58 protein-coding genes (1 of these 58 cut by a window edge) are annotated in these 55,633 nt (G+C 71.3%); 36 read left to right on the forward strand and 22 right to left on the reverse strand.

Going from position 1 to position 55,633, the window contains the following annotated elements:
• Nucleotides 1–228 precede the first annotated feature (228 nt).
• Entirely contained in the window at nt 229–1,311 is a 1,083-nt protein-coding gene (locus tag Cba03nite_RS28740) for a TolB family protein (RefSeq protein WP_203752742.1), read from the forward strand.
• Between the two features lie 173 nt (nt 1,312–1,484).
• On the opposite strand, the gene Cba03nite_RS28745 is transcribed toward Cba03nite_RS28740, so the two are convergent.
• The 3 genes from Cba03nite_RS28745 to Cba03nite_RS28755 all read right to left on the reverse strand — a co-directional run bounded on the left by Cba03nite_RS28745 (nt 1,485) and on the right by Cba03nite_RS28755 (nt 3,743).
• The gene (locus Cba03nite_RS28745) at nt 1,485–2,003 is read right to left on the reverse strand and encodes a hypothetical protein (protein ID WP_203752744.1); all 519 of its coding nucleotides are present in this window, start codon (nt 2,001–2,003) and stop codon (nt 1,485–1,487) included.
• Between the two features lie 189 nt (nt 2,004–2,192).
• A complete protein-coding gene (gene fbaA, locus Cba03nite_RS28750) occupies nt 2,193–3,215 on the reverse strand; it encodes a class II fructose-bisphosphate aldolase (protein ID WP_203752746.1) in 1,023 nt (340 codons plus the stop codon).
• A 147-nt stretch (nt 3,216–3,362) separates the two neighbouring features.
• Nucleotides 3,363–3,743 carry a phage holin family protein gene (locus Cba03nite_RS28755; RefSeq protein WP_203752748.1) on the reverse strand — a complete coding sequence of 127 codons (381 nt, stop codon included), beginning with the start codon at nt 3,741–3,743 and terminating at the stop codon, nt 3,363–3,365.
• Nucleotides 3,744–3,812: 69 nt separating this feature from the next.
• Here Cba03nite_RS28755 and Cba03nite_RS28760 point away from each other — a divergent pair, with 69 nt between their 5' ends.
• Nucleotides 3,813–4,034, forward strand: coding sequence for a hypothetical protein (locus Cba03nite_RS28760; RefSeq protein WP_203752750.1), 222 nt, complete (start codon nt 3,813–3,815; stop codon nt 4,032–4,034).
• 122 nt (nt 4,035–4,156) lie between these two features.
• Entirely contained in the window at nt 4,157–4,891 is a 735-nt protein-coding gene (locus Cba03nite_RS28765) for a DedA family protein (protein ID WP_203752987.1), read from the forward strand.
• 69 nt (nt 4,892–4,960) lie between these two features.
• Here the strand turns inward: Cba03nite_RS28765 and Cba03nite_RS28770 are convergent, their stop codons facing one another.
• The 9 genes from Cba03nite_RS28770 to Cba03nite_RS28810 form a co-directional block, all read right to left on the reverse strand.
• A complete protein-coding gene (locus tag Cba03nite_RS28770) occupies nt 4,961–6,688 on the reverse strand; it encodes a VWA domain-containing protein (protein ID WP_203752752.1) in 1,728 nt (575 codons plus the stop codon).
• 252 nt (nt 6,689–6,940) lie between these two features.
• Nucleotides 6,941–7,336 carry an ArsR/SmtB family transcription factor gene (locus Cba03nite_RS28775; protein WP_120317708.1) on the reverse strand — a complete coding sequence of 132 codons (396 nt, stop codon included), beginning with the start codon at nt 7,334–7,336 and terminating at the stop codon, nt 6,941–6,943.
• Between the two features lie 40 nt (nt 7,337–7,376).
• Entirely contained in the window at nt 7,377–7,907 is a 531-nt protein-coding gene (gene pyrE / locus Cba03nite_RS28780) for an orotate phosphoribosyltransferase (protein ID WP_203752755.1), read from the reverse strand.
• A 78-nt stretch (nt 7,908–7,985) separates the two neighbouring features.
• Entirely contained in the window at nt 7,986–8,855 is an 870-nt protein-coding gene (locus Cba03nite_RS28785) for an SDR family NAD(P)-dependent oxidoreductase (protein WP_203752759.1), read from the reverse strand.
• Between the two features lie 9 nt (nt 8,856–8,864).
• A complete protein-coding gene (locus Cba03nite_RS28790) occupies nt 8,865–9,521 on the reverse strand; it encodes a hypothetical protein (protein ID WP_203752761.1) in 657 nt (218 codons plus the stop codon).
• A gap of 148 nt (nt 9,522–9,669) precedes the next feature.
• Nucleotides 9,670–10,299 (reverse strand): hypothetical protein, encoded by a 630-nt coding sequence (locus tag Cba03nite_RS28795; RefSeq protein WP_203752764.1) that lies wholly within the window; start codon nt 10,297–10,299, stop codon nt 9,670–9,672.
• Between the two features lie 64 nt (nt 10,300–10,363).
• The gene (locus Cba03nite_RS28800; protein ID WP_203752767.1) at nt 10,364–10,924 is read right to left on the reverse strand and encodes a Uma2 family endonuclease; all 561 of its coding nucleotides are present in this window, start codon (nt 10,922–10,924) and stop codon (nt 10,364–10,366) included.
• Between the two features lie 113 nt (nt 10,925–11,037).
• Nucleotides 11,038–13,617 (reverse strand): ATP-dependent chaperone ClpB, encoded by a 2,580-nt coding sequence (gene clpB / locus Cba03nite_RS28805; RefSeq protein ID WP_203752769.1) that lies wholly within the window; start codon nt 13,615–13,617, stop codon nt 11,038–11,040.
• An 86-nt stretch (nt 13,618–13,703) separates the two neighbouring features.
• Nucleotides 13,704–14,849: a WD40/YVTN/BNR-like repeat-containing protein gene (locus Cba03nite_RS28810; protein ID WP_203752771.1), complete on the reverse strand. Its 1,146-nt coding sequence runs from the start codon at nt 14,847–14,849 to the stop codon at nt 13,704–13,706.
• 243 nt (nt 14,850–15,092) lie between these two features.
• Between Cba03nite_RS28810 and Cba03nite_RS28815 the strand changes: the two genes are divergently transcribed.
• Nucleotides 15,093–15,524 carry a hypothetical protein gene (locus Cba03nite_RS28815; protein ID WP_203752773.1) on the forward strand — a complete coding sequence of 144 codons (432 nt, stop codon included), beginning with the start codon at nt 15,093–15,095 and terminating at the stop codon, nt 15,522–15,524.
• 89 nt (nt 15,525–15,613) lie between these two features.
• On the opposite strand, the gene Cba03nite_RS28820 is transcribed toward Cba03nite_RS28815, so the two are convergent.
• From Cba03nite_RS28820 to dnaK, 5 genes are all read right to left on the reverse strand, one after another.
• Entirely contained in the window at nt 15,614–15,829 is a 216-nt protein-coding gene (locus tag Cba03nite_RS28820) for an antitoxin (RefSeq protein WP_203752775.1), read from the reverse strand.
• A 76-nt stretch (nt 15,830–15,905) separates the two neighbouring features.
• On the reverse strand, nt 15,906–16,313 hold the full coding sequence (locus Cba03nite_RS28825) for a heat shock protein transcriptional repressor HspR (RefSeq protein ID WP_203752777.1): 408 nt from the start codon (nt 16,311–16,313) through the stop codon (nt 15,906–15,908).
• A 6-nt stretch (nt 16,314–16,319) separates the two neighbouring features.
• Complete coding sequence (gene dnaJ, locus Cba03nite_RS28830; RefSeq protein ID WP_203752779.1) at nt 16,320–17,483, reverse strand: molecular chaperone DnaJ; 1,164 nt, start codon at nt 17,481–17,483, stop codon at nt 16,320–16,322.
• 80 nt (nt 17,484–17,563) lie between these two features.
• Nucleotides 17,564–18,412 (reverse strand): nucleotide exchange factor GrpE, encoded by an 849-nt coding sequence (grpE, locus tag Cba03nite_RS28835; protein ID WP_239126070.1) that lies wholly within the window; start codon nt 18,410–18,412, stop codon nt 17,564–17,566.
• Complete coding sequence (gene dnaK / locus Cba03nite_RS28840; protein WP_203752788.1) at nt 18,409–20,250, reverse strand: molecular chaperone DnaK; 1,842 nt, start codon at nt 20,248–20,250, stop codon at nt 18,409–18,411. The genes grpE and dnaK overlap by 4 nt, the downstream gene beginning before the upstream one ends.
• Nucleotides 20,251–20,412: 162 nt before the next feature.
• On the opposite strand from dnaK, the gene Cba03nite_RS28845 reads away from it, so the two are divergent.
• Together Cba03nite_RS28845 and Cba03nite_RS28850 are read left to right on the forward strand one after the other, a co-directional pair.
• Nucleotides 20,413–21,036 (forward strand): GTPase domain-containing protein, encoded by a 624-nt coding sequence (locus Cba03nite_RS28845; protein WP_203752790.1) that lies wholly within the window; start codon nt 20,413–20,415, stop codon nt 21,034–21,036.
• Nucleotides 21,037–21,063: 27 nt separating this feature from the next.
• Nucleotides 21,064–22,362: a P-loop NTPase family protein gene (locus Cba03nite_RS28850; RefSeq protein WP_203752792.1), complete on the forward strand. Its 1,299-nt coding sequence runs from the start codon at nt 21,064–21,066 to the stop codon at nt 22,360–22,362.
• 252 nt (nt 22,363–22,614) lie between these two features.
• Here Cba03nite_RS28850 and Cba03nite_RS28855 read toward each other — a convergent pair whose 3' ends face one another.
• Nucleotides 22,615–24,096, reverse strand: coding sequence for a hypothetical protein (locus Cba03nite_RS28855; RefSeq protein WP_203752794.1), 1,482 nt, complete (start codon nt 24,094–24,096; stop codon nt 22,615–22,617).
• Nucleotides 24,097–24,410: 314 nt separating this feature from the next.
• On the opposite strand from Cba03nite_RS28855, the gene pdhA reads away from it, so the two are divergent.
• The 25 genes from pdhA to Cba03nite_RS28980 all read left to right on the forward strand — a co-directional run bounded on the left by pdhA (nt 24,411) and on the right by Cba03nite_RS28980 (nt 47,547).
• On the forward strand, nt 24,411–25,553 hold the full coding sequence (gene pdhA / locus Cba03nite_RS28860) for a pyruvate dehydrogenase (acetyl-transferring) E1 component subunit alpha (protein ID WP_203752795.1): 1,143 nt from the start codon (nt 24,411–24,413) through the stop codon (nt 25,551–25,553).
• Entirely contained in the window at nt 25,550–26,539 is a 990-nt protein-coding gene (locus Cba03nite_RS28865; protein WP_203752993.1) for an alpha-ketoacid dehydrogenase subunit beta, read from the forward strand. The genes pdhA and Cba03nite_RS28865 overlap by 4 nt, the downstream gene beginning before the upstream one ends.
• 16 nt (nt 26,540–26,555) lie before the next feature.
• Entirely contained in the window at nt 26,556–27,983 is a 1,428-nt protein-coding gene (locus tag Cba03nite_RS28870) for a dihydrolipoamide acetyltransferase family protein (protein WP_203752796.1), read from the forward strand.
• A complete protein-coding gene (locus Cba03nite_RS28875; protein WP_203752797.1) occupies nt 27,983–28,483 on the forward strand; it encodes a flavin reductase family protein in 501 nt (166 codons plus the stop codon). The genes Cba03nite_RS28870 and Cba03nite_RS28875 overlap by 1 nt, the downstream gene beginning before the upstream one ends.
• Before the next feature lie 357 nt (nt 28,484–28,840).
• Nucleotides 28,841–30,064, forward strand: coding sequence for an LCP family protein (locus tag Cba03nite_RS28880; RefSeq protein WP_444542258.1), 1,224 nt, complete (start codon nt 28,841–28,843; stop codon nt 30,062–30,064).
• A 124-nt stretch (nt 30,065–30,188) separates the two neighbouring features.
• Nucleotides 30,189–31,451 carry an LCP family protein gene (locus tag Cba03nite_RS28885; protein WP_239126071.1) on the forward strand — a complete coding sequence of 421 codons (1,263 nt, stop codon included), beginning with the start codon at nt 30,189–30,191 and terminating at the stop codon, nt 31,449–31,451.
• 51 nt (nt 31,452–31,502) lie between these two features.
• Entirely contained in the window at nt 31,503–32,741 is a 1,239-nt protein-coding gene (locus tag Cba03nite_RS28890; protein ID WP_239126072.1) for an LCP family protein, read from the forward strand.
• A 181-nt stretch (nt 32,742–32,922) separates the two neighbouring features.
• Complete coding sequence (locus Cba03nite_RS28895; protein WP_203752799.1) at nt 32,923–34,014, forward strand: LCP family protein; 1,092 nt, start codon at nt 32,923–32,925, stop codon at nt 34,012–34,014.
• 17 nt (nt 34,015–34,031) lie between these two features.
• The gene (locus tag Cba03nite_RS28900; RefSeq protein ID WP_203752801.1) at nt 34,032–34,367 is read left to right on the forward strand and encodes a rhodanese-like domain-containing protein; all 336 of its coding nucleotides are present in this window, start codon (nt 34,032–34,034) and stop codon (nt 34,365–34,367) included.
• Nucleotides 34,368–34,369: 2 nt separating this feature from the next.
• Nucleotides 34,370–35,143 (forward strand): glycerophosphodiester phosphodiesterase, encoded by a 774-nt coding sequence (locus Cba03nite_RS28905; RefSeq protein WP_203752803.1) that lies wholly within the window; start codon nt 34,370–34,372, stop codon nt 35,141–35,143.
• Nucleotides 35,144–35,204: 61 nt separating this feature from the next.
• Nucleotides 35,205–36,431, forward strand: coding sequence for a sensor histidine kinase (locus tag Cba03nite_RS28910; RefSeq protein ID WP_239126073.1), 1,227 nt, complete (start codon nt 35,205–35,207; stop codon nt 36,429–36,431).
• Nucleotides 36,428–36,844 carry an ATP-binding protein gene (locus tag Cba03nite_RS28915; protein WP_203752806.1) on the forward strand — a complete coding sequence of 139 codons (417 nt, stop codon included), beginning with the start codon at nt 36,428–36,430 and terminating at the stop codon, nt 36,842–36,844. The genes Cba03nite_RS28910 and Cba03nite_RS28915 overlap by 4 nt, the downstream gene beginning before the upstream one ends.
• 77 nt (nt 36,845–36,921) lie before the next feature.
• The gene (locus Cba03nite_RS28920) at nt 36,922–37,797 is read left to right on the forward strand and encodes a DUF5926 family protein (protein WP_203752809.1); all 876 of its coding nucleotides are present in this window, start codon (nt 36,922–36,924) and stop codon (nt 37,795–37,797) included.
• 215 nt (nt 37,798–38,012) lie between these two features.
• Nucleotides 38,013–38,744 (forward strand): NERD domain-containing protein, encoded by a 732-nt coding sequence (locus Cba03nite_RS28925; protein ID WP_239126074.1) that lies wholly within the window; start codon nt 38,013–38,015, stop codon nt 38,742–38,744.
• A gap of 11 nt (nt 38,745–38,755) precedes the next feature.
• Complete coding sequence (locus Cba03nite_RS28930) at nt 38,756–39,184, forward strand: transcriptional regulator (protein ID WP_203752812.1); 429 nt, start codon at nt 38,756–38,758, stop codon at nt 39,182–39,184.
• A gap of 38 nt (nt 39,185–39,222) precedes the next feature.
• Nucleotides 39,223–39,741 carry a hypothetical protein gene (locus Cba03nite_RS28935; protein ID WP_203752815.1) on the forward strand — a complete coding sequence of 173 codons (519 nt, stop codon included), beginning with the start codon at nt 39,223–39,225 and terminating at the stop codon, nt 39,739–39,741.
• A gap of 43 nt (nt 39,742–39,784) precedes the next feature.
• On the forward strand, nt 39,785–40,738 hold the full coding sequence (pheA, locus tag Cba03nite_RS28940; RefSeq protein ID WP_203752818.1) for a prephenate dehydratase: 954 nt from the start codon (nt 39,785–39,787) through the stop codon (nt 40,736–40,738).
• 8 nt (nt 40,739–40,746) lie between these two features.
• The gene (locus Cba03nite_RS28945; RefSeq protein WP_203753004.1) at nt 40,747–41,094 is read left to right on the forward strand and encodes a metallopeptidase family protein; all 348 of its coding nucleotides are present in this window, start codon (nt 40,747–40,749) and stop codon (nt 41,092–41,094) included.
• Between the two features lie 128 nt (nt 41,095–41,222).
• Nucleotides 41,223–41,960: an AIM24 family protein gene (locus Cba03nite_RS28950; RefSeq protein ID WP_203752821.1), complete on the forward strand. Its 738-nt coding sequence runs from the start codon at nt 41,223–41,225 to the stop codon at nt 41,958–41,960.
• A gap of 77 nt (nt 41,961–42,037) precedes the next feature.
• Nucleotides 42,038–42,706, forward strand: a complete 669-nt coding sequence (locus Cba03nite_RS28955; protein ID WP_203752824.1) for a hypothetical protein — start codon at nt 42,038–42,040, stop codon at nt 42,704–42,706.
• Between the two features lie 897 nt (nt 42,707–43,603).
• Complete coding sequence (locus tag Cba03nite_RS28960; RefSeq protein WP_203752826.1) at nt 43,604–44,083, forward strand: helix-turn-helix domain-containing protein; 480 nt, start codon at nt 43,604–43,606, stop codon at nt 44,081–44,083.
• Nucleotides 44,084–44,096: 13 nt separating this feature from the next.
• Nucleotides 44,097–44,651, forward strand: a complete 555-nt coding sequence (locus tag Cba03nite_RS28965) for a hypothetical protein (protein WP_203752827.1) — start codon at nt 44,097–44,099, stop codon at nt 44,649–44,651.
• 17 nt (nt 44,652–44,668) lie between these two features.
• Nucleotides 44,669–45,259 (forward strand): HD domain-containing protein, encoded by a 591-nt coding sequence (locus tag Cba03nite_RS28970; protein WP_308442767.1) that lies wholly within the window; start codon nt 44,669–44,671, stop codon nt 45,257–45,259.
• 105 nt (nt 45,260–45,364) lie between these two features.
• Complete coding sequence (serS, locus tag Cba03nite_RS28975; protein WP_203752829.1) at nt 45,365–46,636, forward strand: serine--tRNA ligase; 1,272 nt, start codon at nt 45,365–45,367, stop codon at nt 46,634–46,636.
• An 86-nt stretch (nt 46,637–46,722) separates the two neighbouring features.
• The gene (locus tag Cba03nite_RS28980) at nt 46,723–47,547 is read left to right on the forward strand and encodes an HAD family hydrolase (protein ID WP_203753007.1); all 825 of its coding nucleotides are present in this window, start codon (nt 46,723–46,725) and stop codon (nt 47,545–47,547) included.
• Between the two features lie 52 nt (nt 47,548–47,599).
• On the opposite strand, the gene Cba03nite_RS28985 is transcribed toward Cba03nite_RS28980, so the two are convergent.
• Nucleotides 47,600–48,130: a bacterial proteasome activator family protein gene (locus tag Cba03nite_RS28985; RefSeq protein ID WP_275411624.1), complete on the reverse strand. Its 531-nt coding sequence runs from the start codon at nt 48,128–48,130 to the stop codon at nt 47,600–47,602.
• 196 nt (nt 48,131–48,326) lie between these two features.
• Between Cba03nite_RS28985 and Cba03nite_RS28990 the strand changes: the two genes are divergently transcribed.
• The 3 genes from Cba03nite_RS28990 (at nt 48,327) to Cba03nite_RS29000 (ending at nt 51,867) form a co-directional block, all read left to right on the forward strand.
• The gene (locus Cba03nite_RS28990) at nt 48,327–49,517 is read left to right on the forward strand and encodes an ABC transporter substrate-binding protein (RefSeq protein ID WP_203752831.1); all 1,191 of its coding nucleotides are present in this window, start codon (nt 48,327–48,329) and stop codon (nt 49,515–49,517) included.
• Nucleotides 49,517–49,948, forward strand: coding sequence for an Lrp/AsnC family transcriptional regulator (locus Cba03nite_RS28995; protein WP_203752834.1), 432 nt, complete (start codon nt 49,517–49,519; stop codon nt 49,946–49,948). The genes Cba03nite_RS28990 and Cba03nite_RS28995 overlap by 1 nt, the downstream gene beginning before the upstream one ends.
• 65 nt (nt 49,949–50,013) lie before the next feature.
• Nucleotides 50,014–51,867 (forward strand): beta-propeller domain-containing protein, encoded by a 1,854-nt coding sequence (locus Cba03nite_RS29000; RefSeq protein WP_203752836.1) that lies wholly within the window; start codon nt 50,014–50,016, stop codon nt 51,865–51,867.
• 74 nt (nt 51,868–51,941) lie between these two features.
• Here Cba03nite_RS29000 and Cba03nite_RS29005 read toward each other — a convergent pair whose 3' ends face one another.
• The 3 genes from Cba03nite_RS29005 to mobA form a co-directional block, all read right to left on the reverse strand.
• Entirely contained in the window at nt 51,942–52,973 is a 1,032-nt protein-coding gene (locus Cba03nite_RS29005) for a T3SS (YopN, CesT) and YbjN peptide-binding chaperone 1 (protein WP_203752839.1), read from the reverse strand.
• A gap of 164 nt (nt 52,974–53,137) precedes the next feature.
• Nucleotides 53,138–53,383 (reverse strand): DUF6457 domain-containing protein, encoded by a 246-nt coding sequence (locus Cba03nite_RS29010; protein WP_203752842.1) that lies wholly within the window; start codon nt 53,381–53,383, stop codon nt 53,138–53,140.
• The gene (gene mobA / locus Cba03nite_RS29015; protein WP_203752845.1) at nt 53,364–54,032 is read right to left on the reverse strand and encodes a molybdenum cofactor guanylyltransferase; all 669 of its coding nucleotides are present in this window, start codon (nt 54,030–54,032) and stop codon (nt 53,364–53,366) included. The genes Cba03nite_RS29010 and mobA overlap by 20 nt, the downstream gene beginning before the upstream one ends.
• Nucleotides 54,033–54,127: 95 nt before the next feature.
• On the opposite strand from mobA, the gene Cba03nite_RS29020 reads away from it, so the two are divergent.
• Complete coding sequence (locus Cba03nite_RS29020) at nt 54,128–55,096, forward strand: DUF4192 domain-containing protein (RefSeq protein ID WP_203752848.1); 969 nt, start codon at nt 54,128–54,130, stop codon at nt 55,094–55,096.
• A 117-nt stretch (nt 55,097–55,213) separates the two neighbouring features.
• Nucleotides 55,214–55,633: the 5' end (the start) of a fructosamine kinase family protein gene (locus Cba03nite_RS29025; RefSeq protein ID WP_203752851.1), read on the forward strand. The gene runs 474 nt beyond the window's last position; only the first 420 of its 894 coding nucleotides appear in the window; it begins with the start codon at nt 55,214–55,216; its stop codon lies off the right edge, out of view.

A 55,633-nucleotide genomic window follows, 5' to 3' on the forward strand; every position in this document is an offset into this window, starting at 1 on the left:
CTTATCGTTTTCCGTAGTAGAAGGTGCCCTTCTTAACGCTCACCTGCCGCCGTGCCCCGCACGCTGGGCATGTTCGGAGTGCTCGGGCCGCGGTCCGCCTCCGCTTGGCGAAGATCCGCTCGGCGCCTCCGCGATCATCTGCACACAGGCTCGCGCCGCGCGGCGGCGGGAGCGGCGACTGACTGCGCGGGATGCAACCGATGTCGATAGCTCGGGCGTCGATATATCATGCGACGTTATATTACGGCTGCCGTTCTACCGCCGATGCTCGTCGGCGTGCTGCTGTCCGCCGGGTGCGCTGGAGTCGCCCCGGCACCGGCCACGGCGCTGCCCGCCGCCTGCGCGAGCGGGCTCCCCGCCGAGGGCACGCCTGAACTCCTTCCCGCCGAGCGGCCGGCGGGCCGGGCTGCGCTGGCCTACCAGGTCGGGTACGAGGCGCCGATCTGGCTGGTGACCAGCACCGGCGAGCGGTACACGATGCCGCCGCTGCCGCCCCGGCCCGCGCAGTCGCCGGATCCGCAGGCGTCCGAGCTGCCGGAGCCGCTGCCGCCGGAACCGCCGCGGCACGACTCGGTACGCGACCTCCGGCTCTCGCCGGACGGCCGGTGGCTCGCCCGCGCCGTGCACGGCACCGTGGAGCTGCGGGACCTGACCGGCACCCGGGTCGAGCAGCTGCCGGACAGCTTCAACTTCCACTGGTCGCCCGATGGCCGGTGGCTGGTGCTGCAGCGGGAGCACGGCGGCGACCGGCTGCTGCTGTCGCGGTACGACCTGACCCGTGGCGGCGTCCAGGAGTGGGCGCAGCCGGTGCCGAACATGACCTGGCACCTGCTCGGGGTGCGCCCCGACGGCTCGACCGTGCTGCGCGGCAGCCACGAGCTGGCCGGGGGTGGGGGCGAGCAGAACCCGCACGGCGTCGACGAGTCGTGGCTCGTGCTCGACCGCGACGGCCACGAGGTGACGCGGGGCACGCTCCCGGCGCGGCACAGCCTCATCCTGCTGACCGGGGACACCCTCGTCGGCGTCGGCGGCGGACGTGGTGAGCAGGATGCCGAACCGGCCGTGACGGCCGCGTTCGCGCTGGTGGGCGGGGCGCCACGGTGGACGGTGACGCATCCGCCGCACCGGCTCGGCCTGTCCTACGGCATCGCCGGGAACCTGGGCGGCGTGCCCGTGATCATGCAATCGTTCGAGCGGGGTTCGCCGGACCTGGCCGAGACGGTGGAGCTGTACACGGTCGATCCCGCGTCGGGGCGCACCACGCTCGCGTGCCTGATCCCGGAACGGAGCGAAGTCGTGCTGCCGCGCTGAGCCCACGGCCCCCGAACAGAACCCGCCGCATCGAGCCCACGGCCTCCGAGCAGGACCCGCCGCATCGAGAGGTGCACGACGCCGGCTCCGACGCCCGGGCACTGCGGGCCGAGGGTTAAGAAGGGCACCTTCTACTACGGAAAACGATAAGAAGGTGCCCTTCCTTGGGAGGGTTAGGCGACGGGGATGCGGCGCCAGAAGCCGACGGGGAGGTTGACCTCGGGTTCGCCGGTGAGGCCGTTCTCGTCCATGGCGTTGAAGAGGGCCACACGGAGGTCGCCGAAGAAGAACTCCAGGGCGTGCAGGACGTGCGGGCGCCAGGCGGTGGGGCTGATCCGCTCGATGATGTTCACGCGGGTCAGCGCGCGGCCGCGGGCGCTGAGGATGGCGGGGTGGGTGTCGGCCCACCAGTCCAGGCGCAGGCCGGGCCAGTCGAGCTGGGCCTGCAGATCGATGGTGTCCCAGCTGATCGCGCACTCGTCGAACTTGCGGTGCGTGATCTCGATGTTGGCGTCGGGGAAGCCGAAGACCACCGGGCCGCCGGTGAACCAGGCCTCGGCGTCGAGATCCCAGACGAGCCAGGAGCCGACCAGGGGCTGCCCGATGACCCGGGCGAAGCGGGAGCGGTGCGCCGCCGCCAGCGCGCCGGCGTCGTGGTGCCAGACCGGGTCGTACCCGTCGATGCCCAGCACTGCGGACCTCCTGTCCTCCAGACGCGGATTCGGACGATCGTACCGATTACCGTCAGCGAAGCCGGGGAGGCGGGGCGGCGAGCGCGTGCCCATCTTCTGCGGAGATCACGAAAAGCGGTCATGATCTGCGATGTTCCGCAGATCATGACCGCTGACAATTACCGCGCCCGGCGCGCCGGGCGGACCGGATTACTTGATCCGGGTGCCGGTGGAGCGGAGGTCCTGGCAGGCCTGCGCGACGCGGGCGGCCATGCCGGACTCGGCGGCCTTGCCCCAGGCGCGCGGGTCGTACTGCTTCTTGTTGCCGACCTCGCCGTCGATCTTCAGCACGCCGTCGTAGTTGCGGAACATGTGCTCCACGACCGGGCGGGTGAACGCGTACTGGGTGTCGGTGTCCACGTTCATCTTGACCACGCCGTAGTCGACGGCGTCGCGGATCTCCGACAGCAGCGAGCCGGAGCCGCCGTGGAACACCAGGTCGAACGGCTTCTCCTTGCCGTACTTGGCGCCGACCTGCTCCTGGATCTCCTTGAGGATCTCCGGGCGGAGCTTGACGTTGCCCGGCTTGTACACGCCGTGCACGTTGCCGAAGGTGAGGGCGGTCATGTAGCGGCCCTTCTCACCCAGGCCCAGCGCGGCGGCGGTGGCCAGCGCGTCCTCGACGGTCGAGTACAGCTTCTCGTCGATCGCGCCGACGACGCCGTCCTCCTCGCCGCCCACGACGCCGACCTCGATCTCGAGGACGATCTTCGCGGCGTGGGTCAGCGCCAGCAGCTCCTCGGCGATCTGCAGGTTCTCGTCCAGCGGCACGGCCGAGCCGTCCCACATGTGGGACTGGAACAGCGGGTTCTCGCCCCGGGCCACCCGCTCGGCGGAGATCGCCAGCAGCGGGCGGACGAAGCCGTCAAGCTTGTTCTTCGGGCAGTGGTCGGTGTGCAGCGCGACGTTCACCGAGTACTTCTTGGCGACCTCGTGCGCGAACGCGGCGAAGGCGACCGAACCGGTGACCATGTCCTTGATGGTCGGGCCGGACAGGTACTCGGCGCCGCCGGTGGAGACCTGGATGATCCCGTCGCTCTCCGCCTCCGCGAAGCCCTGCAGCGCGGCGTGCAGCGTCTGCGAGGAGGAGACGTTGATCGCGGGGTAGGCGAACGCGCCGGCCTTGGCGCGGTCGAGCATCTCGGCGTAGACCTCAGGGGATGCGATAGGCATCTGTGAACGCTCCTAGCGTCGTGCAGTAACGCGGCTGGCCGCGGCGGTGGCGTCGCGCCCGCGCATGGTGGCTGGCGGGAAGACCGCACTGTCCTCGTTACGGAAGTATTGCCTACGTCACTTGACCTGGCGAATCGGCCCCTGGCGTCACGCTTCGTCCCTGTCCGGGACCAGCAGGCTGAGCGCCCAGCTCACGATGCCCATGACGATGGCACCCCAGAACGCGGGCCAGAAGCCGTCGATCTGGAAGGGCAGCTTGAACACCCCGGCCAGCCAGTCCACGAGCAGGAACAGCAGCGCGTTGACCAGCAGCGCGAACAGGCCGAGCGTGATCACGTAGAAGACGCAGCCGAAGAGGTGGATGACGGGTTTCAGGATCGCGTTCACCAGCCCGAAGATCAGCGCCACCACGATGAGGGTGATGATGCTGCGCACGGTGGTGGCGGCGGTGACCTCGATGCCGGAGACGATCAATGTGGTGATCCACAACGCCACCGCGTTGATCACCCAACGGATCAGAAAGCCCATATGGTCATCTTCTACGCCGGAACTCACATCTGCTGGCGAACTGCCGAGGGCACGTCATACCGTGAAGCAATGACCGAGAACGTGGCGGGGAACGCGTACGCAGACGACGTGCCCGAAGCCGACGCGCTCGAACAGTCGGCCCAGGCCACCTCCCTGGCGGACGACGACATCATCAACGCCCTCCCCGACGAGCCGCTCGGAGAACCGGACGGGCCGGTGCCACCGGCCTCCGAGTGGGACGAGGTCGAGCAGAGGGTGGTCGTCGTGCCCCCCGACGAGGACTACTCCTGAAGCAGCCGTCCTCCCCCAGGTAGTGCCGCCTCCTCGACTCCATGGACGTGTCAGGGAGTTCGCAACATTGCCCGGTACTCTTGGGCGGCGTGACCGTAGTCGACTCTCTCCAGGCCCTGGCCATGCCCCCGCTGGCCTCCGCCGACTTCAACCCGCTGGACCCCAAGGCCTGGCTGGAGCTGTTCGGCCCGGCCGCCCTGTTCGGTGTCTGCTTCATCCTCTTCGCCGAGACCGGCCTCATGATCGGTTTCTTCCTGCCGGGCGACTCCCTGCTGTTCATCGCGGGTGTGTTCGCCTCCGGCTTCCTGGAGTCGCACGGTGTGCAGCTGCCCATCGGCTGGCTGCTGGTGCTCGGCCCGATCTGCGCCATCATCGGCGCGCAACTGGGCCACTGGCTCGGCGCCAAGTACGGGCCACGGATGTTCAACAAACCCGATTCACGCCTGTTCAAGCAGGATTACGTGCGTAAGGCCGAGCACTACTTCGTGAAGTTCGGCCCGCGCCGCGCGGTGGTGCTGGCCCGGTTCATCCCGATCGTGCGCACCTTCCTGAACCCGGTGGCCGGCGTGCTGGGCATGCCCGCCAAGCAGTTCTTCGTGTGGAACGTGGTCGGCGCGATCCTCTGGGTCGACGGCATCCTGCTGGCCGGCTACCTGCTGGCCGAGCAGATCATCACCGCCATCGGCGGTCCGGAGCACATCGACAAGTACATCCTGCCGATGGTGTTCCTGATCGTCTTCCTGTCGCTGATCCCCGTCTTCATCGAGATGATCCGCGACCGCAGGGAGAAGCGGCGCAACGCGCGGCTGGGCGGCGGCGACGACACCGTCGTCATGAGCAAGATCGACGCCTTCTGAGGCTGCCCCGTTCACGAGCGAAGCTCCCGCCGGACGATCGGCGGGAGCTTCGCTGTTCAGCAGGCGGGATCAGGCGAGCAGAGCGCGCAGGAAGATCGTCTCCATCTGGGCGGGGTCGGTGACCTGGAAGGCGACGCCGCCGGTGGTGTCGGCGACGGCCTGCAGGTCGGCCAGCTTCACGTCGGGGCCGAGGCCCAGCAGGACCACCCGGATCGGCTTGGTCACGTCGGCGAGCTTCTCCAGCTCCTTCTGTACGGTGCGCAGCGCCATGCCGGAGCCGTCCCGGCCGTCGGTGAAGACCACCAGGGTGTTGCTGCGCGCCGGGTCGTAGCCCTTCAGCAGCTCCCGGTAGCCCGCGATGACCGACTGGTAGAGCGGGGAGACGTCGGTGGGTTGCGGCGCGGCCTGCCGGACCGCGGTGAGCAGCTTCGAGCGCTGCGACCTGGTCAGCTCGCCGAGCGGCACCAGCGGCACGTGGCCCTTGCCCGCGAACGCCCACAGGCCCAGCTCGCTGTCGTCGGTGAACAGGCGCAGGCCGTTCTCGGCGGCGCTGCGCAGCACCTGCATCCGGACCGCGGTGTTGCCGCCGCCGGTCATCGTCCGGCCCATCGACGAGGTCGCGTCGACCAGCGCGATCACCCGGGACGGGGTCTTGGCCGCGACCCACACCGTCATCGCGCCGCGGACCTTGTTCATGTCCGCCAGCGGCTGCACGAACACCCCGGCCGAGGTGATCCCGTGGCCGGTGGGGAAGCCGGTGGAGACCTGCCCGTCCGGCGAGCGCAGCCCGTTCTCGGCGAACACGGACTTGTACTCGCCGCCGCGTACCGCCTGCGAGAACATCGCCGCGGCGGTGGCCAGCGGGCGCGGCTGGCGGGACCGGACGGCGAAGGGGAAGTCGAGGGTGGGCGCCTCGGCCAGGGTGACCGCGGCCATGGGGGCCTTCGCCTTGGCGTTGTAGGCGATCACCGACTGCTCGCTCACCGGCGCGGCGGTCAGCCCGGCCGCGTACGCCTTCCACAGCGCCTCGACGTCGGGCACCGGCCCGCCGATGGCGCGGTAGACGCCGACCAGGTTGGGCAGGTCCTTCTCCTGCGCGACGACCGCGTCGGACAGCATCATCGCGCCGACCATGCCGGCGGTGTCCCGGCGCGGCTCGACCACGCCGAGCTTGAGCGCCGACGGCTTGGCGAACAGCATCTGCTTGAGCAGCGGGGCGTCGATGCCGCCCTTGACCTTGTCGCCGAGCTGGCGGGCCACGGTCTCGGGCACCGCGAGCACCACCGGGCTGGCCGCGACGGACGGGGCGTCGGCCTCGAACAGGTCGCGGTCGACGCCGCGTACCCGGCCCAGCCAGTACGTCGAGTCCGGCACCCAGACGACGGGCAGCTCGGAGTCCTGCGGCGTGGGCGCGGGCTTGTCGGCGACGTCGATGTTGCCGCCGGCCCAGGTGCCGAGGGAGTTGGCGAGCTGGTAGGAGGGCTTGGCGACGACCTCGACGCGTACGCAGTCCTCACCGACCAGCGGGTTGGTGGCGCTCCAGCGGTTGCCGATCTCGGTGAGGGCGGGGGCGATCGCGGGGTCGGCGGCGACGGTCAGCTTGATCCCCGCGCTGCCGCAGCCGTCGGCGTCCGCGCTGACGCCGCGCACCACGACGGTGGCGAGGCCGCACAGGGACAGCACGCCGACGATGATGACGGGGATGCGCACGGCGCGGCGGCCGAACAGCCCTGTTCGGCGGGGGGCGGCGGGCAGCTCGGGGGCGTCCCAGCTGTGTCGGATGTGCCGTCCGGACATGGGTGACTCCCAGGTGGGAAGCGGCGGCGCCGGGCCCTGCGGCGGGGGTTACCGAGGCGGCAGCACGCCGAATATCGCGTCAGCTTAGAGGCCCGGCAGCCTTCTGCAACCACGTGTTCATGCTTTTCACTCACGGTTGCCGCAGCGTGCGCTGCGTGACATCCACGCCCGTCCAAGGTCACTGAAAGCGTCGTGGGGCGCACACTCCGTGATCGGAGTGTGCGCCCCACGACGCATCAGGGCCTTGCCGGGTCAGCGAGCCTTCTTCGTCGCGCGCTTGCGCGGCGGGGTCAGCAGCTCGGCGACGGTGGCGATGGCGGACGGCACGAGGCTGTAGTAAGCCCACACGCCGCGCTTGTCGCGGTTGAGCAGGCCGGCCTCGGTGAGGATGCGCAGGTGGTGGCTGACGGTCGGCTGGGACAGGCCCAGCGGAGCGGTCAGGTCACAGACGCACGCCTCGCCCTCGGGGGCGGACTGGATCAGGCTCAGCAGCCGGAGGCGAGCCGGATCGGCCAGCGCCTTCAGCACGCCGGCGAGACGCTCCGCGTCGGCACGCTCGATCGGCTCACCGGCGAGGGGCGAGATTTGAGGCAGCGGGGTTTCCACCAGAGCTGTTCCCACGTGATTTCTTCCTTCCAACAACAGCATCGATCCACCTACATATTACCAGGTACGGATCGGAGTTCCGTTAGGCCGACAGGCCAAGGTCCGCCAACGTATAGGCGGCTCGGTACGACAGTCCGGCAGCACGCACCGTATCGCCCGCGCCTCGATCGACAATAACCGCAACACCGATGACCTCGGCACCCGCCTCCCGCAGTGCATCAATAGCGGCGAGAACACTACCGCCCGTAGTCGAGGTGTCCTCGACAGCGAGCACGCGGCGACCGGCCACGTCCGGTCCTTCGATACGGCGCTGCAACCCGTGCGCCTTACCGGCCTTGCGGACGACGAAGGCGTCCAGGGGCCGGGGCGAGGTGTGCAGCATCGCCGTGGCGACCGGGTCGGCGCCCAGCGTGAGGCCACCCACGGCGTCGAAGTCCCAGTCCTCGGTCAGCTCGTTGAGCACGCGCCCGACCAGGGGCGCGGCCGCGTGATGCAGGGTGATCCGGCGGAGGTCGACGTAGTAGTCGGCCTCCTTCCCGGAGGACAGGACAACCTTCCCCCGCACCACCGCGAGATCAGTGATGAATTTACGCAGGTCGTCGCGGTCGGACATGGGACGGAGACTACTCGCCGATCCTGAGAGCTCGATCAAGGGGGTGTCCCGCGATCCGGGCAGACTCTTGCGCGACGGTCAGTTGCCGCCCTCATTGTCGCGCCCGGTGCGCACCCGAGCGCTTCGCGCGAGCCGCCGGAGCAACCGGGTCGGCGTGTGCCGCATGAATCCCACGAGCACCTTGTACTTCCAGCTCGGCACGCTCACCGTGCGGCCCCGCCGCAGGTCACGCAGCCCGTCGGCGACCACCTGGGGTGCCTGCAGCCACAGCCAGTCAGGCGTCTTCGTCATGGTGATCCCGGCCCGGTCGTGGAACTCCGTACGGGTGAAACCGGGGCACAATGCCATGACCCGTACACCTTGGTGCGCTACGGACAGCGCCACCGACTCGCTGAAGTTGGTGACCCACGCTTTACTCGCCGGATAGGTGCTGCCGGGCATCGCCGCGCCGAACCCGGCGACAGATGAGACATTGATGACATCTCCCCGCCCCCGGGCCGCCATCACCGGCAGCGCCGCGTGCGTCAACCGCATCACCGCCTGCACGTTCACCGCGAGCAGGTGCAGCTCCTGCTCCACAGTGGACCTGAGGAAAGGGGTGTTCAGCGACAGGCCGGCGTTGTTGACAAGCAGGTCAACCGGCCGGGCCGAATCACGCAGCCGTTCCTCCACCAGTTCACAGCCGTCGGTGGTGGACAGGTCCGCCGCGAGGACCGCGGCCTTCACCCCGTACGTCCTGCTCAGCGCCTCGGCGAACTCCGCGAGCCGGGCCGCGTCCCTGGCGACCAGGACGAGGTCCCAGCCGTCGGCGGCCAGGCGCACCGTGAACGCGCGGCCGATGCCGGCGGTCGCGCCGGTGACCAGCGCGGTGCGGCGTGCGCCGGACGGCTCCGCGGCAGGCTCGGCCTGGGTCTCGGGGACGGCGGTGTGGGCAGCGGAGGAGGACATCAGCTCACCTCAGACGGTCGGGGGAGGCGCGGCGGGGGTGTCGGCGCCCGGCGGCAGGGCGCGCTTCCGGCTGAAGAAGAGGTTCGCGGCCGGGAGGGCGAGCAGCACCGCAGTGGCAATGTAGCCGAGAACCTGGCCGGCGGAGGAGAGTCCGGTGAGCCCGGCCCACCAGCCGGGGAACGAGTCCACGAGCGCCTGCACGCCACGCGTGACGGACGGGTCGCCGCCGCCCTGCACGGTCACGTTACCGGTGCCCAGGGTGGTCGCGCCGGAGATGCCGCAGCAGGCGAGCATGATGCCGAGGCCGCAGACCACCCAGGTGACCACGCGGGCGACCTGGCTGCCCTGCCACACGCCCCAGGCCAGGATCGCCAGCACGATCGCCGCGAGCACGGCGGCCAGGGCGCTGATGACCAGCCCCGTCTTCAGGCTGGTCTCGATCGGGCCGAGGTCCGCCGGGTCGACGCCCGCGAGCACCGCCCGGACCCGGAAGTGGTTGAGCACGGTGTTGATCGCGGCCAGGTGCAGGATCGCGTTCACCACGTTGAGCAGGGCCAGCAGGCCGAGGATCGCGGTTGCGGCGGTGACCACGGCGGGACGCCCGTGCTCGGCGCTCGGATGGGCCGGATTCACCGGCTCCACCGGCTGCGAAGCGGAATGCGACATTGGCGTACCCCCGAAACGAGCGGCGCGAGTCATGCTCCAGATCGGAAGTTACCCCTATCACCTGTACTTATGTGCCTGATTCGGGATAACACAGACAGCGCGGGACCGGTGCCCATGAGCACCGGTCCCGCGCTGTCGTCAGCCCAGGTCAGACCGGGTACGCCGGCGGCGTCCACTCCGGCGCGGGCTTGCGGAAGAAGTTGTTCGACGGCGGCAGCGCCAGCAGGATGATCACGGCGAGCAGGGCGAGCAGCTGCACCACGGTGATCACGATGCTCACGCCCGTGGTCCAGTCCGGCATCTGCTCCGACAGCCGCTTGGTGATCTCCTCCTGGTCGATCCCACCCGCGCTGCCCCCGGTCAGCGAGGCGGTCATCGCCTGACCGGCCAGGCCGAACCCGCAGCAGCACAGGCCGATGCCGCCGATGACCCAGGTGGTGACCCGGGCCCACTGCTTGCCCCGGTTCACGAACAGGCCGAGGATCACGAACAGCACGGCGATGACCACGGTCAGCACCGCGCCGCCGTACGCCGCGCCCATCACGATCGCGGCGCTGCTCTCGGCCATCGACGGGTCGGCGCCGCCCTGCCGGTAGATGTCCTCGATCTCGCTCGCGGACAGCGCGGAGTACGTGTAAACGGACAGCGCCGCGCTCAGCACGAGCAGGGCCGAGGTCAGATAGAGCAGCATGCTGGAGGCGGTGACCGTGCCGGGCCGCGGACCGGCGCCGGGCGCGGGCGGGACCAGGTAGCCGCTCGGAGGTGGCGTGTACGACATGCGGACACCGTAATCGCTGCTCGCCACGCGCGCCTGCGACCTCAGATCGATCGCCGCTCCCTCCTCAGGAGGAGGCCAGCTCCTCCACGGCGACATGCGCCCAGGGCAGGCCGGGCGCCGCGATCAGGTCACCAGGCACCCAGCGGCCGGTCGGCACGTACGGGCCGTCGTCGACGAGCTGGTGGGTGTACACCGCGAGCGCGGGCTTGGACTCCACCCGCCAGTAGTGCGCGACCCCCGCGTCCGCGTACTCGGCGGGCTTGTGCTTGCGATCCGCGGTCTCAGTGCCGGGCGAGACGACCTCGACCGCCAGCATCACCTGCTCGGGGCGATAGGAGTAGCCGTCGGGGTCGTACGCGTCCGCCCGGACCACCAGCACGTCGGGGTTGCGCCGGTGATCATCCGACAGGAACAGCTCCTGCTCGCGCAGCACGCGCAGCTCCGGCGGGCAGACCTGGCGCAACACGGCGACTAACGCGTCGACCAGGTCCTGATGCCGACCGGTCGGCGGGGTCATGAAGGTCAGCACTCCGTCCACGAGCTCGATGCGGGGGTTCGGAGGCAGCGCCTCGTATTGAGCGCCGGTGATCCGGACCCCGATCAGCGGCGGCAACACCTGGGTCATGACTTGCCCCCCTTCACTCGATCCAGTCTCGGACGTCCGTCAGGCCAGCGTCAACATGACTTCGAGGGTAGGCGGCGCCGGCCGCCACCTACCCTCGTCATCGTCTGCCCAGGTCAGGCGATACGCAGCGCGTCGCCGTCCCGGTCGATGAGGACCGTGTCGCCGTCCCGGACCTCGCCGGCCAGCAGCGCCTTGGCGAGCTTGTCGCCGATGGCCGACTGGATCAGGCGGCGCAGCGGGCGCGCCCCGTACACCGGGTCGTAGCCGTGCCCCGCCAGCCACTTGCGGGCCACGTCGGTGACCTCCAGGGTGAGCCGCCGGTCGGCGAGCCGCCGCCGCAGCCGGGCCAGCTGGATGTCCACGATCGAGGTCAGCTCGTCCTGGCTGAGCGCGTGGAAGACCACGATGTCGTCGAGCCGGTTGAGGAACTCGGGCTTGAAGTGGGTGCGCACCACCGCCATGACCGAGTCCTTACGCTGCTCCTCCGACAGGGTCGGGTCGGCGATCGCGTGCGAGCCCAGGTTCGAGGTGAGGATCAGGATCGCGTTGCGGAAGTCGACCGTGCGGCCCTGCCCGTCGGTGAGCCGCCCGTCGTCGAGCACCTGGAGCAGCACGTCGAACACGTCCGGGTGTGCCTTCTCCACCTCGTCGAGCAGCACCACGGAGTACGGCCGCCGCCGCACCGCCTCGGTGAGCTGCCCGCCCTCCTCGTAGCCGACGTAGCCGGGCGGGGCGCCGACCAGGCGGGCCACCGAGTGCTTCTCGGCGTACTCGCTCATGTCGATGCGGACCATGGCCCGCTCGTCGTCGAAGAGGAACTCGGCCAGCGCCTTGCCCAGCTCGGTCTTGCCCACGCCGGTGGGGCCGAGGAAGAGGAACGATCCGGTGGGCCGGTCGGGGTCGGCGATGCCGGTGCGCGCCCGGCGCACCGCGTCGGAGACCGCGGCGACCGCCTCGGCCTGCCCGATCACCCGGGACCCGAGCGACTCCTCCATGCGCAGCAGCTTCTCGGTCTCGCCCTCCATCATGCGGCCGGCCGGGATGCCGGTCCACGCGGCGACGACCTCGGCGACGTCGTTCGCGCCGACCTCCTCCTTGAGCATCGCGCCGTGCGTCTGGAGCGCGGCCAGCTCCTGCTCGGCGTGGGCGAGGTCGCGCTCCAGCGCCGGGATGCGGCCGTAGCGCAGCTCGGAGGCGCGGCCCAGGTCGAGGTCGCGCTCGGCGCGGTCGGCCTGCGTACGCAGCTCCTCCAGCTGCTCCTTGGCCACGGAGATGGCCTGGATGTGCTGCTTCTCGTTGCGCCAGCGGTCGGACAGCGCGGCCAGGTGCTCCCGCTTGTCGGCCAGCTCGGCGCGCAGCTTGGTCAGGCGCTCGGCGGAGGCCGGGTCGGGCTCCTTGGCCAGCGCCATCTCCTCGATCTCCAGGCGGCGCACCTGGCGCTCGATCTCGTCGACCTCGGTGGGCCGGGAGTCGATCTCCATGCGCAGCCGGGAGGCCGCCTCGTCCACCAGGTCGATCGCCTTGTCCGGCAGGAAGCGGTCGGCGATGTAGCGGTCGGACAGCGACGCCGCGGCGACCAGCGCGCCGTCCGTGATGCGTACGCCGTGGTGCACCTCGTAGCGCTCCTTGAGGCCGCGCAGGATGCCGATGGTGTCCTCGACGGTGGGCTCGCCGACCACCACCGGCTGGAAGCGCCGCTCCAGGGCCGGGTCCTTCTCGATGTGCTCGCGGTACTCGTCGAGGGTGGTCGCGCCGACCATGCGCAGCTCGCCGCGGGCCAGCATGGGCTTGAGCATGTTGCCCGCGTCCATCGAGCCCTCGCCCTTGCCCGCGCCGACCACGGTGTGCAGCTCGTCCAGGAAGGTGATCACCTGGCCGTCGCTGGCCTTGATCTCCTCCAGCACGCTCTTGAGCCGCTCCTCGAACTGGCCGCGATACTGCGCGCCGGCGACCATGGCGCCGAGGTCGAGGCTGACCAGCTTCTTGTCGCGCAGCGACTCGGGCACGTCGCCGGCCACGATGCGCTGGGCCAGGCCCTCCACGATCGCCGTCTTGCCGACGCCCGGCTCGCCGATGAGCACCGGGTTGTTCTTGGTACGCCGGGAGAGCACCTGGATCACGCGGCGGATCTCGGGATCGCGGCCGATGACCGGGTCCACCTTGCCGTCGCGGGCGCGGGCGGTCAGGTCCACGCCGTACTTCTCCAGCGCCTGATACTGCTGCTCGGGGTCCGGGGTGGTGACCCGGCGGTCGCCGCCGCGGATCTCGGGGAACGCGGCGACCAGCGCCTCCTCGGTCGCACCGGCCTGCTTGAGGGCCTTGCCCACCGCGCCGCCGACCCGGGCCAGCCCGGCCAGCAGGTGCTCGGTGGAGACGTACTCGTCGCCCAGTGGCCGGGCCACCTGCTCGGCCGCGTTGATCGCGTTGACCAGCTCGCGGGACAGGCTCGGCTCGGCGACGCTGCTGCCGTGCGCCGTCGGCAGCTGCTCCACCGCGCGCGCGGCGGCGCGGCGCACGTCGGCGGGGTTGGCCCCGACCGCGCGCAGCAGCCCCGCGGCGGTGGACCCGCCGGTGTCCAGCAGCGCGAGCAGCAGGTGCCACGTCTCGACGGTGGCGTGGCCCCGCTGCTGCGCGGTGGCGGCCGCGGTGGTGATGACCTCGCGGCTCTTCGTGGTCAGGCGCTGAGTGTCCATACGCTCCCTCGGCTGAGTGCTCCGAACAAAGTTGAGCCTACTGCACTCAACTTGGCCCGGCCAGTCTGGAGGGACGTTGTCGTCGCTCACATCAGGGTGAGCTCCACCCATTCGCGCTGCCAGCCGTCGCCGCGGCCGAGATGGATCCGGCCGGGCACGTTCTGGCGGCCGAACAGGGTGCCGTCGGGCAGCACGCCGATCCAGTCCAGCCGCGGCGTTCCGGGCACCGCGACGTAGCGGTCCGCCAGGTAACCGACGCCCTCCGGGCCGGCGATCGCCAGCAGGCCGCTGCCCGCCGGTGCCACCGAGTACGGATGGTTCGGCTGCTCCCGGATGCCCTCGATCGGGCGGGGCCGCCACGCGCCACCCGTCAGCTGCCAGACCAGCGGCAGGCCGGTGCCCTTGAGCACCGAACCGCCCAGCAGCGACGTGCCGCCGCCCAGGCTCGACATCGGATCCTGCTCGCCGATCAGCCACGCGTCACCGGTGGGGGAGACCCGCACGAACAGCGCGAACAGCTGCCGTCCGGGCTGCTCCGGCACGGCCAGCCGCTGCCACGTCACGCCGCCGTCGGTGCTGCGCGCGGTCTCCCTGCCCTTGTCGAAGCGGGTGAGCCAGATCGTGCCGTCCCGGGTGACCGTGGCGCCCCCGCCCTGGTAGCCGTCCGGCAGCGGCACGGGCTTCCCGGTCCGGTAGTCGGTGAGCACGGCCTCGGTCGAGGTGTACTCGACGCCGAAGGGCACGCCCGTGGCCGCGCGGTGGTCCCGCGGGACCTCGCGCGCGAAGGTGTACGTCCGCCCGCCGTCCCGGGACAGGTGGTAGCCGTTGGTCTCGCTCCACAACGAGAGCTGCTGCGGGCCGTCGACGTAGAGCTGGAGGTTGTGGCCGTCGCGGTCCGGGACCGGGCGGGGCTGCCAGGTGGCGCCGCCGTCGGCGCTGGCGAACAGCAGCCCGCCCCGGCACGGCCCGTTGGTCGGGCAGTCGCTGAACAGGGCATACCCGTGCCGGGCGTCGGCGAACTCGATGAAGGCCTGGTATCCCTGCGGCACCCCGGCCACCCGGACGGTGCGCTCGGTGACCACCGCCCGCGCCGGGGGAGCGGAACGGTCCGTCACGGGGGCGGACGTGGCCGGGGCCGGCGCCGCCGGGTCGCCCGGCGAGCACGCCGCGGCCAGGCCCGCCACGAGGCAGAGCAGCAGCAGCGGGCGCGCCCGGCCCGTGCGGCGATTCACGCTGGTGAAAGTCATATCGGGACGAGCCCTGAGCCGCCCGGCGGGTTCCCGCCGGACGCGCCCGAGCGTGCCCCTGACGCCCGGCTGGCGTGCCCGGTTGGTCGCGGTGCGTAACAGGTTGATGAAAGTACTGGCTGTGACCTTCCCTTGACCAGGCAGGGCACGCTAGCGTGTCGCGGCAGCAGCGCCGCTGACTCTGGCCGCGTCTCCCACAGCCCGCTTTCATTCCAGCGGAGGATAACGATGAGCGCTCCCCCGGCGGTGTTCCGTGGCTTCGCGAACCCGGTCGACCCCACGCCCAACGAGTTGCGGACCTGGGCGTACGCACCGGAATCCGTGCCCCTCACCGCGATGCCCCCGGACTGGGACCTGCTGGTCTCCGGCGACCGGCTCATCAACACGCTGTTCGACCTGGCCATGGACACCAGCTGCCCGGCCCGCCGCTTCGCCCTGCACTGCCTCTACATCTACGCCGCCGACGCGATCCGCACCGGCTTCAAGGCCCACCCCCGGCGCAAGCTGCGCAAGCTCGTCGAGGAGGCCGAGGAGGAGGGCGACGAGCAGATGGCGGTATGGGCCCACAACACCCGCGTGCTGCTGGCCCGGCCCGGCCTGTTCGACTACAACGACTGGTGCGAGGGCGGCCTGGTCCGCCACGGCCGCCGCCTGCAGTAGCCGTTCTGCCACGTGAGCGAAGCTCCCGCCGTGCTGTCGCAACAGCATGCCGGGAGCTTCGCTCGTTCAGCGGTCGGGCAGCGGGACGGCTACTTCGGATCCATCTTGTCGATCGCGCTCTTAGCCGCGTCCTGCGCCTTGTCGACGTGGCCCGCGTACTTGCCGCCGGTCTTGTCGTCGACGGCGTCGCCCGCCTGGTCGACCATGTCTTTGGCCTTGTCCTGCATCTGCTTGGCCTTGTCCGAGGCCTCGTCGCCCTTGCCGTCCATGCCGAGGGCGTCCTTGGCCTTGTCCAAAATGCCCATCTTCATCCCCCTCCGGGCAGCCCGACAATTCGGACTTATCCCTGGTACGAGGATACCGGCCGAGCCCGGCGCGGGCTCAGCCTTCGCTCGAACGCGGACGCCAGACCACCAGCGCCGTCGAGGTGCGCGTGCTCGGCAGCAGCTCGCTGCGCGGGAACGCGGAGATCGCCTCCAGCTGCGCCAGCCGCGCCTCGGCGTACGCCAGCCGCTCCTGCATGTGCTGCAGCCGCTCGCGCAACTCCAGCACCAGGCGCTCCTGGTCGATGATCCGCCTGACGCCGGCGAGGTTGACGCCCTCCTCCTGGCTCAGCCGCTGGATCTCACGCAGCAGCTCGACGTCGCGCAGGCTGTAACGGCGGCCGCCGCCCGCGGAGCGCCCCGGCTCGACCAGACCCATCCGGTCGTACTGCCGCAGCGTCTGCGGGTGCATGCCGGCCAGCTGCGCGGCCACCGAGATGAGCAGCACCTTGGCGTGTTCATCCACTGTGGATCACCTCCGTTCCAGGTGGTCCCGCCGGACGGGCGGGGCCAGCTCGGTGAAGCGCACCAGCGCCTCCCGAGCCTCCTCGGACAGCTGCTGCGGCACCACTATCTCCACGGTAACCAGCAGGTCTCCGCTGTGGCCATCACGTTTGGGCACACCCTTGCCGCGCACCCGCAGCAGGCGCCCGCTCGGCGTGCCCGGCGGCACCTTGACCTTCATCATGCCGTCCAAAGTGGGCACCCGGACCTCGGCGCCGAGCACCGACTCGGCGTAGGTGACCGGGATGGTGACGGTCAGGTCGTCGCCGTTGCGGCCGAACATCGTGTCCGGGCGCACGATCGCCCGGATGTAGAGGTCGCCGGGCGGGCCGCCGCGCTCGCCCGGCTCGCCGCGCCCGGCCAGCCGGATGCGCTGGCCGTCGGCGACGCCCGCCGGGATGCGTACGGTCAGCGTACGGGTCTTGGTCACCCCGCCGGTGCCCGCGCACTCCGGGCACTTGTGGTCGACCACGGTGCCCACGCCCTGGCAGTCGCGGCACGCCTCGGCGAAGCCGAACGCGCCCTGGTTGCGGTTGATCACACCCGCGCCGTGACAGAACTTGCAGGTGCGCGGCCGGGTGCCCGGCTTGGCGCCGTCGCCGTGGCAGGTGTCGCAGACGCCGAGCGTCCGCAGCGTCAGCGGCTGGGTCGTGCCCTGCACCGCGTCCGCGAAGTCCAGGAAGATCTCCGCCTCGACGTCGCGCCCACGGGCCGGGCCGCGTGGCGGCGCGCCGGTGCCGGGCCCGCCGGAGAAGATCGAGCCGAACAGGTCGGCGAACCCGGCGCCGCCGAAGCGCTGGTCGCCGCCCCCGCGACCGCCGCCGTGGCCGAACAGGTCGGACATGTCGAAGGGCTGGCCGCCGGAGCCGCGCGCACCGCGCCGGAACGCGCCCGACTCGAACAGCGAGCGCATCTCGTCGTACTCGCGCCGCCGGTTCTCGTCGGAGAGCACGTCGTACGCCTCCGACACGGACTTGAAGCGCTCCTCCGCGGCGGCGTTGCCGGGGTTGTGGTCCGGATGCAGCTCACGTGCGAGCCTGCGGTACGCCCTCTTGATCTCTGCGGACGTGGCGTCCTTGGCCACCCCGAGCACCGCGTAGAAGTCCTTCTCCAGCCAGTCTTTCGAGCTCATCCAGTACCCCCTCCCCCTGTCGCGACCGAGGCTCCCCTCCCGCTCGCGTACGCGGCGGGAAGGGAGCCTGGGTCATGTTGTCATTCCGGTGCCGCGACGGCCACCATGGCCGGGCGCAGCAGGCGCTCGCCCAGCAGGTAGCCCCGGCGCATCACGTCGATGCAGGTCGGCTCGGTGACCTCGGCGGACGGCAGGTGCGCCACCGCCTCGTGCCGGTTCGGGTCGAAGGGGTCGCCCTTCTCCCCGAACGCGGTCAGGCCGAACTTCGCCACGACCGCGCCGAGCTGCTCGGCGACCGCGCCGAACGGCCCGGTCAGGTCGCCGTGGTCGCGCGCCCGGTCCAGGTCGTCCAGGATCGGGAGCAGTGCCGACAGCACCGAACCGGTGGCCAGGTCAGCGGCGACCGTGCGGTCGCGCTCCACCCGCCGGCGGTAGTTGGCGTACTCGGCGGACACCCGCTGCAGGTCCGCCGTGCGCTCCTCCAGCGCGGTGCGCAGCTGCGCCAGCTCCGCGCCCAGCGCGGCGGGCACCGCACCGGCCTCGGGCTCGGCCGCCGGCTCCGCGGCAGGCTCGGCCTCGACGACCTCGCCCTCCACGGCCTCGGCGGTCTCGGTGGCAGGCGCGGCCTCGGCCTCGGCGGCCTCCGGCACGCCCAGGTCGACGGTCTCCGTCTCGACGGTGACCGCCTCGGCGACGACCTGCTCGGGTGCGTCCTGCGGGGGGTTCCCGGCTGCCGGAGTCTCCTCCTGCACCGGCGTGCTCTGCTGCGTCGGGGTGCTCGGCTCGGTGTCGGCCGCCTGGGCGGCCGGGGTCTCCGGCTGCTCGGACATGGTCGCTCCGCTCGGGCTGATCTTGCGCTTGTTCTTGATCACGATGCGCTCGCCGGCGGGCGGTTGCTCCGCCGGCGAGGCACCCTTTGCTCCGGTCACTTCTTGCCCTCGTCGTCGATGATCTCCGCATCGACCACGTCGTCATCGCTCTTCGGGCCGCCGGTCGCGCCCTGCGGGCCCGCGTCGGTCGCGCTCGGACCGCCGGCCTGGCCGTACAGCGCCGAACCGGCCGCCTGCGACACCTGCGCCAGCTTCTCGTGCGCCGACTTGATCTTCTCGATGTCGGTGCCCGCCAGCGCGCTGCGCAGCTCGCTCAGCGCCTCGTTGATGTTCTCCCGCGCGTCGGACGGCAGCTTGTCGCCGCTCTCCGCGAGGAACTTCTCGGTCTGCCACTGCAGCGCCTCGGCCACGTTGCGGGTCTCCGCCTCCTCGCGGCGGCGGCGGTCCTCCTCCGCGTGCTCCTCGGCGTCGCGGCGCATGCGCTCGATGTCGTCCTTCGGCAGCGACGAGCCGCCGGTGATCGTCATCGACTGCTCCTTGCCGGTGCCCAGGTCCTTGGCGGACACGTGCACGATGCCGTTGGCGTCGATGTCGAAGGTGACCTCGATCTTCGGCACGCCGCGCGGCGCCGGCGCGATGCCGGTCAGCTCGAACGTGCCGAGCTTCTTGTTGTACGCCGCCATCTCGCGCTCGCCCTGGAAGACCTGGATGAGCACGGAGGGCTGGTTGTCGTCGGCGGTGGTGTAGACCTCGGACCGCTTGGTCGGGATGGTGGTGTTGCGCTCCACCAGGCGGTGCATGATGCCGCCCTTGGTCTCGATGCCCAGCGACAGCGGGGTCACGTCCAGCAGGAGGACGTCCTTGACCTCACCCTTGAGCACACCGGCCTGCAGGGCCGCGCCGACCGCGACGACCTCGTCCGGGTTGACGCCCTTGTTGGGCTCCTTGCCGGTGAGCTGCTTGACCAGGTCGGTCACGGCGGGCATCCGGGTGGAGCCGCCGACCAGGATGACGTGGTCGATGTCGGCCAGCTTGACGCCCGCGTCCCGGATCGCCGACTCGAACGGCGCCTTGCACCGGTCGAGCAGGTCCTGGGTCATGCGCTGGAACTCCGCCCGGGTCAGGGTCACGTCCAGGTGCAGCGGGCCCTCGGCGCCGGCGGTGATGTAGGGCAGGTTGATGCCGGTGGTGTTGGCGGCCGACAGCTCGATCTTGGCCTTCTCCGCGGCCTCCTTGAGGCGCTGCATGGCCATCTTGTCGGCGCCCAGGTCCACGCCGTACTGGCCGCGGAAGGTCTTCACCAGGTGCTCGATGATGCGCTCGTCCCAGTCGTCGCCGCCCAGGTGGTTGTCACCGGAGGTCGACTTGACCTCGACGACGCCCTCGGCCAGCTCCAGCAGCGAGACGTCGAACGTGCCGCCACCGAGGTCGAAGACCAGGACGGTCTGCTCCTTCGAGCCCTTGTCCAGGCCGTACGCCAGCGCGGCGGCGGTGGGCTCGTTGACGATGCGCAGCACGTTGAAGCCGGCGATCTCACCGGCCTCCTTCGTCGCGGTGCGCTGCGCGTCGTTGAAGTACGCCGGGACGGTGATCACCACGTCGGTGACCGTCTCGCCCAGGTAGGCCTCGGCGTCGCGCTTGAGCTTCTGCAGCACACGCGCGGAGATCTCCTGCGGCGTGTACTTCTTGCTGTCGATGTCGACGGTCCAGTTGGTGCCGACCTCACGCTTCACGGACCGGATGGTGCGGTCCGGGTTCGTCACCGCCTGGCGCTTGGCCACCTCACCGACGAGCACCTCACCGTTCTTGGCGAACGCCACGATCGAGGGCGTCGTGCGGGAGCCCTCGGCGTTCGCGATGACGGTGGGTTCGCCACCCTCGAGCACGGCCATACAGGAGTTGGTCGTACCCAGGTCGATGCCGACCGCACGTGCCATGTTCGTGTTCCTCCAAGATCAGAGTTGCCGGACCGTCAAGTTGAGTCCGGACGACTCAATACTGACACGGGAGCCGAAACTGTCAAGCGGAAGGTTGAGCCCGTCACACTCAAGTTTGACGGTGTCCTAGTGAGTTGTCCCATTTCCGCTTAGGCTTCCCCTGTGTATGACCAACGAGTAACCGAGGGCGGGGCGGCCCGGACCGCACCTCTGCTCGCGGTGGTCGGAGGGCCGACCGGCGCGGGCAAGTCGACGCTGGTCAACAGCCTGGCGCGAGCCCCGATCAGCGCCACCGGCATCCTCCGCCCCACCACCCGCAAACCGGCCCTGGCCTGCCACCCCCGCAGCGTGGCCGCGATGTCCTGGCTCGGGATCCCGCCGATCGCGGCACCCGCCCTCCCGGCGCACCTCGCGATCGTGGACGCGCCGGACGTGAACGCCGTCGACCAGACCAACCGGTCCGCGACCGAGGCCGTGTTCGAGCGGGCCGACCTCTGGATCTTCCTGACCACGGCGGCCCGCTACGCTGACGCCCAGGCGTGGCGGGACCTGCGCGCCGCGCAGCAGCGAAGGGTCGATCTCGCCGTGATCCTCGACCGCGTTCCCAGTGCGGCCGCGGACGAGATCCTGCCGCACCTCACGCAACTGCTCGGCGAGCCGGTGCCGCTGTTCGTGGTCGCGGAGTCCGAGCTCGACCGGCAGGGCATGCTCGCCGAGAGGGTGGTCACTCCGATCTGGGAGTTCCTCCACAAGTGCGCGAGTGCGAAACTTGCCGAGGCAACATGACGTCGAGGAGAGCGGAAGGAGGGCCCGGTGACCCACGCCACCCCCGGTAGTGAGTCCGTCGCCACCAAGCTCGACATCGTCCAGCAGGTCGTGGACCTCGCGGGCGAGCACCTCGCCGGTGAGCCGGCGCTGGAGAACGCGCGGGTGATCGCCGAGCGCTCGGCGGACCGGCTGCGGCTGTCCCGGGGCTTCACCACCATCGCGCTGGCCGGCACCACCGGCAGCGGCAAGTCCAGCATGTTCAACGCGTTCACCACGATCGACCGGTCGCCCGCGGGCATCCTGCGCCCGACCACCTCCGAGCCGTACGCATGCGTGTGGGGCAGCCTGACGTACGCCGACGAGCTGCTGGACTGGCTCGGCGTCTCCTCGCGGCGCCGGTTCACGCGCGAGTCCGCGCTCGACGCCAACGACGAGGCCGGCCTGCGCGGCATGATCCTGCTCGACCTGCCCGACGTCGACTCCGTCGAGCCGCGCCACCGCGCCGAGGTGGACCGGCTGCTGCACCTGGTCGACGTCGTGGTCTGGATCTGCGACCCGCAGAAGTACGGTGACCAGCTCGTACACGAGGGTTACCTGCGCCAGCTCGCCAGCCAGCGCGACGGCCTCATCGTCGCCCTCAACCAGACCGACAAGCTGCAGCCCGCCCAGCTGCCCAAGGTCGGCGCCGACCTGCGCCAGCTGCTCGACGACGGCGGCCTGGGCAAGGTGCCCCTGGTCCCGACCTCGGCGACCGGCGACGTGCCCGCGCTGCCGACGAGCAAGCGCGGCCCGATCAAGCCCAAGCCCGGCCCGTTCGTCACCGAGCGCTCCACCCGCGGCTACCCCGGCGTGGCCGTGCTGCGCGCCCTGCTGGAGCCGGTCATCCTGCGCGGCACCGTCGCCGAGGAGGCCGTCGACCGCGACCTCACCGCGACCCTGGCCGACTTCGCCAAGCTGGTGGGCAACCCGGTCACCCCGCCGTCGATCAACTCCCTGGTCCGCGGGCTGGCCTCGGCCGGCACGGACGCCGCCCGCGTCGAGCAGTCCGTCCAGGCGTTCGCCGCGAGCGCCGCGGCCGGCCTGCCCGGCCCCTGGGCACGAGCCGTCGAGACGGCCGCCCGGTCCCGCCTCGGCGAGCTGCCCGCGGCACTGAGCCAGGCCGTCGCGTACGCCGACGCGCAGCGCCCGCGCCGCGCGTGGCTGCCCGGTGCGAAGAAGCGCGCCGACGCCCGCACCGAGACGATCCTGCGCGCCGAGATCGACAAGGTCGCCCTGCGTTACGTGGTGGAGCCCGTCCGCCGGGCCCTCACCGCCTACGAACGCACCCGCACCACCCTGACCTGACCACCTTTTCCCGCAACCCGCGGGCTTCCACCGTCAAGATCGCCGTCTCGTGTCACTTTGTGCAGCCTGACCGCACCTCCCGACACGAGACGGCGATCTTTTCCATCCGGCGGCCGCCAACCGGCCACCATTTCCGGGAAACTGCCGCCTCCTAACACGCAAGATCGCCGTCTCGTGTCAGTTTCTGCGGTCTAACCACACCTTCTGACACGAAACGGCGATCTTCACAGAGTCGGACCGTCCATGGCGGCGTCAGCGGTGGCGGAAGGTACCCGCGTCGCCGTGGCGCGCCTTGGACCCACCGACCCGGGACCTGCCTGCCCCGGACTTGCCGGACTCGGACTTGCCGGAGTTGGACCTGCCACCCTGGAACTCGGCGGCCTTCCGGTGCTTCGCCTTGCGGACGTGCTGGCGCCTTTCTTCGTCGCCGCCTGCCCTGCGCTCGGCCGGCTTCAGCCGCGCCACGAGACCTGAGCGTTCCGTGGCCTCGCGCACCTTGCCACGTGGGCTGCTCGCCTCACGGCGGTTTGCGGTGCGCACCTCGGGTGCCGTCACCTCGACCGGGGCGACCCGCGCCGACCCGAACCGGGCAGGGACCACCCGAGTGCCGGACGGCAACCCGTGTGTTGCCTTCGCAACCCAGAAGTTGCCATCCCCGGAGGCAGACCACTTCCGCTTCGCGGCGGACAGCCCTCCCGGCAGAGCCTTCAGCGAACCGCGCTGCCCCTGGCGAACGCGGGACACCGCAGGCCGTGCGTGATCGCGGCTGGCAGAGCCCCGCAGGTCGCGAGGCATTGCCCCACGCGCGAGCACCGGCTGGCGCACGCCGTCCGCCACCACCACGCGACCACGTCCGCTCCCGTCGCCGTCGCCACCCGGCTCGCACGGCTCACCCTGACCGGACCAGCCGCCCTGGTCGTGGCGGTGCCAGCGCCAGGGGAGGTGCGGCCGGTCCGGACGAGCGTGGCCGCCGGACACCCAGGGACCCCCCGGGAAGGCGGGCCCGCCGGGGATAGGGCCGCCCGGCAAGGGACCCCCGCCGGGCAGGCCCGGCCCACCCGGTAACGACGGGCCAGGGATCGACGGCTCACCGGGAAACGACGGCTCGCCGGGAAACGACGGGCCGGGGAGCCATGGGCCAGGGAACGACGGGCCAGGGAACGACGGGCCAGGGAAAGACGGCTCGCCGGGAAAGGCGGGGCCGGGATCGGCCGGGGCGGGCGGGACCGGCCGCACCGCACCGGGCTTGGGCGGATGGGCCACCGGCCGCCAGACCGGCCGCAGCGGCGGCGCCACGATCGGAGCCTGATGCTCCAGCAGCGGATCATCGGCGGTGCCGCCCGGCGGCTCGGCGGGCTCCGCGTCGTCGTGCACGGCGGCCTGGGCGAGGCCGGGGTCGGCCTGGGGCGCCGGCCGGACCGGACGTTCAGGCAGCCGGAGCGAGGGCGGGGCGAGATGATCACCGGGCACCACGAACGGCTGCAGCGGCCCGGCCAGGCGGGCGCCGAAGTCGGGATCTACGCCGTCCAGCCCGGCCCGCAGCACGATCCAGCTGGGCACTGCGGTCAGGCCGACCAGCAGCGAGACGAGCAGGCCGTACCGGCGGGACGGGGGACGGGCGGGACGGGTCCGGGCGAACGCCGCGGGCGCCACGGGCGCCGGTGCCGCCGCCGGGACGGGCTGGGGTCTCGGCGGGGCGCCGAAGACGTCTTCCAGGAAACTTTCGTCGGGCATCGGAGTGCTCCTTGGGGGCACGGGGGGAATTGGCCCAGAATGCCCCAAACAACGCCATGATCCGGGTATTTGACGTATTCCCCGGCCCAGATTTTCTGGCTGACGGTTGCCAATATCACGTGCCTGGCCTGTGACTGCCGCCACCGATACGGCAGTATGGGGGCCAGGCGGCAGCGTGGCCGTGGTCACCGCGTACTCCGGACTCACACTGCCGCAGCCAGGCGTCTTCGCCCCACGAGGGACTCGACGTGGCGCCAACCGATGCGCGGCAGACACACCCCGTCGCCGACGCACCACTGACAGGGAGAACACGGATGACCAGAGTCGAGCGCGCGGCTCCGCGCCGCGGCGGCAAGCGCTCGGGACCCCCCGAGCCGGAGTTCGTACAGCTCCTCACCCCCGAGGGCGAGCGAGTCTCACACCCCGACTACTCCGTCGACTTCACCGACGACGAGCTGCGCGGTCTCTACCGCGACCTGGTCACGGTGCGCAAGCTCGACGCCGAGGCGACCGCCCTGCAGCGCCAGGGTGAGCTGGGCATCTGGGCCAGCCTGCTGGGCCAGGAGGCGGCGCAGGTCGGTTCCGGCCGGGCGCTGCGCACGCAGGACATGGCCTTCCCGACGTACCGCGAGCACGGCGTGCTCTACTGCCGCAACATCGACCCGATCATGCCGCTGGGCCTGTTCCGGGGTGTCGACCAGGGCGGCTGGGACCCGGTGGCGAACCGGTTCAACACGTACACGATCGTGATCGGCGCGCAGACCCTGCACGCGACCGGGTATGCGATGGGCGTGGCCAAGGACGGCAAGGTCGGCGACGACGACGAGACCAGCGAGGCGGTCATCGCCTACTTCGGCGACGGCGCGACCAGCCAGGGCGACGTGAACGAGTCGTTCATCTTCAGCAGCGTCTACAACGCGCCGATCGTGTTCTTCTGCCAGAACAACCAGTACGCCATCTCCGAGCCGCTGGAGCGCCAGACCCGCATCCCGCTGTACCAGCGCGCGGCCGGCTTCGGCTTCCCCGGCATCCGGGTGGACGGCAACGACGTGCTCGCGACGTACGCGGTGACCCGCGCGGCGCTGGACAACGCGCGCCACGGCCAGGGCCCGACCCTGATCGAGGCGTACACCTACCGCATGGGCGCGCACACCACCTCCGACGACCCGACCCGCTACCGGGTGGCCAGCGAGGTGGAGGCGTGGCAGGCCAAGGACCCGATCGTGCGCATGCGGCTGCTGCTGGAGAAGCAGGGCCTGGCCGACGAGGCGTTCTTCAAGGCCGTGGACGAGCAGGCCCGGGTCGAGGCGGTCAAGCTGCGCGAGCGGGTGCTCTCGATGCCGGACCCCGACCCGGTGACCATGTTCGACCACGTCTACCCCAACGGCTCGCCGCTGGTCGACAAGCAGCGCGCCGAGTTCGAGACCTACCACGCCTCGTTCGAGGGGAGCCACTGATCATGGAGACGCTTACCCTCGGCAAGGCCCTGAACCTCGGCCTGCGCCGCGCCATGGAGGACGACCCCAAGGTCCTCATCATGGGTGAGGACGTCGGCAAGCTCGGCGGCGTCTTCCGCATCACCGACGGCCTGCAGAAGGACTTCGGCGACGAGCGCGTCATCGACACCCCGCTGGCCGAGGCCGGCATCGTCGGCACCGCGATCGGCCTGGCCCTGCGCGGGTACCGCCCGGTCGTCGAGATCCAGTTCGACGGCTTCGTGTACCCGGCGTACGACCAGATCGTCTGCCAGGTGGCGAAGTTCCACTACCGGTCCAAGGGCAAGGTCAAGCTGCCCATGGTCATCCGGATCCCGTTCGGCGGCGGCATCGGCGCGGTGGAGCACCACTCCGAGTCGCCCGAGGCGTACTTCTCGCACACCGCCGGCCTGAAGGTCGTGGCGTGCAGCAACCCGTCCGACGCGTACTGGATGATCCAGCAGGCCATCGCCAGCGACGACCCGATCATCTTCTTCGAGCCCAAGCGGCGCTACTGGGAGAAGGGCGAGGTCGACACGGCCGCGACCCTGTCCGGGGCGTACCCGCTGCACAGCTCGCGGGTGGCCCGTTCCGGCACCGACGCGACGCTGCTGGCGTACGGCCCGATGGTCCGCACCTGTCTGGACGCCGCCACCGCGGCGGCCGAGGACGGGCGCAACCTCGAGGTCATCGACATGCGCTCGCTGTCCCCGCTGGACATGGCCCCGGTGTTCGACTCGGTCCGCAAGACCGGCCGCGCCGTGGTGGTGCACGAGGCCGCGGGCAACGTGGGCCTGGGCGCCGAGATCTCGGCCCGGATCACCGAGGAGTGCTTCTACTCCCTGGAGGCTCCGGTGCTGCGGGTGACCGGCTACGACATCCCCTACCCGGCCTCCCGTATGGAGGAGGAGTTCCTGCCGGACCTGGACCGGGTGCTCGACGCCGTCGACCGCTCCTTCGGGTTCTGAGGAAGGGGAGCGCAGCATGGCGATCAACCAGTTCCCCCTGCCCGACCTCGGTGAGGGTCTGACCGAGGGCGAGATCCTCAAGTGGCTCGTCGCCGAGGGCGACGTCATCGAGCTCAACCAGCCCATCGTCGAGGTGGAGACCGCCAAGGCCGCGGTCGAGATCCCGGCGAAGTGGGCTGGCAAGGTCGTCAAGATCTACGTGCCCGAGGGCACCGTGGTCGAGGTCGGCTCGCCGATCATCTCGATCGACACCGGCAGGGACGCCGGGCCGGTCGGCGATGACATGTCGCAGGGCGCCGCCGCCCAGGCCGAGAAGGCCGCGGGCGAGGCGACCGGCGGGCTCATCGGCGAGACCACGGCCAGCGGCCGCACCGCGGTGCTGGTCGGCTACGGCCCGCGGGTGACCGCGGCCAAGCGGCGCGCCCGCAAGGGCGACGAGGCTCCGGCCGCCCCGGCTCCGGCCGCCCCGGCTCCGGTCGCGGCGGCTCCGGTCGCGCCTCCGGCCCCCGCGAAGCCCGCCTCCGCCCCGGCCGCCCCGGCGGCTCCCGCTCCGGCGGGGCAGAACGGGCACGCCGTGCTGGCCAAGCCGCCGGTCCGGATGCTGGCCCGCAACCTGGGCGTGGACCTGTCCACCGTGGCGGGCACCGGGCCGCAGGGCTCGATCACCCGCGACGACGTGCAGTCCGCCGTGTCGGCCCCGGCCGCCGCGCCGGCTCAGCGCGTCGCCATGGCCCCGGGCCAGCGCGAGACCCGCATCCCCATCAAGGGGGTACGCAAGCTGACCGCCGCCAACATGGTGGCCTCGGCCTTCACCGCGCCCCACGTCACCGAGTTCCTCACGGTGGACGTGACCCGGTCGATGAAGGCCCTGGACCGGCTCAAGGCCGACCGGGAGTGGCGGGACGTGCGCGTCTCCCCGCTGCTGCTGGTCGCCAAGGCGGTGCTGCTGGCGGCCAAGCGCCACCCGATGGTCAACTCGTCGTGGGACGAGGCGGCGCAGGAGATCGTGGTCAAGGACTACGTGAACCTGGGCATCGCCGCGGCCACCGAGCGCGGCCTCATCGTGCCGAACATCGCCGACGCGGGGAGCCTGTCCCTGCGGGAGCTGGCGGACGCGATGACCGACCTGGTGCAGACGGCGAAGTCGGGCAAGACGCCGCCGTCGGCGATGTCCGGCGGCACGTTCACGATCACCAACGTGGGCGTGTTCGGCGTGGACACCGGCACCCCGATCCTGCCCCCGGGCGAGGCCGCGATCCTGGCCTTCGGCGCGGTGCGGGAGACCCCGTGGGCGCACAAGGGCAAGGTCAAGCTGCGTCAGGTGACCACGCTCGGCCTGTCGTTCGACCACCGGATCATCGACGGTGAGCTGGGCTCGAAGTTCCTCCGGGACATCGGCGCGTTCCTCACCGACCCCGAGGCCACGCTGCTCGCCTGGACCTGATGATCCACGACACCGATCCGTTCGCGACCCCGGAGTCGGCGCGCAGTTCCGTGCGCCGGCTCCGGGGTCGCTTCGGCATGACCGTCTGCCTGTGGACGGCGCCTGGCCCGGCCGGGCTGACCGTGTCGTCGACGCTGGTCGGCGACGGCGACCCGGGGCGGGTGCTGGGGCTGATCGACGAGGAGTCGGAGCTGTGGCCCGCCATCGAGGCGGCCGGGGTGTTCACCGTGGTGCCGCTCGGCGAGCCGCACCGGCAGCTCGCGGACCGCTTCGCCGGGCTGATGCCCGCGCCCGGCGGGCTGTTCCGGCAGGAGGCCTGGGAGCAGACGCCGTACGGGCCGGTCCCGGCGGGCTCGGGGACGTGGGCGGGCTGCCGGCTGGACGCGGCGCGTCCCTTCGGCTGGGGGCTGCTCGTCGAGGGCACCCTGGAGCAGATCACTCTGGGTGACGCCGCCGTTCCGCTGATTCACCATCGTGGCAGGTACACGACACTGTCGTGATCTAGGCGAGCCACGCGTGAGAACAGCCTGTGAGCTGCCGCGCCACGGCTGGGCGGTGCACCCGCGTTGTCGCCATCGCCTCGTAGGCTTGGTTTCATGTCCAACCAGTCGCCTGACCAACCCGAGGCCGGCAACCCCCAGGCTGGAGACGCCGATGAGGCCCCCGCCAAGCCGGCGCAGCGCCCCACCGGCCGCGCGTCGGTCGGCCGCGCCTCGGTGACCCCGCCGCCGGACGCCGACAAGGACGCGGGCAAGGTCTCCGACGCGGCCGCCGCAGCCCTGCGCACGCCGACCTCCGGTCGCGCCTCGGTGCCCGACAAGTCGGCGGGCAAGGTCTCCGACGCCGCCGCCGCGGCGCTGCGCACCCCGACCTCGGGCCGGGCCTCGGTGCCCGGCCGGACGTCCACCCCGGGCCGGGCCTCGGTGCCGTCGCGCCCGTCGGGTTCGGCCTCGTCGCGCCCGTCGGGTGCGGGTCCGGCCGGATCGTCCGGCCGGGGCGGGCGGGGCGGCTCGGCGCGGGTGCCGGTCAGCGGCGCGGGCAACACGTACGGCACGGCGAAGCGCAAGATCCAGCCGAAGTGGGGCCGGATCGGGCTGGTCGCCGTCATCGCGCTGGCCCTGTGCGCGGGCCTCGGCCTGGGCGGCACCTGGATCTACGCCAAGATCGTCGAGGGCAACCTCAACCGCAACGACCCGTTCTCCGCGCTCACCGGCGGGCGCCCGCCCAAGACGGAGTCCGGCGCCCTGAACATCCTGCTGGTCGGCAGCGACTCGCGGGACCCGGACGCGCCCACCGACAAGGGCGGCGAGTGGCGCACCGACACCATGATCATCATGCACATCCCGTCCTCCCAGGACCGGGCGTACCTGATCTCGATGCCGCGCGACCTGCACGTGTACATCCCCAAGGAGGCCTCGGCGGCCGACTGCGGCACCCGCAAGGCGAAGCTGAACGCGGCGTACGCGTTCGGCGGCCTGCCGCTGCTGGTGAAGACGATCGAGTGCTACTCGTCGGTGCGCATGGACCACGTGATGCTGATCGACTTCGGCGGCTTCAAGGAGGTGGTCGACGCCCTCGGCGGCGTCGACATGAAGATCGAGAGAACGATCACCTCGATCCACAAGCCGAAGCGCACCTTCACCAAGGGCACCATGCACCTCAGCGGGGAGGAGGCGCTGGACTACGCGCGCCAGCGCAAGCAGTTCCCGGACGGCGACTTCGCCCGGATGCGCCACCAGCAGCAGCTGCTCAAGGCGATGCTGGACAAGGCCGCCAGCGGCGGCACGCTGACCAACCCGAGCAAGCTGCACGGCTTCCTGGAGGCGATCACCGGCGCGGTCACCGTCGACCAGGACTTCAGCCTGGTGGACATGGCGCTTCAGTTCAAGGGCATCCGCAGCGAGGATCTGACGTTTATGACCAACCCCCATCTGGGCAGTCAGATGGTGAACGGGGAGAGCGTCGTGGTGTCGGACCGGGAGAAGGCGGTCGCCCTGTACGAGGCGGTCAACAAGGACACCGTGAAGCAGTGGTACGAGGTCAACGTCAGCCCGCCGCCATCACCCAAAGCGAATAATTAACAGCGAAGATATCTCCCAAATCGGGGCAAATACATCCGATCTGGTCTATGCCTCCTCGCCGGTACGTAGACCGAGCCATTACAGTGGCTCGGTCTACTGCTGACTCATACCCCCGGGGGCAAGCGTGGCCAACAAGTCGCGGCGAGGCGGTGCCAAGAACACCGTCCCGAGCCAGCGGAGCCGTCGGCCTGCTGCCGACCCCTACGGCGACGAGTACGACGCCTACGACGAGCCCGCCCCCCGCAAGGCCGGCCACTCCCTGAAGAAGGGCGGCGGCAAGGGCAGGAAGAAGTCGTCGGGCAGGAAGGCCTCGGCCCCGCTCTGGGCCAAGCTGACCGTGACGCTGGGCGCGCTGCTGATGATGGTGGCCGGCGGCGCGATCGTCGGCATCAGGTCGCTGGTCGGCAACGTCGAGGACACCGTGCAGGTGGTCAACGTGCTGGACGACGGCAAGGAGGGCGGCCCGAAGGGCAACAACCTCAACGGCCCGATCAACATGCTGCTGCTCGGCATCGACGTGCGCGCGACGCAGGAGAAGAACAACGCCCGCGCCGACACGGTGATCCTGCTGCACATCCCGGCCACGCACGACCAGGCGTACCTGATGTCGATCCCGCGCGACACGATGGTCGAGATCCCGAAGAACACCAAGACCCGCTACAACGGCGGGACCGACCGCATCAACGCGGCCTTCTACTTCGGCGCGCAGAACGGCGGCGGCTGGGCCGGCGGCCTGTCCCTCACCGCGAAGACGGTGAGCAACCTGACCGGGATCGAGTTCAACGGCGCCGCGGTGATCGACTTCGGCGGCTTCAAGAAGGTCATCGACGCGCTGGGCACGGTCAACATCTGCGTGGAGAGCAACACCGAGTCGCTGCACTACTACCACGTCGACGGCAAGGTGAAGTACGTCAACGAGAACGAGGCGCACCGCCGCGGGCTCAAGGCGTACATGCACAAGAAGGGCTGCCGCGAGATGCCGGGCTGGGAGGCCCTGGACTACTCGCGCATCCGCAAGTCGCTCGACGACGGCGACTACGGCCGCCAGCGCCACCAGCAGCAGCTGATCAAGGCGATGGCCAAGAAGGCCGGCTCCAGCGGCGTGCTCACGGACATGGGCAAGATCAATGGTGTGCTCAAGGCCGTCGGCGAGTCCATGATCCTGGACACCCACGGCACCCAGCTGATCGACTTCCTGTTCACCCTCAAGGACCTGGCCGGTGCCGACCTGGTCCTGCTCAAGACGAACGCGGGCTGGTTCAACAGCACCGGCTCGGGCGGCGAGCAGCTCAGCGAGGGCACCATGGACATGTTCCGGGCCGCCAAGAACGACACCCTCGGCCAGTTCACGCTCCTCAACCCGCAGTTCGTCAACCGGGAGAAGTAGCACCGGCACCACGCACCGCCTCTCACTCAACGCGCGGACCTGGGGAGTCACGTGGCGCAGTCATCGACGCTGGACAGAGACGAGCACCACGGCGCAGTGCCGCGCCAGCGCGACGCCGGCGGTTCCAGCGCGCGCAAGAAGAAGCGCAAGCGCGGTGCGCCGCTGTGGGCGAAGCTCACCGTGACCTTCGGCGCCGTGCTGATGATGGTGGCGGGCGGCGCGCTGATCGGCCTGCGCACCGTGATCGGCGATCTGGAGGGCAGCATCCAGGTCGCGGAGCCCGGCATTCTGGAGGCCGAGCCCGGCGCCCCGGCCGAGCCCGCGGGCAGGGCCCTCGACGGCGCCTTCAACGTGCTGCTGCTCGGCATCGACACGCGCAAGGGCCAGGACCTCAACGACGCCCGGTCGGACACCATCATGGTGCTGCACGTGAACGCGGCGCACGACCAGGCGTACCTGATGTCGCTGCCGCGCGACCTGCTGGTCGAGATCCCCGAGTTCAAGAAGGCGAAGTACCCGGGCGACAGCGAGGACCTGATCAACGCGGCCTTCTTCCACGGCGCGCAGCACGGCGGCGGCTGGTCGGGCGGGCTGGAGCTGGCCGCGAAGACCGTCGGCAAGCTGACCGGGCTGAAGTTCCAGTCAGCCGCCGTGATCGACTTCGGCGGCTTCCGGACCGTGATCGACGCGCTCGGCTCGGTGTACATGTGCGTGGAGGCGGACACCAAGTCGATCCACACCTTCGTCGTCAACGGCACGCCGACGTACGTGCCCAAGATGAGCGACGGCGCCGAGGCGGCGAACTACGCCTCCCGCACGGGCAACAAGCAGTACGTGCACAAGAAGGGCTGCCGGGAGATGGCGGGCTGGGAGGCCCTGGACTTCGCCCGCCAGCGCTACACCGTCGCGGACGGCGCGGGCGACTACGGCCGCCAGCGCCACCAGCAGCAGCTGATCAAGGCGATGGCCAAGAAGGCCGGCTCGGCGGGCGTGCTGGCCGACTTCGGCAAGGTCCGCGAGCTGATCCAGGCCGCCGGCAAGTCGATGCTGCTCAGCCTCCCGGCCGGGATGGACGTGACCGACTTCCTGTTCACCATGAAGGACCTGGCCTCGGCCGACCTGGTGCTACTGAAGACCAACGCGGGCTACTACAAAAGCGTGATCGTCAACGGGGACTACAAGGGCGAGCGGCTCGACAAGACCACCGAGGAGATGTTCCGCGCCGCCAAGAGCGACAAACTGGGCAACTTCGTTCTTATCAACCCACAGGTCGTCAACAACGAGAAGTAGTTTCCCAATCGCCGGTTGCCGGGGTGGGCGGTCCATACCCTGAAGGGTGAGGATCTCTCACCTCCCGGGAGGCGGCGTGGGCAGCACCGCATGGCGCCCCGGCGGCGGCAGGGCGCCCAGGGGCCGGACGCGGGCCTCCGGGGTCGGGTGGCCCCCGAACGCGGCTTCCCGCGGCAGGGCGATGCCCCGCTCCGGTCTCGGCTGGCCGGAGGCGCAGCGCCTGATCCGGGTGGTCCGGGCGCCTGCCGGAGCCCCGGCCCGGCGCGCGCGGCGCTGGCCCCAGCTCGTCGCCGCGCTCACGGCCTGCCTGGTGCTGCTCGTCGGGGGCGGCCTGGTGGCCGGCCGGGCGCTGGTCGACCGGTACGAGTCGAGCGTCGGCCGGGAGGTGCTGCTCGACCCGAGCGCCCGGGACCTGACCGACTCCTACGTGGGCTGGCGCCGCCTCACCGGGCCGCTCAACTACCTGCTCATCGGCTCCGACCTGCGCGCCGCCAACCCGGGCGCGGGGCAGCGCTCGGACAGCATCCTGGTGGTCCAGGTGGACCGCGACCTCAACCACGCGTACGTCATCTCCATCCCGCGCGACCTGCGGGTGGACATCCCCGAGTTCGGCGGCACGTCGTTCGGCGGGGCGCGGCAGCGCATCAACGCGGCGTTCGAGTTCGGCGGGGGCGGCAGCGGCGGCGTGCAGCTGCTCTCGGCCACGCTGAGCACGCTGACCGGCATGCGCTTCGACGGCGCGGCGGTGATCGACTTCGGCGGTTTCAAGCAGGTCATCGACTCGCTCGGTGGGGTCACCATGTGCGTGGACACCGAGGTGCGGTCGATCCACACCAAGCGGCTGTTCCCGGTCGGCTGCCGGCAGATGAACGGGGCCGAGGCGCTGGACTACTCCCGGCAGCGCTACGGCCTGCCCGACGGCGACTACGACCGGCAGCGCCACCAGCAGCAGCTGCTCAAGGCGATCCTGACCAAGGCGATGGAGAGCGGAGTCACCCGCAACCCGCTGCGGCTGGACCAGTTCATCCGCGGCATCGGGCAGTCGCTGACCGTGGACACCGGCGAGGCGACGCTCACCGACCTGGTCGTGGCGCTGCGCAACATCAGGCCGGACTCGCTCACCGGCATCCGCGTGCCGTCCCACCCGCAGAACATCGGCGGGGTGTCGTACGTGCTGCTTGATCCCGCGGCCGACAGCCTGTTCCAGGCGATGCGCGACGCGGATCTGGCCGCCTGGGTGCGGGCGCATCCGGAGTGGGTCAATTCCATCTGACCTCTACACTTGCAGGCGTGTTCGCTGCGCAGATCCCCACCGCCACGGTCGCCGAGGTGCCGGCCGACGCCTACCTGCTCGACGTCCGGGAGGACGACGAGTGGACCGCCGGTCACGCCCCGCAGGCCGTGCACCTGCCCATGATGCAGATCCCGGTGCGCATGGCCGAGGTGCCGCAGGACCGCGACGTGTACGTGGTCTGCCGCGTGGGCGGCCGCTCCGGCCAGGTCGTGGCCTACCTGCGCCAGCAGGGCTGGGACAACGTCACCAACGTCGACGGCGGCATGACCGGGTGGGCCGCGGCCGGCCGGCCCGTGGTCGCCGACGAGGGCCGCCAGCCCCAGATCATCTAGTGATGACCCGCACCCCCGACCCGTCGCCGCTGGTGTTCGCCCATCGCGGCTCCTCCGCCGCGCTCCCCGAGCACACGCTGGCGGCGTACGCCCGTGCGCTGCGCGAGGGCGCGGACGGGATCGAGTGCGACGTGCGGCTGACCCGCGACGGCCACCTGGTCTGCGTGCACGACCGGCGGGTGAACCGGGTCAGCGACGCGCGCGGGCCGGTCGCCTCCTACACGCTGGCGCAGCTGCGCGGCTTCGACTTCGGCTCGTGGCACCCGGGCGGCGCGCCGTGCGGCGTGCTGACGCTGGACGAGCTGATCGACACCGCGCGGCAGGCGGGGCGCCCGGTGCGCATGCTGATCGAGACCAAGCATCCCAACCGGTACGGCAAGGCGGTGGAGTACCGGCTGCGTGCGCTGCTGAACCGGCACGGCCTCAGCGGCGGGTCGCCCACCGCGCCGGTCCGGGTGACGGTGATGTCCTTCTCTCCGCTCGCGGTGCGCCGCTCGCGTGAGCTGCTGCCCGCGCTGCCCACGGTGCAGTTGATGGACCTGCTGCCGCCGGGGCTGCGGGTGCGGCGGCTGCCGTTCGGCACCCGGATCGCCGGGCCCGGGCTGGAGCTGGTGCGCCGCCGACCCGACCTGGTGCGGCGGCTCAAGGCGGGGGGCCAGCAGGTCTATGTCTGGACGGTCAACTCCACGGACGACGTCGATCTGATGCTGAAGCTCGGCATCGACGGCATCATCACGGACCGTCCGGCTGAGGTGCTCGCACACCTCGGTCGTTGAATCATCACCGAGTGGTCACAAAGCCTGGCGCGGAATGCTTCCGGCGGGCAGGATCCTGCTTGTGGAGGTGGCCTACCGGGAGCTGACGCTGGGGATCGCGGCACTTTTCAGCGACCCCGAGACGGCTCACGGCGGCCTGCCCGCGCTGGACCGCCTGCTGCACCTGGGGCAGTACGCGCTGGGCGCGCCCGGCATGGCGATCGCCGAGCTGAACGAGGCCGGCTCCGGCCGGGTGATCGCGGCCTCGGGCACCGCCGCCTGGGCGCTCGGCCGCCCGGTGCAGCCGTACGTGGTGGCCGCCGCCTGCCGTCCCGGCCCGCCCACCTACCGCATCGAGCTGGGCGCCATCGACGACGAGTCCTCCGACCAGATGGCCTCCCTGGGCAGCCGCTGGATCATGCTGCACCGGGTCGACGTCGACGGCGCCCCGGTGGCGCTGCTCGGCGCGTTCGTCGCCGAGGACCGCGCCGCCGACCCCGACGAGCTGGCCGTCATGGCGCTGCTGGGGGCGACCGTCGGGCGGCTCTACGCCGAGCAGGCCGGCCTGCCCGTGCAGAGCCACGGCAACCTGGGCGAGCTGGCCGACCGCGAGCTGTTCATCGCGGTGACCAGCCACGAGCTGCGCACGCCGGTGACGGTCATCAAGGGGTACGCCGACACGCTGCGCGACCACTGGAGCCAGCTCGACGAGAAGGCCCGCCGGGACGCGGCCCGGGTGATCGGCCAGCGCAGCGACGAGCTGGCGCGCCTGGTCGACCGGCTGCTCGCGGCGAGCACCGACAGCGCCGCCGGCACCCTCTCGCTCGGCCCGTTCGACCTGGTGGAGGCGCTGCGCCAGGCCGCCGCGAACCTGCCCGCCGACCTGCGCCGCCGGATCCGGCTGGAGCTGCCGGAGCGGATGCCGCTGGCGTACGGCGACCGCACCACCATCCCGAACGTGCTGACCGAGCTGGCCACCAACGCGGACAAGTACTCGGGCCGCGACGAGCCGGTGGTGCTCAGCGCGGCGCACGATCGCCGCACGGTGCTGTTCCAGGTACTCGATCGAGGGATCGGGATAGCCCCTGAGCAGGTGCATCGGGTGTTCGAGCGGTTCTGGCAAGCGGACAGCGGCGACGGACGGCGGTACGGTGGTGCCGGTCTGGGTCTTTATCTCGTCCGAAAGACTATTGAGCGACAAAACGGTTGGGTGTCCTTACGTCCCCGGGATGGGGGAGGTACGGTCGCAGAGGTACGCCTGCCGCGAGGTGACGTGAAAAGGGATGCACCGGCATCCGGGGAGGCATGATCGTGTCGATGGCTGTCGCTGAGCGGGCCTGGTGCGTGGTGGTGCCCCATCACGCCCGTGGCGCCCAGCAGGCTCGGCACCGGCTCGCCGCCGCCCTCGCGGACGCGGTCGACGCCACCCTCCTCTCCGACGTGGTCTCCGTCGCCGCCGAGCTGGTCGGCAACGCGGTGCGGCACGCCGAGCCGCTGCCCGGCGGGGTGGTCCGGCTGGCCTGGCGGCTGCGTACGGTCGACTCCCGGCACGTCATCGAGGTGCGGGTGACCGACGGCGGGGCCAACGGGCTGCCCCGGCCGCGCACCGCCGGCGCCGAGGACCCGGACGGCCGCGGCCTCACCATCGTCGACGCGCTCGCCGTCCGCTGGGGTGTCGAGCGGGACGGTCTCGGGCAGAGCGTCTGGGCGGAACTAAGCTGACCCGCGTCACCGAGCGCGGCGAGTGCCCGGCGGGGCCCCGCGCCTCGGGGCCGCTGCGGGCGTAGCGAGGAGTTTTCGTGAGCAAGAAGAACCGGCTCGACAAGAAGCAGCCGAAGCAGCCGAAGGTGCGCGACGTCTTCGTGGCCCGGCCGTTCGAGGGCCTTGCCGCCGAGACGGAGTACGTGGCCCTGCGCGAGCTGGTGCCCGCGGCCACCGCGCCGCTGAAGCTGTCCCCGGAGTACGCGGAGAAGTACGGCGACCGCACGGTCACGCTGGCCACCATCCTGCCGATGGCCTGGCCCGCGCTGACCAAGCCGGACGGCCGGGTGCTGCTCGGCCTGCAGCGCCACGAGCGCTCCGGCGACGTCAACCGCGACCTCGCGGTGGCGCTGCTGGCCGCGCTGGAGGGCGAGCCGGGCGCGCCGGTGGACGTGCCGCCGCTGCCGGGTGAGGGCCCGCGCCTGGGCGACATCCTGGTCGACGCGCCGCTGGAGGTCACCGTGCACGACGGGTTCGACTTCTGGCTGGACGCCGACCAGGAGCGCGACGCCGAGGTGACCGCCTCGCTGGAGGCGGCCAACGCGTCGGTGTACCCGACGGTCCGGATGACCTCGGCGGACTCGGCGTACTGGTGCCGGGTGCCGGAGAAGTCGCACGTGCGCTGGGTGCTGCCGGACGGCGAGGACGTGGCGCTGAACGCGCTGTCCCGGCTGTCGGCGGCGGGCGAGCTGAAGCTGACCGACGAGACCAAGTTCGCCGGCATGTTCCGGGCGCACGGCCTGCTGGTCCCGGTGTGGGACCTGCCGTCGGCGCCCGAGGCCGGGGCCTGGGAGGAGTCGCTGGCCGCGGTCGCCGCGCGCTATGCCGCGGCGAAGGCGGTGACGGAGCCGCTCACGCCGGAGCAGCGCCGGGCCCGCCAGGGCCTGCTGGGACGCCAGCTGACGCTGCGCTGACCGGCGCTTTCACGCGGTGATGAGGGGGCGTGAGAATCACGTCCCCTCATCACGGTGGATCTGCCGCGTGAACACTTGGAGAATGAAGTTGAATCGGACATTCATCGATTCACTCGCGCGAATGTCCGATTTGGCCCCCTGACACCCGCCCGACCCGTCACGTACGGTAAGGGACACCTAACTCAATGCGTGTCGTTCCACCCCGGAGGCACCCCATGACCGTCTACCCCGAGCGCGCGCCCTTCCTGCGCCCGACTGTCGGACGCTCCCCGAGCCTGCCGGTGCCGTCAGGACCAGACACCGCTCCACCACCCGCCTCCCCGATGGACTGGGCCCGCCGCCGCCGAGCCGAACGCGGCCTGCGCCGCATGTCGGCCGCCGAGGACCGCGCGGTGCACCGCCTCGGCCGGGACTGGCACGTCATCGAGTGGCCCAGCGTCCCGCTCGCCGCCCAGGCTCCGCTCCCGGGCAGGCCGAAGCAGCCGGACGGCGCCGGGTTCCTCGCCATCGGCCCCGGCGGCCTGTTCAGCGTCTCGCTCGCCCAGCACGGGCGCAGCCGGGTGCTGATCGCCGGTGACGTGGTGCAGATCGGCGGGCGCCGCCCGCCGTACATCTCCCAGGCGCGCCGGGACGCCAAGCGCGTGGCCAAGGCGATCTCCGCGGCGATCGGCCAGGACATCAAGGTCTTCGCCGTGCTGGCCTTCGTCGGCAATGGACCGATCAGCGTCAACGGCCTGCCCAAGGAGTGCATCGTCACGTCGTACCGGGAGCTGGACAAGGTGCTCGACTCCACCGGCCGGCGGCTGTCCGGCTCGACCGCGGAGAAGCTGTCACAGGTGGCCCGCAATCCCGCGATCTGGGTCAACCGGCCCTACCCCGGGGCGTCGGGTTACACCTGGCATCCAGAGGGCGCCGCCCCCGGTGACAAGGGCACTGCGCGCGGGTAACGTGAGCAGCGATGACCCACATCGAGCTCTCCCTCTCCCCGCTGGAGCCGATCGCCGCCGACCCGCTGCACAGCTGGTCCGCCCCGGTTACCACGGCTGAGGAGTCGTGTTTGGTCATCGACGCCGGCGGGATCATCATCGCCGCCTCCACGGCCTGGACGAGGCTGCTGGTCCTGGAGCCGCCCAGCGAGCTGACCGGCAGCCACGTCCTCGACGTCCTGTGCCTGATCGACTTCACCGCCGCCGGCAACGAGCTGGGTGAAGCAGAGCGCGAGCAGATCCCCCCGCTGCTCGCGCTCACCTCCAAGCGGCCCGCCCGCGGCCTGCTCCGCGTGCGCGGCCCCGAGGGCGCCGGCAGCCGCACGCTGGACGCCGTGGCCACCCCGCTGTGGCAGAGCGGTCAGGTCGTGGGCTCGCTGAGCTTCTTCGCGGCGGTGTGACCGACGGTGGGAGCGCGAGCGCGCTAATCTCGTTCCCCATGCCCCTCCGTCCGAATCGACCGTCCCGTCCGGCGGCCGCGGCCGCCGCGTGCCTGGTGGGGTCGGCCCTGCTCAGCGGCTGCGGAGTGCCCCCGGAGTTGCAGCCCACGCCCGGTGGCGTCGTCCCGCAGCCGACCGTCTCGCCCGTGCCCGCCAGCCTCCCGCCCAGCTTCACCCTGCCCTCGCTGTCGGCTCCGCCGAGCACCACCGCCGCGCCGTTCCCGGAGGCGGTGGCCGGCCCCTGCCTCGGCAAACCGAGCGCCGACCAGGTCGTCGCCGCGGTACGCCGGAAGACCTCGATCCTGCCCGGCAGCGGCTCGGTCACCGTCGTGCAGCAGCCGGTGTGCGCCGGGACCTGGCAGTACACCGTCGTCTCCATCCCGGACCGGGAGCCGCTGCAGGTGGTCACCAAGGGCGCCCCGGCCGTGCTGGAGGTGGTCACCGCGGGCACCGACATCTGCACCATCGAGGTCCGCAACTTCGCCCCGCCCGGCATCCGCATCGCGGCCAGCTGCTGACGTGGAGCGGGCCGGGCGCCGGACGCGGTACTAGGCTGGCTCCATGCCTGGAGTCCCGCCGACGCGCTTCGTCTACCTCGGCCCCGAGAGCACCTTCGCCGAGCAGGCGCTGCTCACCATCCCGGCCGCCGAGCGGGGCATCCGCACGCCGGCCCGCAGCGTGCCCGAGGCGCTGGAGTCGGTGCGCCACGGCGACGCCGACGCGGCGCTGGTGCCGTGGGAGAACTCGATCGGCGGCGCGGTCGGCGTCACCTTCGACGAGCTGGTCGACGGCGAGCCGCTCGTGATCACCCGCGAGGTGGTCATCCCGGTGGAGTTCGTGCTCGCCGCCCGCCCGTCCACCACGCTGGCCGGGATCCGCTCGATCGCGGCGCACCCGCAGGCGTCCACCCAGTGCCGCGCCTGGCTGCGGGCGTACCTGCCGGACGCGATCGTGGTCGACGTGCTCTCCAACGGCGCCGCCGCGGCCGGGGCGTCCGCCGGGGAGTACGACGCCGCGATCTGCGCCCCGATCGCGATCCAGCGCTTCGGCCTGCACCAGCTCGCCGACAAGATCTCCGACCACCCGGACGCCGCGACGCGCTTCGTGCTGCTGTCGCGCCCCGGGCCGCCGCCCGAGCCGACCGGCAACGACGTCACCTCGCTGGCCGTGTGGATCTCGCACGACCGGGTCGGCGCGCTGCTCGCCGTGCTGACCGAGCTGGCCGTGCGCGGCGTGAACCTGACCCGCATCGAGTCGCGGCCCACCGGCGAGCGGCTCGGCCGCTACGTCTTCTTCCTCGACTGCACCGGGCACGTCGCCGAGGGCCGGGTCGGCGAGGCGCTGCAGGGCCTGCGCCGCATCTGCGCGGCGGTGCGCTTCCTCGGCTCGTACCCCCGGGCGGGTCTGGGCGGCACGCCGGAGCAGCCGGTGCCGCCGCCGCCCGGCCTGTCCGACCCCGACTACGCCGACGCGGCCGCCTGGCTGGGCCGGCTGCGCCGCGGTGAGCTGTCCTGACCATGCCGGTGGAGATGAGCCGCGAGCGCTTCGAGGAGCTGGTCGCCGACGCCCTCGACGAGGTGCCGCAGGAGCTGCTCGACCTCATGCGCAACGTCGTGATCCTGGTCGAGGACGAGTCGCCGCCCGGTGAGCCGGAGCTGCTCGGGCTCTACGAGGGGCACGCGCTCACCACCCGGGGCTGGGACTACGCGGGCGTGCTGCCCGACCGGATCACCATCTACCGCAACCCGATCCTGCGCGTCTGCGACACCGACGACGACGTCGTCGAGGAGGTCGCGGTCACCGTGGTGCACGAGATCGCCCACCACTTCGGCATCGACGACGACCGCCTGCACGAGCTGGGCTGGGGCTGAGACACCCCGGCTTACCCTGATCTTCACCCTGACCTTCGGCGGCTGAGTCGGTAAGGCGACGTTGTTTCTTGTGCAGGTCATCTACGCTCGGTGCGTTTCTCCACCCCCGTTCTATGGAGGATGACGACATGCAGAGCGCACTCTTCGCTGCCGAGAACCTGGAGAAGGAGTCCTCCACTCCCGGTCTGACGCTGCAGAACTCGAAGATGCTGAAGATCGAGCTCAACGGCGAGGTCATGGCGCGGACCGGCGCGATGGTTGCCTACCAGGGGCAGGTGCAGTTCCAGGCGCTCGGCTCCGGCGGCGCCGCCAAGTGGCTCAAGAGCAAGCTCACCGGCGAGGGCATCCCGCTGATGAAGCTGACCGGCCGCGGCGACGTGTTCCTCGCCGACCGGGCCGCCGACGTGCACCTGATCGACCTGGGCCCCGGCGACCACCTCAGCGTCAACGGCACCAACGTGCTGGCCTTCGAGTCGACCCTGAACTACGACATCAAGATGGTCCAGGGCATGGGCATGTTCTCCGCGGCCGGCCTGTTCAACTGCGTCTTCAGCGGCCAGGGCCGGATCGCCATCACCACCAAGGGCACCCCGGTGGTGCTGACGGTGGACCAGCCCACCTACGCCGACCCGCAGGCCGCGATCTGCTGGTCGGCCAACCTGCAGACCGGCTACCACCGCGCGGAGCAGCTGGGCATCGGCACGCTGCTGGGCCGCTCCACCGGTGAGGCGTTCACCATGAGCTTCCAGGGCCAGGGCTTCGTCGTGGTGCAGCCGTCCGAGGAGCCCCCGGCGGGCATCGCCGGCGGCACCGGCGGCGGCCAGCAGCAGGGCGGCGGCCTGCTGGGCGGCCTGCTCAACGGCTGACCAGCACGACCGTCCCGAAAGCAGGCTCCTCCTCGCGAGGGGCCTGCTTTCTCAGTTGTACGTGGCATGATGCGCCCATGTCCTCCGAACCGGACGTGGTGGAGTTCGGCCCGGCGAGCGCACCCGCCCCGCGACGTGCCTCGCCGCGATGGCACACGGTCGCGACGAGTCCTCGCCTGACCACCGCCCTCATCGTGCTCGGGGGTGCCGCCGCGCTCGCTTCGCTGCTCAGCGAGTGGCAGCGGATCGACACCCCCGGCAGCACCCCCAGTGACTCGTACTTCCTGGGCATCCCCGATCTCGTCAGCTCGGTATGGAACGTGCCGGTCGGCCCGGTCTATCTGGGCGGGCTGCTGCTGCTCGCTCCGACGATCGCACTGGCCCTGCTCGGACCACCGGTGTCCCGGGCCGCCGCCCGGGTGGCCGGGATGAGCGGCGCCGCCGCGCTGTTCACCGTCCTTGCGGCGGCGGCCGGTTCGATGGGCGACCTTCGGCAGACCCCTCAGCTGTGGGCAATCGAGCCTGAGCTGCTCGAACGCTTCACGGTGCAGCTCGGACGCGGGTTGTGGGCGGCGCTCGTGGGTATCTCGCTGCTAGGGCTCGCGCTGCTGACAGCGCACCGGCGAGATCCGGCCAGCCCGGTGGCCAGACCAGCCGGCGGCGTCGGCGAGGAGCCCGACGACCAAGAGGACCGCGACATGGAGCTGACGGTATCCACCGCCGCCCCTTTCATCCGCCGTCCCTGATGTCCTCACCGCCCGGTTCGCACTCTCACGAGAATGTCGCTCGGCAGGACCGGCACCACCTTCCCGGCCTGAGGGCCCTCGGTCAGCTCGACAGCGGGCCACCCCAGGTGACTCTTGTCGACGCCAACGATTCGACCGACCGAGTCAGGATGCCGGGCTAGCGCGACATGATCACCGAGGAATACCTCCTCGCCGCTGGCGATGATCCAGCGGGCCGTACTACCCGCTGTCACGGTCACCGGACCTCAAGTGAGTGATGATCGACACTAGGAGCCGAGTCGGACCGTTCCATGCACTCCTCCGCCACTCCGCCTGCTCGGCCTGGACGGTCTGAAGCAGGCTCGTCGGTTCGCTCGCCCAGCTGGGCACGCGGACCGGCAACTGCTCCGCGGGTGGCTGTTCGATCATGCCTCTGCTCCGTTCAGCCGAATGGCCGCGAACCTTCGCGCCCATTCGGCCTGGGTGCATGGGTGCCACACGAGGCGGCTCCAGTGCTGCTTGCAGGCGCGGCACATGCCCATGGCGCTGGGCGTGTGGCTCATGAGCACTTCCTCAACCAGCTCGACCAGCGAGTCACGGCTCTCGTTCATGAGTCTCCCGATGTCCGAGACGGACGCGCCCACGGTGCGAGTGGGCGCGCCCGTCAGTCCGGGTCTCCTACCGTCGCCGTCTCATGACCACCGACGGCAGGGACCTCCCTCGACCGCCACTTACGGTGCGCAAATGGCGACTACCAGGACGGTATCGATGACATCGGCGCATGTAGACTGACGAGTGGTACGGGTAGTCATAGCTTCGTCGCACAGAATCAGGCTTTCTTCTATGCGATCATCAGCGGGAAGACTGCACGGCAGTCGAGGTTTGCCCGGTAGGCGCGGGCTGACAAGCGGCTACACCATGAAGCTGATCAGAGAGTCGCTCGACCTGACGCAGGCCCAGCTTGCCGAAGTGCTGAATATTGATCTTGCGACCGTCCAAGGCTGGGAATCGGGACGCCGACCCGTCACATCGCTCCGGGTTTCCGATCTGGCGGCCCTTCGTGCACGCCTCATCCACCGAGGCGCAAACCCTCAACTCTTTGACGTGCTGCGTGATGCGATAGAAGCGGATCTCGTGATGGACTCTGCGATCCAGCACGGTGCCGGTGAGCCGATCGTGTCTGCCGGGCATCCGCTGGCCGCCACCGTCCATCGACGCAACCTGACGAATCTGATCACGTGGACGTTGACCGGCTCCCTCCCCTCACAGCTTTGCCGACCTGGTGAAGCCCAGTCCACGTCGGCGAGGACCAACCAGCTCATGGCCGGAGTTCGGGGCAGAAGAGCGTTCACTTTTCTTCGCTCACCTGTTACGGATCGCCGACGAATGCCGTGGTGAGGCCGACTCCCTCATGCGGAGGCAGGCGATATATCTTCTGGCGTTCGACACGAATCCGGCAACAGCAGACTGGCTGCTCGGTGAGCACCGCCGTTCGCTCAAGCAGGCGCGGGCGACCAATGACGTGCCGTCATGGGTCTCGGTTCGGTCCGCGTCGGTCGCTCTGGCGCGGTACGGGCAGCAGGAGCCGCTCATCGACTTCGTGGCGACCGGCCTGAGGGATGAGCTTCATGCAACCGCCAACCTCAACTACTGGACGTACTGGGTCGGCGAAGGTGCACATACCTATACCGACGACACCTTCATGATCTCGAATGACCCTCGGCGAGGGATCGGGAGCGTGCTCTTCGGCCACCTGGTCGAGCGCCTAGCCGACGACTCTGAGCAAGTAGAGCTTTACGTGCACACCCTGTGGCAGCTTTTGCTGGTCAATCCGAGAGTCGTCGCCGGCGCTCCGGCGATGCGGGCCGCCGCCCAACGCAAGATCGAAGAGCTGAGCGCCGCACCGCTCACAGGCGCCGCCAGGCAGAAGCTGTCTGACGTAGCCTACGGTCTGCGACTCTCGTGACAGCAAGGAGCGGAAACGTGGACGACGCTGCCCCGGCACGTGCGGCTGACGAAGCGAAGGCGGCGGGTTTGGCGCAGCTTGCCTTCGAGCTGGGGGTGCTCAAATCCATGCGTCGCGCAGGATGGTGGCACGCGGGCATCCGCGACCCGGAGTCGGTCGCCGAGCACAGCCTCCGGGTCGCGCAGCTTGCCTCACTGATCGCCGCTGAGGAGGGTGCCGATCCCGCGCGAGCGGCGATGATGGCGATCTGGCACGACTCGCAAGAGACCCGGACCGGGGATCTGCCGCATACGGCGCGGGCATACCTCAGTAAGCCGGATCCCCAGAAGATCACCGCTGATCAGACCGCAGCTTTGCCGGACCGTGCCGCCATGACCGTTCGCGAGGCGGTGGCCGAGTACGAGTCTCAGGAGACAGCCGAAGCCGTCTGCGCGCATGATGCCGACAAGCTCGAATGCCTCCTGCAGGCCGTGGAGTATCGGATGGCCGGAAACGCCGCGGTCGAGGGGTGGATCATCTCGTCGCGGAATGCGCTACGCACGGAGACGGCGAAGTCGATCGCCGAGGCGGCTCTCACCATCTCGCCGCTCAAGTGGCGCAACCGTTGATCGACAGACTGCCGGGTGCACCGGAGCCGCACGACGACACCACGCGCAGAACCCGACGGCAATACTGACGCGAAGCTCCGAACGCGGGCCGGTACGCTTTTCGACGTGATTGATCTGCGTCTGCTCCGTGAGGACCCCGACACCGTACGAGCGAGCCAGCGGCTGCGCGGCGATTCCGTCGACGCCGTCGACGACCTGCTGCGCGCCGACGAGTCTCGGCGGTCGGCGGTGGCGTCCTTCGAGGCGCTGCGCGCGGAGCAGAAGCAGCTCGGCAAGCTGATGCCCAAGGCCGCCGGCGACGAGAAGGCCGCGCTGCTGGCGCGGACCAAGGACCTCTCGGCCGCGGTGAAGGCGGCCGAGGCCGCGGTCAACGAGGCGGAGACGGCCCTGCGCAACGCCCAGTTCGCCATCGCGAACGTGGTGCAGGAGGGCGCGCCCGGCGGCGGCGAGGACGACTACGTCGTGCTGCGCGAGGTCGGCGAGCGCCCCGCGCTGGACTCGCCGCGCGACCACCTGGAGCTGGGCGAGCGGCTCGGGGCGATCGACACCGAGCGCGGCGCGAAGGTGTCGGGCGCCCGCTTCTACTACCTCACCGGCGTCGGCGCGCTGCTGCAGCTCGGTCTGCTCCAGATGGGCCTGTGGCAGGCGGTCGAAGCCGGATTCACTCCGGTCATCCCGCCGGTGCTGGTCAAGCCGGAGTCGATGGAGGGCACCGGTTTCCTGGGCTCGCACGCGGCCGAGGTCTACCACCTGCCCGCCGACGACCTCTACCTGGTCGGCACGAGCGAGGTGCCGCTCGCGGCGTACCACAAGGACGAGATCCTGAACCTGAACGCCGGGCCGCTGCGCTACGCCGGGTGGTCGAGCTGCTTCCGCCGGGAGGCGGGCTCGTACGGCAAGGACACCCGCGGCATCATCCGGGTGCACCAGTTCGACAAGGTCGAGATGTTCTCGTACTGCCCCGCCGAGCAGGCCGCCGAGGAGCACCTGCGCCTGCTGGCGTGGGAGGAGGAGATGCTCGGCAAGCTGGAGCTGGCGTACCGGGTGATCGACGTGGCCGCGGGCGACCTCGGCTCGTCGGCGGCGCGCAAGTTCGACTGCGAGGCCTGGCTGCCCACCCAGAACCGGTTCATGGAGGTCACCTCGACCTCGAACTGCACCACGTTCCAGGCCCGGCGGCTGAACACGCGGCACCGCGACGCGGACGGCAAGACCCACATCGCCGCGACGCTGAACGGCACCCTGGCCACCACCCGCATGATGGTCGCGCTCCTGGAGCAGCACCAGCAGGCGGACGGCTCGGTGCGGGTGCCCAAGGCGCTGCAGCCCTTCGTGGGCGGCCGCGACGTGCTGGAGCCCGTCAAGGCCGGGGCCTGACCGGCGTGCCCGACCACGGGGGTTCGGGGCACACCGAGGTGCCGGAGCGGGACGTCGTACGGCAGGCGGAGCCGCGCAGCCACGCGCTGCACCCGGTCCGCCTGCCCAAGCTGGTCGCGACGGACCTGGACGGCACGGTGGTCCGGTCCGACGAGACCGTCAGCGGGTTCACCCACGCGGTCTTCGACCGGGTGCGCGCGGCCGGCATCCCCATCGTGGGGGCGACCGGCCGCGGCCCCCGGCTGGAGGAGCTGAGCCGGGTCGACCTGCCGCACGCCGACCTGCTGGTGCTCGGCGGCGGCGGGCGGGTGCTGGACCTGCGCGACCCGTCCGCGCCGCGGGTGCTGCGCGACGCGCGGCTGCCCGGCACGGTGGTCGCCGGCCTGGTCGCGGCGCTGGAGGCCCGGCTGGGACGGGTGAAACTGCTGGTCGAGGTGCTCGACGCGCAGCGGGCGCCGCTGTGGGGCGACGACGTCACCGACTGGCCGTACCCGGACGATCTGGTGACCCGGCCGCGCGAGGAGTCGCTCTGCTACGACGTGATCAAGGCGTTCGTGAAGACCGACGACACCGACGCGGACACGCTGCTGCGTACGGCGCGGGAGCTGGTGCCGCCGGAGACGGCCGCGTTCACCCATTCGGGTCTGGGCTGGGTCGAGGTGACCCCGCCCGGCGTGGACAAGGCCACCGGCCTGTCCGTGGTCGCCGCGGAGCTGGGCATCGACCCCGCCGACGTGCTGGTCTTCGGGGACATGCCGAACGACATCCCGATGTTCCTGTGGGCGGGACACCGGGTCGCGGTGGCCAACGCCCACCCGGAGGTGCTCGCCCTGGCCGACGAGGTGACCCTCTCCAACGACCGCGACGGCGTCGCCGTCTACCTGGACAGCCTGCTCAAGCGCGAGGGCTGAGACGGCTGCGCCCTTCCTGCCCCGATGGGCGGGAAGGGCGCCTCGCGCACGATCAGAGGTACTGGCCGGTGCTGGTGGTCTTGCCCGGCTCCGGGTGCGCGCCCGGCGGCAGGGCGGGCATGTTGCGCATCTGCTCCAGCTGCATGCGTGCGGCCATCTGCTGCGCGACCAGCGCGGCCTGGATGCCGTGGAACAGGCCCTCCAGCCAGCCGACCAGCTGGGCCTGGGCGATCCGCAGCTCGGCCTCCGACGGCGTGGTGCCCTCGGTGAACCGGACGGAGATGCGCTCCAGCTCGTCGCGCAGCTCGGGGGACAGGCCGTCCTCCAGCTCGTCCACGGAGCGGCGGTGGATCTCGACGAGGCGCTTGCGGCCCGCCTCGTCCAGGGGCGCGGCCCGGACCTCCTCCAGCAGCTGCTTGATCATGCTGCCGATGCGCATCACCTTGGCGGGCTGCTCGATGAGGCGGCTCGGGTCGTCCTCGCGGCCGGTGGCACCGTCCGCGGTCACCTCAACGGTGCCGATGGGACGGCCGTCCGGGCCGACGACCACTACGCTCTTCTCGTCGGGCTGCTGCTGGCTCACGGCGGACCTCCTCAGGCGGCGAACCCACCCATCCTAGATCCCGAGACAAGCGACAATGTTGATCATTGACGAGAGTCCCGGGACACGGTAGAACGCCACAGTGGGTCAAAGGAGCACGTGCCCACATCGTTCGGCGTCACCCCTGACGGACGGATCGCGAAATTCGCGTCCGGCCGATGCCACTCTGGAGGACACATTGGACGGCCTTGACCGTCGCAGGCTGCTTCGTCTGCTGACCGGTGTCGGTGTCGCCGGCGCGACCGGCGGGCTCGCTGCCTGCGGCAGCTCTTCGACGCCGACCAGCCGGAGCGGCGTCAGCATCGGTCTGCTCGTCCCCGCCACCGGAGCCAACAAGGCCATCGGCGCCGACCTCGAACTCGGCTTCCGGCTCTACCTCGACCTGCACGGCGGCATGCTCGGCTCCCGCCCGGTGCAGGTGATCGTCGAGGACGAGGGCGAGACTCCCAAGTCCGGCGGCGACGCCCTGGGCCGGCTGCTCGACCAGCACGTGCTCGCCGTCGCCGGGGTGGCCAACCCCGACCTGCTGCCCGCCGTCCGCGACAAGGTCGAGGAGTCGAAGGTCCCGCTGCTGGCCACGCACGCGACCCCGGCCGGCATGCCCAGCTCGAACTTCATCTGGCGCACCGCCTTCCTCAGCGACGAGCCCGCCCGCGCCATCGCGCTCTACCTGCGCCGCCGGATGGGTGGCAGCCGGGTCAGCCTGATCGGCGTCAGCAGCAGCTCGACCGCCGAGCTGTTCAACGGCTTCCAGCAGGTCTACGGCACCGGCTTCCAGGAGCCGATCACGGTGCGCGCCGGCATCAAGCCGACCGCGGCCGAGTTCGCCGCGGCCGCCGGCCAGATCAAGAACCAGAACCCGCGGGCGATCTTCTGCAACCTGCCCAGCACGCACCTCGACGCCTTCAAGGACGCGCTGCGGAACGCCGGCGGCAGCGCCCTGGCCGGCCTGCCGCTGTACGCGCCCGGCGTGGTGGCCGAGGGCGTCGCCCTGGACGCGCTCGGCGACGGCGGCCGCGGCCTCTACACCGCGATGCAGTACTCCGCGGACCTGAACAACGTGGCCAACCACTCCTTCTCGTCGCTGTTCCAGGCGAAGTACCAGCGCACGCCCACCGCGTTCGCGGTCGCCGCCTACGACGCGGCGGCGGTGCTGGACCAGGCGCTCACGCTGGCCGGGGACGGCACCATCACCTCGCAGCGGATCAACTCGCTGCTGTCCAGCGTCGGCCAGGTGATCAGCCCGCGCGGCAACTGGCAGTTCAACCAGAACCGCTCGCCGCAGCAGAAGTGGTACCTGCGCAAGGTCGAGAAGGACGGCCCCATCCTGTCGAACGTGCTGATCAGCGACCTCGCTACCCTCGGGTAGTGCAGTTGGACGACGTTGACCAGCGGATCATCGCCGCGCTCCTGAGCGACGCGCGCACCACGTACGCCGAGATCGGCTCGGTGGTGTCGCTGTCCGCTCCGGCGGTCAAGCGGCGGGTCGACCGGCTGCGTTCCGGCGGCGTCATCAAGGGCTTCACCGCCGTCGTGGACCCGGCGGCGGTGGGCGGCGGCACCGAGGCCTTCGTCGAGCTGTTCTGCACCGGGCGCACCACCCCGGCGCAGATCACGCAGGCCACCCGCCGCCATCCGGAGGTGGTCGGGGCGTACACCGTCTCCGGCGAGGCCGACGCGCTGGTGCACCTGCGCGCGGCCGACATCGCCCACCTGGAGCAGGCGCTGGAGCGGCTGCGCGCGGAGCCCTTCATCACCAGCACCCGCAGCATGATCGTGCTGTCCCGCCTGGTCGACTGAGGCCGTCCCCGGCGCTGCCCGGCGCGACGGGAGCCGGACCGCCCGGCGGCGCGTCGAAGACGGGCATGAGACGAACTGTGCTGTGTCTGGCGGCGCTGCTGCTCCTGGCGGGCTGCACGGTCACCGACGAGCCGCCGCGATCGGCCGAGGAGCCGACTCCAGGACCCGCCCCGGAGTTACGGCTGGTGGCGTACGACTCCTGCGATGAACTGCTCAAGTCGGTCCGCACCGCCGCCAAGGAGGCGGTGCGGCCCTGGGGCTTCGACCACGGCGGCATGATGTGGGCGACAGCGGCGGACAGCGGGATGCGGGCGGCAGGGGGCCCGCAGGCGCTGTCCGACAAGGCGGCCCCCGCGTACTCCGGCACGAACACGCACGAGGCCGGGGTCGACGAGCCGGACATCGTCAAGACCGACGGCCGCCGCATCGTGACCGTGCTCGGCGAGACGCTGCGGGTCATCGACGCGGCCTCCCGGCAGGCGACCGGCTCGCTGCACCTCGGCCCCGGCTCGCACCAGCTGCTTCTACAGGGTGACCGGGCGCTGGTGCTCACGGCAGGCTGGGGCCTCCCGGCGGGTTGGGACCTTCCGGCGGCCCGCGGGCTGGCCGACAGCGCCCGCATGCGGCCCGGCATGTCCGCCACCCGGGTACGCCAGGTGGACCTGACCGGCGCGCCGAAGGTCACCGGCTCCTACGAGATCGGCGCCGAGCTGACCGACTCGCGGATGGTCGGCGGGGTCGTGCGGGTCGTGGTGACGTCGCACCCGCTGATCGAGTTCCCGTGGCGGGACAAGCTCACCGACTCCGAGCGCATCGCCGCCAACCGGAAGCTGATCGACCAGGCGCCACTGGAGAAGTGGCTGCCCGCGTACACCAGTGACGGGGTCGCCGGGCGGCTGGACTGCGGCGACGTCAGCCGCCCGGACCGGTTCAGCGGCACCGCCACGGTGACCGTGCTCAGCTTCGACCTCGCGGCCGGGCGGGCGCTCGGCGACGGCGCGCCGGTGGGCGTGCTGGCCGACGCGAACACCGTCTACGGCAGCGGCCCGCACCTGTACCTGGCCCACGACGAGCGCTGGCGCGGCGACCAGGCACTCGGGCGCACCGAGCTGTACATGTTCGACGTGACCGGGCCGCGGCCGGTCTTCGCCGCCTCCGGCAGCGTGCCGGGCTGGCTGCTCAACCAGTACTCGCTCAGCGAGCACGACGGGGTGCTGCGGGCCGCCACCACGACGGGTCAGCCGTGGGGCAGCCAGCCGAGCAGCGAGTCCACCGTGTACACACTGCGCCGCGACGGCGGGCAGCTGCGGCAGCTCGGCAAGCTGGGCGGGCTGGGCAAGGGCGAGCGCATCTACGCGGTGCGCTTCCTCGGGCCCGCCGGCTACGTGGTGACCTTCCGGCAGACCGACCCGCTCTACGCCGTGGACCTGCGCGACCCGGCCCGCCCGCGGCTCACCGGCGAGCTGAAGATCCCCGGTTTCAGCAGCTACCTGCACCCGCTGGACGGCGGGCGGCTGCTCGGCGTCGGGCAGGACGCCACCGAGCAGGGCAGGACCACCGGCCTGCAGGTGTCGCTGTTCGACGTCGGCGGCAGCGACCCGAAGCGCCTGGACCAGCAGAAGATCGCGCACGGCTGGAGCGAGGCCGAGCACGATCCGCACGCGTTCCTGTACTGGCCGGACACCCGGATGCTGGTCGTGCCGTACATGGCGTACGACGGCGGGCAGCGGGCGGGCGCGCTGGTCTACCGGGTGGGCAGCGACCGGCTGGAGAAGATCGGCGAGGTGAGCCGGGCCGAACTCAGCTATCCGCGGCGCTCCCTGGTGGTCGGCGACACCCTCTGGGTCGTCGGCGACACGGTCGCCGTGGCGACCCCGCTGGCCGCCCCCGGCCCGGCCCTGGCGCGGGTACTGCTGTAATCACCCTGTGAACGAGGCTCCCGCCACGCTGTTGGGACAACGCGGCGGGAGCTTCGTTCACGAAAAGGCAGAGGTCAGAGGTACTGGCCGATGCGGGTCTCGGACGGCGGGGTGATGGCGGGCTTGTCGCCCTCGCCGAAGAAGCGCTTGCCGCCGAACTCGCCGTGCAGCCGGTCGTCCAGCTCGTCGGCCAGGCCGGTCATCACCTGGATCGCCAGCGCCAGGTGGCTGGCCTGGAAGTCGCGGCCGAACACCGGGATCGAGGCCCACACGGTGCCCGAGGTGCAGTAGAGCCGGCCGATCGGCATCCGGTTGGTCAGCTCGGACAGCTTCACGAACAGCTTCTCGCCCGGCTCGATGTCGGTCAGCACCGGCGAGAACACGTCGATCAGCGGCGGCTCGTCGCGCACCCGGACGAACACCATCGCCGAGCCCGCCCGGATGCCGATGTCGCCGTCACCGTCCACCTGCAGCGCGTCCGGGTCGGTCTTCAGCATCGCGGACACCACGATGCGCACCCGGTCGGCCAGGTCCAGGCCGCTGGCGTCCAGCGAGTCGATGGACGGCAGGAACGCGTCCACGGTGGACTCGTGCCGGGCGGTGGCCAGCGGCTCGACGGCGACCGGCTCCTCCTCCTGGTCGTGCGCCTCGTAGACGAGGAACGCCGGGTGCGGCGCACCGTAGACGTCGCGCAGCGTGCGGGTGATGACCGCGGCCAGCGCGTCCGGCGCGCCGGTCATGCCGAAGTTCTCCCGGGAGCCGGCCACCACGCCGGGCGGCGACCAGCCCAGCGCGACCATCGCGGCGATCGCGGGCCGCTCCAGCCGGAAGCCCTCGGGCAGATTCGCGTTGCTGACCGCCCGCGCCTGCAGGGTGCCGTCGACGAGGTGCTCCACGCTCACGCCGTACACCGCTGAGCCGGTGCCGGAGGCGGTCGGGTCGAGCGCCAGCTCCAGCTCGGCCCCGACGGGCAGCGCGGGCAGGACCCCGGCCAGCGCGCGGGCGAAGTCACGCCACGCCTCGGCGACCTTCGCATGCAGGTCCGCGGTGGTGGGCTCGTCCAGCAGCCCGGCCTCGGCCAGGCCCGGGTTCGACAGTTCCGACATCGGCACGCCTCCTCGTCGAACCTGGCTCATCCCCCGGGATGCCTGTGGACAAACCACGTTCCTCCGTCACCGAGACATTACCGACCGGAATACTGTTCGCGTAGTCGGCCTTTTGACGCGAGAAACCGATTACGCGCCGATCGGCGTCGATGGCATCCGAGGGGTCAGGACGGTTCGGCGGCGCCCATACGCTGGGCGAGCGCGCTCAAGCGGGCGGCCAGCTCCGCGGGATCGCCGCCCCGGCCGACCGCCAGGCCGAGCAGGAACGCCCCGACCGGGGCGCCCGGCCGTACGGTGTTGTGCGCGACGTCACGGGCCAGGTCCAGGATCAGCGTGACGTCAACGTCGGCGCGGGGCACCCCCAGCTCCGCGCAGGCCGCCTCGGTGAAGTCATGCAGGTCGACGCTCATGGCGTGCCTCCTCGTCCTCCTCGTCGCCGCCGGCGGCGACGGTTCGATCCTCCCGGCCGGCGCGCTCGGCCCGCGCCAGCTCGTCCGGGGTGTCGCAGTCGTACCACGGCGGCGGGCCGTCCCCGGCCCAGGCCACCTGCGCCACGTCCACGCCGTCCAGCAGCCTCCGCATCGACGCCCCGTGCGGGTCGGCCGGCAGCGCGGCCCGCAGCGCGGCGATGCGCCACATCGCGCACAGGTGCTGCCGCCGCCCGCCGTTGTCCACGAAGAGCGCCACGCCGGGCGCGGCACTCCGGTCCGTCTCGCCGGTGAGGCTGTCGGCCAGCGCGCCGATCGCATCGGCGGTCAGGAACGGCAGGTCCGCCGCGGTGATCAGGACCAGGCCCGCCGCGGGCAGGTGTGCGGCGCCCGCGGCGAGCGCGGCGACCGGACCGCCGCCCGGCGGCTCCTCGCGCGTCAGCACCGCGTGCTCGGGCAGCTCGGGGGCCAGCTCCGGCGGGCCCACCACGATCAGCGGGCGGGCGGCGGCGACCGCGGCGAGCACGCGCCGCAGCATCGGCACCCCACCCACGGGCAGCAGCGGTTTGGCGGGATCGCCCATCCGGCGGCCCGCGCCTCCGGCCAGCACCAGCGCGGCGTACGCGCTCATCGCACCTCCCCCGGCCCTGTGGACGGACCGGCGTGTCGTCCACAGGAAAACGATCATCGCTGTTCCCGTGCGGCAGCGGCGGCGAGGCTGCCCGCATGACCACGGACACCCCGGCCTACCGCCTCACCGAGCGGGCCGACCTGCTCGGATACGCGCCCTACCTGCTCGGCTTCCATCCGGCCGACAGCGTCGTCGTGATGGGACTGCGCGGCGACCGCATCGTCGTCGCTGCCCGCGCCGACGTCGCCGGGCCCCGCACCGAGACGGTACGCCGCTTCGCGCAGGTGCTGCGCGCGGCGGGCCGGGGCCGGGACGCGGTCGGCTCGGTCGTGCTCCTCGGCTACGGGCCCGGCGCCGGGGCGGCCGACGCGACCAGGCACGCCGCCGACGCGCTCGACGCGCGGGGCTACCACGTACGCGAGGTGCTGCTGCAGGACGGCGACCGCTACCACTGCTTGCAGTGCGACCGGTGCACCCCGGCGGAGGGCGCCCGGTTCGACCCGAGCGCCACGGCCGCGGCGGCGATGGCCACGTACGAGGGCCTGGTCGCCCTGCCGGACCGGGACGCCGTCGAGCGCCAGGTCGAGCCGGTCGGCGGCCTCGCCGCGGCCGCCATGACCCAGGCCGTCGACCGGGCCGAGGAGCGCCTGGCCGCCCTGCTCGCCGACGGCGGCGACGCGGCCCTGGTCACGGCGGGGGAGGCAGCCGTCGAGGCGGCGCTGGACGTGGCCGGGACCGGCGGCCGCCTCGATGACGACGCCGCCGCCTGGCTCATCGTGCTGCTGCACGACCTGCGCTGCCGTGACCACGCCTGGCAGCGCACCGACGCCGCCGCCTGGCAGCACGAGCTGTGGCTGGACCTCACCCGCCGCGCCGAGCCGGCCCTCGCCGCCCCGCCCGCCGCGCTGCTGGCCTGGTCCGCCTGGCGCGCCGGCAACGGCGTGCTGGCCCGCGCCGCCCTCGACCGCGCCCTGCACGCCGACCCGGCGTACTCCCTGGCCCACCTGCTCACCGACGCCCTGGACCGCGCCGTCCCACCCCACTCCATCCACCCCTGGCCCTGAACGGAAGGGCACCTTCCTCAGCTCGCGTCAGCGAGATGAGCGGCAGCCCAGCACGCGTTGCGTGATAGAAGGTGCCCTTCTCAACCTCTGCGGTCCGCGCGGCTCAGAATGGGAGCCGTGGATCTGGCCTACCTGCGTGCGCACCCGCACCTGCTGCCGACGTTCCTGCATCACCAGCGCATCCGGGAGACCCCGGTCGACGGCGGGTCGATCTGCCACACCAGCAGGCTGACCTTCGACGACGGCGAGTCGATCTTCACGAAGTCGTGGCCCGAGGCCGGTGGGCGGGCCCCGGGCGGGTTCTTCGCCGCCGAGGCGAACGGGCTGCGCTGGCTGGCCGAGACGGGCACGGTGGCCGTGCCCGAGGTGCTGGTCGACACGCCGGACCTGCTCGGCATGGCCTGGATCGAGCACGGGCAGCCGTCGGCGCGGGCCGCCGAGGAGTTCGGGCGCGCCCTCGCCGGGCTGCACCGGGCCGGGGCACCCGCGTTCGGGGCGGCCTGGGCCGGCTTCCACGGCTCCGCCCCGATGGACAAC

Source organism: Catellatospora bangladeshensis, assembly GCF_016862575.1.
GTDB lineage: Bacteria > Actinomycetota > Actinomycetes > Mycobacteriales > Micromonosporaceae > Catellatospora > Catellatospora bangladeshensis.

Coding starts and splice junctions, on each gene's coding strand:
- Cba03nite_RS28740 (WP_203752742.1), top strand. CDS start 229: ATGCGACGTTATATTACGGCTGCCGTTCTACCGCCGATGCTCGTCGGC.
- fbaA (WP_203752746.1), bottom strand. CDS start 3,215: ATGCCTATCGCATCCCCTGAGGTCTACGCCGAGATGCTCGACCGCGCC.
- Cba03nite_RS28755 (WP_203752748.1), bottom strand. CDS start 3,743: ATGGGCTTTCTGATCCGTTGGGTGATCAACGCGGTGGCGTTGTGGATC.
- Cba03nite_RS28760 (WP_203752750.1), top strand. CDS start 3,813: ATGACCGAGAACGTGGCGGGGAACGCGTACGCAGACGACGTGCCCGAA.
- Cba03nite_RS28765 (WP_203752987.1), top strand. CDS start 4,157: ATGCCCCCGCTGGCCTCCGCCGACTTCAACCCGCTGGACCCCAAGGCC.
- Cba03nite_RS28770 (WP_203752752.1), bottom strand. CDS start 6,688: ATGTCCGGACGGCACATCCGACACAGCTGGGACGCCCCCGAGCTGCCC.
- Cba03nite_RS28775 (WP_120317708.1), bottom strand. CDS start 7,336: ATGCTGTTGTTGGAAGGAAGAAATCACGTGGGAACAGCTCTGGTGGAA.
- pyrE (WP_203752755.1), bottom strand. CDS start 7,907: ATGTCCGACCGCGACGACCTGCGTAAATTCATCACTGATCTCGCGGTG.
- Cba03nite_RS28785 (WP_203752759.1), bottom strand. CDS start 8,855: ATGTCCTCCTCCGCTGCCCACACCGCCGTCCCCGAGACCCAGGCCGAG.
- Cba03nite_RS28790 (WP_203752761.1), bottom strand. CDS start 9,521: ATGTCGCATTCCGCTTCGCAGCCGGTGGAGCCGGTGAATCCGGCCCAT.
- Cba03nite_RS28795 (WP_203752764.1), bottom strand. CDS start 10,299: ATGTCGTACACGCCACCTCCGAGCGGCTACCTGGTCCCGCCCGCGCCC.
- Cba03nite_RS28800 (WP_203752767.1), bottom strand. CDS start 10,924: ATGACCCAGGTGTTGCCGCCGCTGATCGGGGTCCGGATCACCGGCGCT.
- clpB (WP_203752769.1), bottom strand. CDS start 13,617: ATGGACACTCAGCGCCTGACCACGAAGAGCCGCGAGGTCATCACCACC.
- Cba03nite_RS28815 (WP_203752773.1), top strand. CDS start 15,093: ATGAGCGCTCCCCCGGCGGTGTTCCGTGGCTTCGCGAACCCGGTCGAC.
- Cba03nite_RS28820 (WP_203752775.1), bottom strand. CDS start 15,829: ATGGGCATTTTGGACAAGGCCAAGGACGCCCTCGGCATGGACGGCAAG.
- dnaJ (WP_203752779.1), bottom strand. CDS start 17,483: ATGAGCTCGAAAGACTGGCTGGAGAAGGACTTCTACGCGGTGCTCGGG.
- dnaK (WP_203752788.1), bottom strand. CDS start 20,250: ATGGCACGTGCGGTCGGCATCGACCTGGGTACGACCAACTCCTGTATG.
- Cba03nite_RS28855 (WP_203752794.1), bottom strand. CDS start 24,096: ATGCCCGACGAAAGTTTCCTGGAAGACGTCTTCGGCGCCCCGCCGAGA.
- pdhA (WP_203752795.1), top strand. CDS start 24,411: ATGACCAGAGTCGAGCGCGCGGCTCCGCGCCGCGGCGGCAAGCGCTCG.
- Cba03nite_RS28870 (WP_203752796.1), top strand. CDS start 26,556: ATGGCGATCAACCAGTTCCCCCTGCCCGACCTCGGTGAGGGTCTGACC.
- Cba03nite_RS28875 (WP_203752797.1), top strand. CDS start 27,983: ATGATCCACGACACCGATCCGTTCGCGACCCCGGAGTCGGCGCGCAGT.
- Cba03nite_RS28895 (WP_203752799.1), top strand. CDS start 32,923: ATGCCCCGCTCCGGTCTCGGCTGGCCGGAGGCGCAGCGCCTGATCCGG.
- Cba03nite_RS28905 (WP_203752803.1), top strand. CDS start 34,370: ATGACCCGCACCCCCGACCCGTCGCCGCTGGTGTTCGCCCATCGCGGC.
- Cba03nite_RS28915 (WP_203752806.1), top strand. CDS start 36,428: ATGATCGTGTCGATGGCTGTCGCTGAGCGGGCCTGGTGCGTGGTGGTG.
- Cba03nite_RS28925 (WP_239126074.1), top strand. CDS start 38,013: ATGACCGTCTACCCCGAGCGCGCGCCCTTCCTGCGCCCGACTGTCGGA.
- Cba03nite_RS28930 (WP_203752812.1), top strand. CDS start 38,756: ATGACCCACATCGAGCTCTCCCTCTCCCCGCTGGAGCCGATCGCCGCC.
- Cba03nite_RS28935 (WP_203752815.1), top strand. CDS start 39,223: ATGCCCCTCCGTCCGAATCGACCGTCCCGTCCGGCGGCCGCGGCCGCC.
- pheA (WP_203752818.1), top strand. CDS start 39,785: ATGCCTGGAGTCCCGCCGACGCGCTTCGTCTACCTCGGCCCCGAGAGC.
- Cba03nite_RS28950 (WP_203752821.1), top strand. CDS start 41,223: ATGCAGAGCGCACTCTTCGCTGCCGAGAACCTGGAGAAGGAGTCCTCC.
- Cba03nite_RS28955 (WP_203752824.1), top strand. CDS start 42,038: ATGTCCTCCGAACCGGACGTGGTGGAGTTCGGCCCGGCGAGCGCACCC.
- Cba03nite_RS28960 (WP_203752826.1), top strand. CDS start 43,604: ATGAAGCTGATCAGAGAGTCGCTCGACCTGACGCAGGCCCAGCTTGCC.
- Cba03nite_RS28965 (WP_203752827.1), top strand. CDS start 44,097: ATGCGGAGGCAGGCGATATATCTTCTGGCGTTCGACACGAATCCGGCA.
- Cba03nite_RS29000 (WP_203752836.1), top strand. CDS start 50,014: ATGAGACGAACTGTGCTGTGTCTGGCGGCGCTGCTGCTCCTGGCGGGC.
- Cba03nite_RS29005 (WP_203752839.1), bottom strand. CDS start 52,973: ATGTCGGAACTGTCGAACCCGGGCCTGGCCGAGGCCGGGCTGCTGGAC.
- Cba03nite_RS29010 (WP_203752842.1), bottom strand. CDS start 53,383: ATGAGCGTCGACCTGCATGACTTCACCGAGGCGGCCTGCGCGGAGCTG.
- mobA (WP_203752845.1), bottom strand. CDS start 54,032: ATGAGCGCGTACGCCGCGCTGGTGCTGGCCGGAGGCGCGGGCCGCCGG.
- Cba03nite_RS29020 (WP_203752848.1), top strand. CDS start 54,128: ATGACCACGGACACCCCGGCCTACCGCCTCACCGAGCGGGCCGACCTG.